Here is a 56,073-nt window from a genome sequence, read left to right on the forward strand (position 1 = left end):
AAACGATCGTTTAGACTAGTCGTTTTTTTAGTATTATGAAAGAAAGCAAGAAGCGGCTTTTATCATTAAAGACATGATAATGAAAAAGCTACACAAATGAAGTTGAGAAGAAGAGAGTGATGTTTGCCTATTTTGAGATGTAAACAGATGTAACATACCCTAGAGGTATGGCAGAGTAGTGAATTCATTTTGTTAAAAGTTTGTGTTTTTTATTTTATTATACCTTAAATTCTAATTTTGTATGAGAAATGTTGTATCATGGAAGCCATTAGTCTTAGGAGCTTCTTTTCTTCTGTACGGAGCCGGAACGGCCTTCGCAACAGAAACGGATCATCTGTATCCTACACCTAGTACGGGATTTATGAGTGTCCAGCAAGATGGACGACAGGTTAACTGCCACATCGTGGATAAATCTGGTCCTATCGTTGGAGCTAACGTAGTCGTAAAAGGGACTACTATCGGAAATATTTCCGATATGGACGGACGGGCTATTATTGAGAATGTGCCTGCAAACGCAGTTCTAGTAGTATCGTATATCGGATACGTTACCCAAGAAGTCATTTTGAAAAGCAATCAAACGAACATCAAGATCACGCTGGTTGAAGACTCACAGGCATTGGACGAAGTTGTAGTTACAGGCTATAGCACACAGGCTAAGAAGGATATTACCGGAGCTGTGGCTGTTGTCGCTACCGATGAGTTGAAAGAGACTCCTGTTTCTAACTTCGCAGAGGCTTTGCAAGGTAAGGCTGCTGGTGTATTCGTACAGGCTGGTGGTGGTCCGTTGGGTGAAACAACGATTCGTATCCGTGGTGTCGGCTCCGTAAATGGTTCCGATCCATTGGTGATCGTTGATGGTGTTTCCGGAGTGGATATTGATGCAGTGAATCCGAATGATATCGAGTCTATGCAGATATTAAAGGATGCTGCCGCTTCTGCCATCTACGGTGCGAAAGGAGCAAATGGTGTTATCATTATCACAACGAAACAGGGTAAAAAGGATGATCGTGTAAAAGTATCTTACAACGGTTATTTCGGCGTAGCTAAAATGGCTAATAGCGGTTACGATTTAATGGATGCTTGGGAAGCAATGGAATTCCAAGAATTAGGTCAACGTAACTTGCTTCAGTTCCGCGGTAAAACAGCGACCCATGCCCAGTTCGGTTCTATCGGCGCTGACGGAAGCGGTCACTTGACAATGCCATACGCAATCAAACCGTCGGGGTTATCTAAGGATCAAGTGATCGCTCAGTTCGGAAGTATTGACGGTTGGGTCGCTTCCTATAAAGATAATGGATCTAACTCTTGGTCCCGTTCCGCATATTATCAAATGCTGGAAGATGGTTATTCAGAAGAAGAAGCCCGTAAAGGAACAAACTGGTATGACGAAGTAGTACAAACAGGAAAAGTCCAAGACCATCAAGTATCTGTTTCCGGTGGTGGAGAAAAAGCAACTTACGCAACTTCCTTAGGTTATATGAACCGCGAAGGTACGATCAAAGAATCGTGGTTCCGTCGTTATTCTTTGCGTGTAAATACCAATTTCATGCCGAATAAATACTTCTCGATCGGACAAAACACGAATATCGCAGTAATCGAGAACTCTGGTGAACGTGGTCGTCAAGGTGATGATAACACTTTTGGTAAAACCTTCTCTATCCAACCTTGGGTTCCTATTTACAATATTGGTGGCGACTATGCCGGTTCACAGGCCCCGGAAGGTGGACGTGCGAATACCGCTGTTCAAACTGTAAACAACGAAAAAGACAACCGCCGTCGTTTCTTACGTGCGCAGTCCGCTATCTTCGCGGAAGTAAAACCGTTGGAATCCATCGGTGAAGACTTGAAGTTCCGCACACAGTTCAGTGCCACATTGATGGGAAGCTGGGACTATTGGATGAGTAAACGTACCATCATGACTAACAAGGAAGGAGCAAATAACAATAGCTTCACTGAACGTGCGGATTATCGCTTAGGCTATCAATGGACTAATACGGTGACTTACAATAAGACTATCAATGAAGATCATACGATCGGCGTTGTGTTAGGTACAGAGGCACTCCGTGAAGGGTTAGGCCGTTGGATACAAGCCAACCGTATCGACTATCCGTATGAAGATAATCCAAACACATGGACAATTGAAAATGGCTCTACCGCTAATATGGGTACAGACGGAAGAAGAAACAATACTACAACCATGTTTGGTTTCTTTGGACGTGCCGACTACTCTTATCAAGGCAAATATTTGGCAACTGTGACTGTCCGTCGGGATGCTTCCTCACGTTTTTCCGAAAAGAATCGCTGGGGAACGTTCCCTTCTATCTCTTTAGGCTGGCGTATGTCTGACGAGAAATTCATGGAGAAAACCCGTACTTGGCTAGATGACTTAAAGATCCGTGCGGGTTATGGTACAACAGGTAACTCTAATATCGCCCCATACAACTGGGCGTTCCAATACGGTACGGGTAACAAATATTTATATAGTATTAATGGTTCCGATACAGAAGTATACCAAGGTTTCGGAGTAACGAACCTAGGAGATATAGAAGCGAAATGGGAAACTTCTAAGATGTTAAATATAGGTTTAGATGTAACAGCCCTAGATCAACGCTTAAGCATGAACTTCGACTGGTATACCAAAAAGACCTCTGATATGTTAATCGACGCAAACTGGTCCGCATTAGCGGGTAATATGACAAAGCCGAACATTAATATCGGTGATATGCAGAACAATGGTGTAGATTTAAACTTGAGCTGGAGGGACAAAGTCGGCGAGTTCGACTACTCTGTAGGTGTTAACTTATCTCACTACAAAAATAAACTGACCGAGATCGGAACAGAGGCCGGTATCTTTACAGGAACTCGTATCGCCAACATGAATGTAATGATGAAAGGGCACGCCATCGGTATGTTCCACGGTTATCAGTTAGATGGAATTTATAAGAGCGAAGAGGACGTACATAACTACAAGAACGACGCTGGTGGTGTTGTATTGCCATATGGTGTAAGCGACGTAAAACAAATGGTCGCATCTGATTTTGTAGGCCAGTATAAAATCAAGGATGTAGACAACAATGGAAAGATTGACGCAAACGATCGCACATTTATCGGTAATCCGCATCCGGACTTGACTGGAGGTGTTAATCTAAGCTTAGGCTGGAGAGGATTCGATTTGAGTACTTATCTATACTTCTCCGTAGGCAACGATTTGTTCGCAATGTATAAATATTATACGCATTTCGGTTCTTTGCAATCGGCTTACTCAAAAGATCGCCGCGATAATTCTTGGCATCCTCAAACCAATCCAGATGGTATCTATCCATTATGGGCTACAACCGGCGGTGAGAGCGATATCGCTGCCAACCAATCTAACTCCGGTTATATAGAAGATGGCTCTTTCTTACGTATGCAAACACTGACTTTAGGATACACGCTTCCAAAAAAGATCTTAGATAAGATCAAATTTGAAAAGATCCGTATTTATGGTCAAGTAGCCAACGTATTTACGATTACGGGTTACTCAGGTTTGGATCCACAGGTTCGTACAGATAGAGACGGTGGTATCTCTAACGACCGTAACATGGGTACCGACTTCGGTGCTTACGGTATGCCGCGCCAATTCATTATAGGTCTAAACTTAACCTTCTAACAAAAGAGAATTCATAATGGTAATGATCCTCTAGAAAAACAGTTATAACTATAAATTTCAAATAAGATGAAGAGACTATTTATATATGCGGCAATTGCTGCCGCCGCAATAGGAAGCATGACTTCTTGCTCCGATTTCTTGGAAGTGGAACCGGTAGGTAAGATGAGCGAACCGGACTTCCTTAATCAAGAGGGTGTTTCACGATTGATAACCGGTATGTATGCCACCTTACACAACGATAGCTATTTCGAAGGTACATTAACGAATTATGCATACGGTGATGTAATGGGAGGTAGCGCCAATAAAGGCTCTAATTTTACCGACCAACCAGACTTTACTAGTTTGGAGACTTATACATTCGCTGCCGATAACAGCTATTTAAGCGTAAAGTGGAAAAGCTGTTATAATGGCGTATTTTTCGCAAACAACTTGATTAATGTAGCCAAGCAAGTGGAGACAGAATTAACCGCTGTTCCCGGACAAAGCAAGGACTACTTTACAGAGACAATCGCTCAAGCACGCTTCTTCCGTGCCTTCTGGCATTTTGAAGTTGTCAAACTATTTGGAGCCGCAGTTCCTTATGTAAATGATGAGGATGTAGCAGCGAATGTAAACCCTCAAGTTTCGAATGTAGATGAGAGCGGAAATTATATTTACATATGGGATAAGATCGCAGAAGATTTCCAATATGCTTATGACAACCTGCCTGATACATGGCCAGCAGAAATGGGACGTGTTAACAAATGGGCCGCAGCCGCATTTTTGGCAAAAACGAGAATGTACCAATCTTCCGTATATAACGGAAAGAACGGAAACTCAAACCATTGGGCTGAAGTAAAAACCATATTGGAAGAAGTCATGGCCAATGGTAAAGACAACAATGGTACGAAGTATCGCTTGGCTGATACCTATGAGGAACTTTATACTGCAGGAGTATCAGACTGGACAGGAGAGTCTGTATTCGATATCCAGATGGCAATCTCCGGTACGCAAACTAATACAAATGCTCCAAATGGTGCACCTCATATTGGTTTCGGTGGTGCTTTAGGAACCGGTGGTTGGGGATTTTATCAACCTTCTTACGATTTGGTTAATTCTCACATCGTTGACGCAAATGGTTTGCCTAAAATGGATGGCTCTTATCAGAAGGATGTGCCACTGACTACAATTGACGAGAATACGATTCCTCATACAGATTTGACCGTCTACACAGATCCACGTCTGGATGTTTCCACGGGTCGTTTCAATACTCCATTCCTAGATTGGTCTATCCCAACAACAATTGACGGTTGGATTCGTGAAATCACAAACGGTGGTCCATACCTAAATAAAAAGAACCAGCCAAAGAAAGCTGATCAAGGAAGCTTATCCGTTCCGACAGAGACTTCTTCTTCTGCCAAGAACTTCCATTTAGCGCGATATGCAGATATATTGCTATGGTATGCGGAAGCTTTGATTGAAACAGGTAATCCGCAAGGAGCACGTGAATATGTAAATCAAGTACGTGCCCGCGCAGCCAATGGATATGTGAAAGCAGCAGATCCGACAACTATGCTAGAGACAACCTCTCCTTATGTATTGGATGATAAGATTAATGGTAAACAAGATACAAATGCCGCCGCAAACTATCGTATCGGTCTATATCCAGAATCTCAATTCGCTACGAAAGAGAAAGCCACCCAAGCATTACGCTGGGAACGTAAGATAGAGATGGCCATGGAAGGTCATAGATGGTATGATTTGGTACGCTGGGGTATCGCTGCTGAAGAATTGAATAATTACATCAAATACGAATCTCAGTATTTAGGTAAATACCAGAATAAGTATTATAATCCTAATTGGACTACACTTCCAATTCCAATCAACGAAATACGTTTGATGAATGGTTTATTAGTTCAAAACGAAAACTGGAAATAAACAAGTGGGTTAACAGTTTCAAAAAGAGCAGCCGGGCATGTGATATGTCCGGCTTGCTTTTTTAATCCCCAAAAGTAAGTTAACTTACTTTGCTCACGAAGTTAACATACTTTGCCAACGAAGTTAACTCCATGTGCCAATTAAGTTAACTTCGTTTTGTGTAGATTGGTATTTCCGATAAAAATCGTATCTTTGTTTGATTTTAAATCAAAATGAAACGTGTACTCTAGCCATGAGATATAAACAAATACTCCTCGGTTTGATCCTGTTTGTCCTATTAGGGGGTTTCTTGCAAATAACCGGCAAGTTTCATTTCTTCTATATTGAGCAGCTTCAACTATTCCAGTTTTCCGGAGATTATCTTGCGGATAAGATCAGCAATCCGGGAGGTTTATCTTTGATTATCGGGGAATTCTTGACACAATTCTTTATTACCCCTTATGCAGGGCCTTTTATTACCGCAGCTATACTTACGTCTATCGGATTGACAATGAGAGCGATCATCCGGCAAATCAATCCGGATAAAGAACTCTTCCTGCTTTACTTACTTCCGGTTCTATCTTTATTATTGATTCAATACGACTTCAATTATTTATTACAAGGCACTATCGCATTCCTATTTTGTTTGCTTAGCCTAAACGCATGGATGCGTATAAAAGATCTCCACTACCGGCTATCCGCCGCATTGATAATCACCCCACTACTTTTTTGGATGGGAGGACCGGTCGCCGGGCTATTCTCATTCAGTGTGGTTCTAAAGGAATCAGTAAGCCGTTCCAAACATGGAATCTATTTTTTAGCGGTTTTAATTGAATACCTATTTATCGGGATCGGGAGTGTCTGGTCAACTACCATCACCAGCTATCGCTTCGCGTTCTTACCGGACGCTTTTTACCACCCGATTCTGGCGGCTCCCAATCTCATCTATTTCGCATGGGTCAGTTTACCGCTTAGCTTGATCGGGGCATTCGTATATCCTAAAGGCAAAAACAAATCAAAGAAAAAAACAGGGATAGAGCTTACCGTTCAATCCATCCTAATCCTATTCCTTTGCTGGGTAGCGATTCCACGGTATAACGACCAGAAAGCCTATCCTCTAAAGGTCTTGGATTATTATGCCCGTACCGGACAATGGGACGAGATCATCCGGCATTGTCACGGGCCGATCAAAAACTATTTATATTTAACTTACTTAAATAGGGCACTTGCGGAAAAAGGGGAGTTAGCAGACCGGATGTTCGCTTTTGATCAACACGGCCCTCAAGGACTACTCGCCTCTTGGAACAAGACCTTTACGGTCTCTACCCTGTTAAGCGACGCTTATTTTACGTTAGGGGAAATCGCATTATCACAGGAGATGGCTTTTGAAGGATATGTCACCGTAATTGGCGCCGGTAATCCCCGGAACCTGCAACGGCTTGTTCAAACAAACTTGATTTACGGAACGTATCCTATCGCCGAGAAATATATCAGTATCTTAGAAAAAACATATGCTTATCATAATTGGGCTAAGCAACATAGAGTGTTCTTGTATAACGATAAAGCGGTTGAAGCAGATCCGGTATTAGGCCCTAAACGAAAAACTCTCCCGAAAGAAAGTAACCTATCCGGTATCAACGGACTGGAGCATGATCTACTTATCCGTGCCGAACAAGACCCGGGGAATCAGCTCCCGATCCAATTCACCGGGGCTATCTATCTGCTTTCTAAAGACATGAAGTCCTTCCAAACGTTGATAGAGAAGTATTATGGAACCCCGGTACTCCCCTCTCTTCCCGTGAGCTTTCAAGAGGCCGTTATCCTATTGGCTGAGAAAGACGTGGATTACTGGAAGCGTTTTAACGTATCAGAAAATGTCATCCGCAAATTCGCCGGTTATCGGAACTTAGTCGTACAGAATCGGAATAACCCACAGCTTCCTCAACTTATAAGAAACTCGTTTGGAGACACTTATTGGTCTTATTATACGTTAAAATGATCAACAGCCATGAAAAGAAATATTCGATATATCATCGGTTTATGCCTTATCCTACTGGGAATATCCTGCTCGGACACTATCCCGGTTAGCAAAGAGACCTCGGAGAAACCCGTATTATTTCCCGATTATGCGGATGTGACGATCCCTTATAATATCGCACCCTTAAATTTCAAGATACAAAATCCGCATACGGAAGCTTTCGTCCTACTTAAATTCGGAGAAGAAAAGATACAAGTCAAGGAAAAAGGGGGACAGTTCTATCTTCCCACATCCGATTGGAGAAAATTGTTGAAAAGCGCGACAGGAAAAGCGATACAAGTAAAGCTCTACGCCAAAGATAAAGAATGGCTCGCCTATCCGGAATTCTCACTATTCGTCGCTCCGGAACCCATGGATTCATATCTGGCTTATCGCTTGATCGAACCCGGATACGAGCTTTGGAATCAAATGGGTATTTACCAACGGAATCTGGAAGATTATAAGCAAAGCCCTATCATGGAAAACAAATACAGCGGTCAAAACTGTATGAATTGCCATTCTTTTTGTATGCAAAACCCCGAAAAAATGCTGTTCCACATGAGGGATAAGTATTCGGGCACTTATCTGATCGACGGAGATAAGATCGAGAAATTAAATACGAAGACCGATCAGACGCTCTCGCCTTTGGTCTATCCCTCTTGGCATCCATCGGGGAAATACGTAGCCTTCTCTGTCAATCAGACCAGCCAAAGCTTTCATGCCAACGACAAAAACCGGGTGGAGGTCTTCGACAGCCAATCCGACGTAGTTGTATACGATACGGAAAAGCATGAGATTATCAGTACGCCTTCCATTCGGACAGCAAAAGCGTTTGAGACTTTCCCGACATTCTCTCCCGATGGCAAGACTCTTTACTTCTGCTCGGCAGAGGTACGTTCCATGCCGCATGAATATTCAGAAGTAAAATATAGCCTTTGCTCCATAGCGTTCGATCCCGTAACCCGGAGTTTCGGCTCTCGTATAGATACCTTATACAATGCCGGAAGAGATGGGAAGAGCGCCTCTTTTCCCCGTGTTTCCCCTGACGGGAAATTCTTGTTATATACGCTGTCCGGCTACGGTAACTTCTCGATCTGGCATAAAGACGCAGATCTGTATCTACTGAATATTGCGAGCGGAATCTCCCATTCCTTGCAAAACGCCAATAGCACGGATACGGAGAGCTATCACTCATGGAGTAGCAACAGCCGCTGGATCGTCTTCAGCAGTCGAAGAATAGACGGGTTATACACACGTCCTTATTTTGCTTATATAGATGAAGAAGGAAATGCGTCTAAGCCCTTCCTTTTGCCTCAGAAAGACACAGACTACTATCACCGTTTCATGAAATCTTATAATATACCCGAGTTTATTACCGGAAAAGTATCCTCCAAGATCCGGGCGCTTAGCACGCTAGCCAAAGAGGATAAAGGAATTGACGTAACTTATCGTAAATAGAATAAATCACATGAGTACTTTATATAAGAAGATATTACCACCGCTTCCATTCATTCTATTGACTGGCGTCTTATGGTTTCATTTGCAGACCATGCAAGAGCCTCTCTTTTTTATCGGGAACAGCAGCAGATTTTCCTATTCGATTCCACCTATATATTCAGCATACTTAAGCAGATAGGGGGGCTAGCGACTTTTATCTCTCAATTCTTGATACAGTTTTTCAGGATCCCGCTTATCGGATCGCTAACTACGGCATTGATCGGTGGAATCTCCGGTTGGTTATTCTGGCTGACCTTACGAAAGATACATCCGGCATTATATCTTATGCCCTTGGCCTTTCTCCCCATCCTATTCCAATATCTTTACCTAATGAAAGATAGCTATCATTATGAAGGACTGATAGCCATGTTGTTTTGGTCATTGGCGCTTAACGTATATAGTTACAGCGCACGAAAATTTAATTGGACGTACCGTACCTTAATCGGTTGCTTGCTGGCGACCGGATTGTTTTACACGATGGGATCTGTAGCTATATTATTCGCCCTTAGCATCTTACTATTTGATATATTACAAAAAAGCGAACGCTGGTACGCAAGCTTCATCCCTTTGATCCTGCTGCTTATCGTAGGTTCTCTATGCGTTCTAGGGGGCAGTAAACCCGATTATGACTATGTATTTTGGATGAAAGATTACGTAGAGTATTTCATTGATCTGGAACCATTCTACGGTTTCTCTTGGCAAGTAGCGTTACTCGTTATGCTTCTATTCTCCCTATCACGTTATTAGATCACATAAAAACCTATTTAAAAGCTTTAGTAGCCGTAGCATTACTTGCCTTATCCGGTATGTATTATACGCAAACGGCTCTTCAACAGAGGAATAAAGATTTCTATACGTTGATGCAAATGTTTCATTACATAGATACCGAGCAATGGGACGCCATAATCTCGTCCACCGATCTGAACTATAATAACTATTTACACCTGAATTGCTTAAACCTTGCCTTATCCCACAAGGGTGTCATGCAGACTGATTTATTCAAATACCCGCAAAGCGGAATACAATCTTTGGTCTCAAAGTACCAAGCGCATATAGAGGAAAGTTTCCTGTTCAGCCAGATATACTACCATGTAGGAATCACGTCCTTGGCATACAATTTCGCTTTTGGTACCTCGGTAGGAATTACATACGGCAGTCCCGTCATGACTAAATTATTAATAAAATCCCATTTGATATACGGACAGTATCCCGCGGCCGAGAAGTTTATATCATTATTGGAAAAGACATGGGCCTATCACGAATGGGCCTCCTCGCAACGAAAGTTCTTATATAATGACCAAGCGGTGGAGAGCGACCCGGAATTAGGTACAAAAAGAAAAAGCCTATCCAGCGACAAAGACCTTTTCGCCAATATAATCGGATTGTTTGATAACCTGATGATTATATTGGAAGAGAATCCCCTGAATAAAGCCGCATTGGATTATACGATCGGTACGTTATTATTATCGAAAGACCTGCCCGCTATAAAAACGTTTGTTGAAAGATTCAGTGGGACGGAAGTACTCCCTATATTACCCGAACCCTTGCAACAAGCCGTGATCTCTTATGCGGAGCATGATCCGGAATATTGCCGCAAGTATGGGGTAACCGATAAAATCCTGTCCGAGTTCTCGATATTCAAGCAACGTGTATTGGGATTAAGGCATGCCCGACAAAATGTAGCGACTGGAATAGCCGACTATCAACCTACTTTCTGGTACTATTTGATACTCTCTAAATAAAACACATATGGAAAGACAGACTTATACAAATACAAACCGATATCTTTTCCTTTTTCTCATCGCCTTGATGGTTTCATGCTCCAAAAACGACGTACAGATCGCCAAGAGTCTAAACAAGGAAATCGCCATTTATCCGGATTACAAGGATGTGACCATCCCTGTGAACATCGCCCCGCTCAATTTCTCTATCGCCGATAGCAGTGAGCACTACCTTATCATTAAAGGGGAAAAGACTCAACTCCAAGTCTATAGCGATGAGGGGCCCTTTGAGATCCCACAAAAGAGATGGAAAGCCTTATTGAAAGAGAATGCCGGAAACCAAATAGAATTGACCATCGCTAAACGCATACAGGGCGAATGGAATGCCTATACGCCTTTTCATATGGACATCGTAAATGATTCCATTGATAAATATATAGCCTATCGGTTATTAGCTTTGAGTAATGATATGTGGAACAGGATGGGTATCTATCAACGAAACTTGGAGAATTATGACCAAAGCGTGATTTATGAGAATAACCTAACCGACTATAACTGCGTAAACTGCCACACGTTTTCCTCCGGGAACCCGGATAAAATGATTTTCCATATGCGAGGCAAACACGCCGGTTCCGTACTGATTGATGGAAAGAAAATCACCAAGCTAAATACCAAGACTCCCGAGACCGTCTCAAACTTTGTCTACATGTATTGGCATCCGAATGGTAACTATCTGGCGGCCACCGTATGCGATACCGACCAAAACTTCTTCATCAATAATCCCAATACGCTGGAAGTATTGGATCATAACTCCGATATCGTGATCTACGACGTGAAGAAGAACGAGGTATTCTCTTGCGAAGCGTTAAATTCCAAAGACGCATGGCAAATATTCCCAGCGTTCTCTCCCGACGGGAAGAGCCTCTATTTCAGTTCGACCGCCGCCGTAGATTCTATTTCTAAGAATTTCAGACAAATGACCTACAGCCTATGCCGTGTCGACTTTGACCCGGAAACCCGCACCCTAGGCCAGCAAGTAGATACTTTATACAATGGCCGGGCCAATCACAAAAGCGTATCCTTCCCTAGAATCTCACCGGATGGTAAATATCTGGCTTTTACCCTACAGGAATATGGCGGTTTCGGGGTTTGGCATAAAGACGCTGAATTATATATGATCCGCCTATCCGACGGAAAGACGTACCCGCTGAGCGAGGCGAACAGCGCCGAAGGAGAAAGCTACCATTCATGGAGCCACAACAATCGTTGGCTGGTATTTAGCAGTCGCAGGTTGGATGGATTATACACACGCCCGTTCTTTACCTATATCGATGATAAAGGTACGGCCCATAAACCATTCCTCCTGCCGCAAAAAAATCCCGTAAAATATTATAAAGACCTGTTGTGGACTTACAACCTCCCGGAGTTTATACAAGAAAAGGCCCAAGTAGATACGCATGCCGTGATGGAAACCATGAGAAATACAAAAGGAATCCAAGTAAAATAAGAACAATAGCTAGGGTGGGCGAAAGGAGATAAGGATGTCTGTTTGGTTAAATCTACCCACCCTTAGCTATTGATCTGTTTGCTCACTCTTTTATCTTCACCGAGAATAGAAATAGAGCGTTTCAAATCAACGCCCATATTTCCATTTGTTGTATTCATAAAATAAGTACAAACTTTCGGCAATCAGATTTCACTCTTTAGTGAAACAAACATATGTAATCTGCGTTTATAGATTATCAAATGTCTCTTTAAAAACTTGAGACAAAAATAAACTATTTTGATAGAAAAATAGGTCTGTAAATATTCACATTTTATTCACAACACACACCAAAACGTTCATTTATCCTAGGAAGCATCACAATTTAACATCTAACCGCTCCATCATCACTCCGGTCTTCTCCCTTGCCTCCGTCACATCCAAACCACGAGCCAACAAGACGGCCATACGGCGATGTCCATGAACTTCCGGTTTTCCAAAGAAACGCATCTGCGTATCGGGTTGTTCCAAGACCTTATCCAGATTCCCCAAAGACAACCGGTCACTGTCCCCTTCCACTACGACGGCACGGGAAGCTCCCGCTCCATGAAACACGATATTAGGGATCGGCAAGCCAAGCACCGCACGGGCGTGCAAAGCGAATTGAGACAAATCTTGCGTAATCATCGTCACCATTCCGGTATCGTGCGGACGGGGGGAAACCTCGCTGAATATGACATCGTCTCCTTTAATGAATAATTCCACGCCGAAAATACCACGTCCGCCTAAAGCCTCGGTGATCTTACCGGCGATCTCACGGGCTTTCGCTTTAGCGGCAAGGCTCATGGCTTGCGGTTGCCAAGACTCCCGGTAATCACCGTCCACCTGAACATGTCCTACGGGTTCCAAGTAAGACGTTCCTCCGATATGCCGAACCGTCAGCTGGGTAATCTCATAGTCGAAATCCACGAAACCTTCCACGATCACCTTACCCGCTCCAGCACGTCCGCCTTCTTGGGCGTACTGCCAAGCACGATCGATATCCTTTTCCTCACGAACCACGCTCTGTCCGTGTCCGCTCGAGCTCATGATCGGCTTCACCACGCAAGGCATACCGATTACCTTCACCGCTTCCTTAAATTCCTCCTCGGTCTCGGCGAAACGATACGGCGAGGTAGGCAAGCCCAGCTCCTCGGCCGCCAAGCGGCGGATTCCCTCACGGTTCATCGTCAGCCAAGTGGCACGGGCGGTAGGAATCACATGGTATCCCTCTTCCTCCAGTTCCATCAAAGTACGGGTAGCGATCGCTTCCACCTCCGGCACGATATAATCCGGTTTCTCTTTCTCGATGATCTCCCGCAAGACATCGCCATCCAGCATGGAGACCACATAGGAACGATGCGCCACTTGCATGGCCGGAGCGTCCGGATACTTATCCAAGGCGATTACCTCCACGCCATAACGCTGCAACTCTATTACAAACTCTTTCCCCAATTCGCCCGAGCCACAAAGCACGACTTTAGTTGCCGTAGCCGATTTGGGCGTACCAATTGTTACCATAAATCTTTCTGCTATTTGAATTTCGCCGCAAAGGTAAGGGTTTAGATAAAGATAGCCTAGGGCTTTTTTCTTTATCTATTAAGTGGAAGAAGCAGAGAGATTCATTATCTATCAGTTGTTGGACGATCATGCACCAACTGTTGGATGATCGTCTACCAATTGGTGCATGATCGTCCAACGGATGGTAGAAGATGTATACATATAGTACCGGCACGTAAAGTTACCGCACGTACAAGCTAATAGATATAGATGGTAGAGCTAAACCTTTTCGATCAAAACCTTTTGTTAATATTACATAATTATAAGTACCTTGCGATACAAGGTATCTTAGTAAAGCATATATTTGTAACCAAATGATAAAAGTGTTCACCAACAGTGTAACTTATTTAGCAAACTGTACGTCTAATATATTAAAGTAACTACATAATATGATGATTCAACTGAGAGGAATAAACAAAACGTACTTTAATGGAGCCCCACTGCACGTTTTGAAAGGTATCGACCTAGATATAGAGAAGGGAGAGATGGTATCCATCATGGGAGCCTCCGGTTCCGGTAAGTCAACCTTATTGAATATCTTAGGGATATTAGATACGTACGACACGGGCACCTATCAATTAAACGGACAGTTGATTCAGAATCTCAGCGAAAGTCGTGCCGCCGAGCTCCGGAACCGAATGATCGGCTTCATTTTTCAATCTTTTAACTTAATCTCATTCAAGAACGCCATGGAGAACGTCGCCCTCCCACTCTATTATCAAGGGGTCAGCCGGAAAAAGAGGAATGCCATGGCACTGGAATACTTGGACATGGTGGGATTGAAAGATTGGGCGGAGCATATGCCGAATGAGATGTCCGGTGGACAGAAGCAACGGGTAGCGATCGCCCGGGCCTTGATCGCGAAACCCCAAGTCATATTGGCCGACGAGCCGACCGGAGCGTTGGATAGCAAAACGACCGTGGAGGTAATGGAACTACTACGCAAGGTAAACCTAGAAGGGATGACCATGGTGATCGTTACCCACGAACCCTCCGTAGCGGAGGCTACAGACCGGATTATCCGGGTAAAGGACGGGTTGATTGAACGTATCGAAAAAGAAGAGAATCATGTTTGACTTTGATAATTTCAGGGAAATATGGAGCACCATCAAAAAGAATAAGCTCCGTACCTTCTTGACCGGCTTCTCGGTCTCATGGGGTATTTTCATGTTGATCGTGTTACTGGGGGCGGGAAACGGGTTGCGCAATGGCATCATGTACAACTTCAGGAATATGTCTACCAACCGGGTCGAGGTATGGACACGCTATACCACCAAGCCTTGGAAAGGTATGCAATCCAACCGCAGCATCAGTTTCAAGGAAGAGGACCTAGGCGCCTTGAAGAGAGACTTCAAGGAGGTGGATCTTTGCTCGGCTACGATCTCCCACAATGACACGATCACTTACAACGAGGAATATGTGACGGGACAAACCAATGGCGTATATCCGGATCATGCCCCGATCAATTACGTGAATGTAGAGACGCATAACGGCCGCTTCATCAATGAGCAGGACATGAGGGACCGAAGAAAAGTAATCGTGATCAGTCCCCGTATGGCGGAGGTCTTGTTTCGTGACGAGAAGCCGCTGGGTAAATACGTGAAATGCGGGAATATGATGTATCAAGTAGTCGGCGTGTACAACGATGATGACAAAAGCAATAACGCTCCCGCTTACATCCCATTCTCCGTAGCCCAATTGCTATATAATAAAGGATACGGCTTCGGATCGCTAACGTTTACCTTGAAAGGGGTGACTACCGAAGAGGAGAATGAGGCTTTCGAGGAAAGTTTCCGGGAATGGATGGCACGCCGCCACCAATTCGACCCGACAGACAAGAACGCTATCGGTATGTGGAACATGGCGAATGAGTTCTTGATGTGGAATAATATAATGAACGGGATTACCTTGTTTATCTGGATTATCGGTATCGGAACGTTGATGGCGGGAATCGTGGGAGTTAGCAACATCATGCTGATCACCGTACGGGAACGGACCCGGGAGTTCGGCATACGCAAGGCATTGGGAGCTAAACCCGGCTCGATCTTGGCATTAGTAATCGCCGAGTCCATCCTCGTAACAGCCGTCTTCGGCTATGTCGGGATGATCATGGGGATCGGGCTCACGGAGCTAATCAATCACGCGATGGAAATGGCCCAAGCCGGAGCCCAGTCCGGTGGGAATATCGGAGAAGACACGACGGTCTTCCGTAACCCGACCGTCAATCTGGCGATAGCTAGCTCCGCTACGGTCTTGATCATCGCGGCCGGTGTATTGGCGGGTTATTTCCCGGCACGCAAGGCGGTGAAAGTCACGGCTATCGAAGCCATGAGAACGGAATAATCATAAAAAAGAAAAGAACCATGTTTGACATAGACAGATGGGTAGAGATATGGGTGACGATCACCCGAAACAAGACACGCAGCTTGTTGACCTGCTTCGGCGTATTCTGGGGAATCTTGATGTTGGTGATTCTATTGGGAGCCGGAAACGGGATGAAGAACGCCATGTTCTCGAATATCAACGGATTCGCCACGAACTCCGCCTTCTTTTTCTCCGACCGGACCAGCGAATCGTATAAAGGCTTTAACAAGGGGCGTCAATGGGACATGCGAAACCGGGACGTGGAGAGCATCCGAAAACAGGTGAAGGACATCGAGGCCGTCTCCCCCATCATCTGGGGAAATCGCTCGGACAAGAATATCGTTTTCGGCCAATTAAGCGGTACTTATAACGTAAAAGGCGTGCAGCCCGATTATTTCAAGATCGAGACCCAGCAGCTTTATTACGGACGGTTACTAAACGAGATCGACGAGATCGAGAAACGTAAGGTTTGCTTGATCGGCGCTAAGGTGAACGAGGTATTGTTCAAGGGAAGTGATCCCTGCGGGAAATATATCCGGGTAAACGGGATTTACTACCAAGTGGTAGGCGTCACGAAGCAACGGGCTTCTAGCGTCAATATCGGCGGACGGGCCGAGGAAAGCGTATTCCTCCCTTTCAGTACCATGCAACAGACGCTGAACCAAGGGGATATCATTCACTTCTTGTGCGTGAGCGCCAAACCCGGCTATAAGATCGATCCGGTGATCACGCAGATCAAGGATATCGTAAAGAGCCAGAACCAGATCTCTCCTACCGATCCGCAGGCCGTGACGGTGATCAACTTGGCGGCTCAGTTCGAGACCTTCAATATGCTATTTATCGGTATCGATATCTTGATCTGGCTCGTGGGTATGGGTACGTTATTGGCGGGTATTATCGGTGTAAGTAATATCATGATGGTAACGGTCAAGGAGCGTACCCGGGAAATCGGCGTACGCAGGGCCTTGGGAGCGAAACCTTGGAACATCATCTCGCAGATCATGAGCGAGAGTCTGCTACTTACGGCCTTAGCGGGTTTGTTGGGGTTAAGCGCCGGGGTATTCCTGCTCGATCTTGTAGATAAGATCATGAGTGCCCAGCCGGCTTCCAACGGAACCATGATGGAGCATCCGGAGGTAAGCATCCAGATCGCAGTAGCGGCCACGGTGATCTTATTATTCAGCGGTCTGCTGGCCGGGCTGATCCCCGCATGGCGAGCTATGCAGATCAAGGCGATAGATGCCATACGAGAAGAATAAACAACAATTGTCAATTAATAAAACTATATAATCATGAAGAATCGCATTGTAAAAAAGATCCTGCGTATCATCTTATTAGTACTTGTGGGAGCAGCGGTAATCGGTACATTCTATTTCTTATGGAAGAAAGCGCAACCGGTCATCACCGTTTATGAGATCGTAACCCCTGAAAAAGGGGATGTGGAAACCAAGACGGTCGCTACCGGAAACGTAGAGCCTCGTTTCGAGGTGGAGATCAAGCCGCAGATTTCCGGTATCATCTCCGAGCTGAAGAAAGAAGCGGGGCAGATGGTCCAAGCGGGAGAGATTATCGCCATTATCAAGGTAATCCCCGAGATGGTACAGCTCAACAGCGCCGAATCGCGCGTGAACCTTGCCAATATCTCTTTAAAGCAAGTGGAAGAGACTTATAAGCGGGATACGCAATTATTTAAGCAAGGTGTTATCGCCCAAGAAGATTTCGATCTTTCCAAAGCGAACTACCTGAAAGCCGTGGAGGAAAAGGATAACGCGCAAAGTGCCTTGGAGATCATCCGCGACGGTATAGCCAAGAACTCCAGCGTGGCCAGTACGACCCAAATCCGTAGTACCATTACCGGTATGATCTTGGACATTCCCGTTAAAGTAGGTAACTCGGTTATCCAAGCGAATAATTTCAATGATGGCACGACGATCGCTACCGTAGCCAATATGAACGACATGATCTTCAAAGGAAACGTAGACGAGACCGAGATCGGACGCATCCACGAGGGAATGCCGATCAAATTGACCGTCGGCGCCATGGAAAGCCGTTCATTCGACGCTTTGCTGGAATATGTATCGCCCAAGGGAGTAGACAAGAATGGAGCTATTCAATTTGAGATCAAGGCGGCCGTAACGATCCCCGAAGATGCTTTCATCCGTGCGGGATATAGCGCCAACGCCGAGATCGTGCTAAAACGTGCGGAAGACGTGCTTACGATCCCGGAAAGTACGGTCGAGTTCCAAGGGGATTCCGCATTCGTTCAGTTAGTTAAACAAGAGCAACCGGAGCAAGTCTTCGAGAAGCATCCTGTAAAGGTAGGTCTGTCCGACGGTATCAAGATCGAGATTCAAGAAGGACTGGCCGCAACCGATAAAGTCCGGGGCGCAGCTATTGACCCGAATAAGAAATAAAAGAAAGATTGTATGATGAGAAGAAACTTATATATACTGGCAATCGCTTCCCTCCTGTCCGGAAACTATATTTTCGCTCAGGATGCGGTGAAGCAATGGAGTCTGGAGGAGTGCATCCAATATGCCATCGAGCATAATATCGACTTAAAGCAAAAGGAGCAGGAACAGGAAAGCCGAAAGGTAGACTTACATACCAGCAAATACAGTTGGCTCCCGGCCCTAAATGGCAGTCTTGGACAGAGCTTCCAGTTCGGACGCTCCACGTCTAAATCCGGGGTGATCGTGGACCAGAACGCCGCCAACTCCACATTGGGGATCAATCTGGACATGCCTTTATTTGACGGGTTAAAAATACCGAACGATATCGCCGCCCGCAAACTTGATCTAAAAGCGTCTATCGAGAACTTGAATAAGGCGAGAGAAGACCTATCCATCAATATAGCTTCCTACTACCTGCAAGTACTTTATAATAAAGAGCTGCTGAAAATAGCGCGACTGCAAGTGGAACTGGACAAGGAGCAGGTGAATAAAACGGAGGCCATGGTGAACGCCGGAAAGGTGCCTCTTTCCCAACTGTATGATATCAAGGCCCAATTAGCGAAAGATGAGGTCACGCTTACCGAATCGCAAAACAATGTGAACCTCGCTTTACTGGATCTGGCGCAAAGTCTGGAACTAGAGCGAAGCGACCGGAATTTCGATATACAGACTCCTGTAATTGAAGATGCGGTGGCTGATAATATGAGCAGTATCCTACCTCCGGAAAACATTTACGACCATGCGGTTACGTTCAAGCCTCAGATCAAGGAACAACAGTATTTGCTAGAGAGCCAAAAGAAAATGTTGCGTGTCGCGCAAGCGGGCTATTACCCCAAGTTAAATTTCGGGGCTAGTTACAGCAATGGATATTATCATTCTACTTCCGGAGGTGAATTTGCCGATACTCGTTCCTTTAGCGAGCAGTTTAAGCAGAATGGGCAAAAGATCGTCGGATTCTCATTGAGCATTCCACTTTTCAACCGCTTCCAAGTACGCAATAGCGTTCGTACCGCAAGGATCAACATTATCAACCGGGAATTGCTGATGGAAAATACAAAGAAAACGTTATACAAGGAAATCCAGCAAGCGTACTACAACGCAACGGCTTCCCAAGAGAAATATACGGCTTCCGACAAATCCGTCACGGCGAGCAAGGAAGCGTTCAATTATGCCCAAGAGCGTTACAACGCAGGTAAAAGCACTGTCTTTGAATTTAATGAGGCTAAAACAAAATACGCGCAAAGTCTAGCGGAACAGGCACAGGCCAAATATGATTTTATCTTCCGTACGAAGATTCTAGATTTCTATAATGGCAACCCTATCCGTTTATAAACGTTAATTAATACTTCATTTTTTTCATTATACACACAAAGTTTAAGGGAAGATGGTCTTTATGGACATCTTCCCTTTCAGCATTCATTAATGCATTTAGTCTGCACAGAACTATGTTTAAAAGCATAATTAACAGATAGATAGCTAAGACCAAAAACCCTCCTGCCAGCTATCATAATGCAACAAGATCCCCAGTACAACTAAATTGAATTTGGCAATATCAATCAATATTATATTAGTTTTAGAATGTTTTATAACAGTTTGCTTTTTTATAATAAAAATTAGTATATTTGCGGCTGTGAATTTCTAGAGTCTTGGTATGTACATTTTTTTGATAAGTATTTTAACTGTAGTTCTGTGCAGACTATGGTCTCTCGAAAAAATAATGTGTGTCTAATTAACAAACAAATTCATTCTATGAAGCACAAATTAACGCTTGTACTACTCTCATTCTTTCTGGGAGTGCAGTGTATGGTCGCCCAGCAAATGAAGGTGACCGGTGTAGTGATTAATGAAGATGATGGGGAGCCTGTTATAGGTGCATCCATCGTAGTAAAAGGAACCACTATTGGAACCATTACCGATTTAGATGGTAAATTTGAGTTAGAAACTCAGAAAGATGCTAAGCTAATTATTTCTTATGTAGGTTTACGGACTCAAGAAACTACAGCTCAGCAAAACATGAGAATTGTTCTTTCTTCAGATTCTCAAGCTATAGATGAAGTTGTTGTCGTAGCTTATGGTACCGCAAAGAAAAGTTCTTTTACAGGTTCCGCATCCACGGTGGGTGCCGCTTTGATGGACAAACGTCCATTGAGTAACGCCCTCTCCGCATTAGAAGGAAACACTTCCGGAGTACAAATGACTTCCTCTATCGGACAACCGGGAGAAGCTGCTAAGGTAACGATCCGTGGTTTTGGTTCTGTAAACGCGGATAATGCTCCTTTATATGTAGTGGATGGCGCCATCTTCAGTGGTGATATCTCTTCTATCAGCCCATCTGATATCGAATCAATGACAATTTTAAAAGATGCCGCTTCTACATCTTTGTATGGATCTAGCGCAGGTAACGGTGTGGTTTTGATCACGACCAAGAAAGGTTCTACCAGCAGTGGCGCAGGTGTTACCTTGAGTATCTCACAAGGTTGGTCTAGCAGAGCTTATAACGATTACGCAAAAGTAGGTGTATACGATTATTATCCTTTGCAATGGCAAATGTTGAGAAACGCAAATATGTCACTCGGACAAAGTGCTGCCGACGCTGCCGCTAATGCTTCTAAAGATATTATCAACAAATTAAAATATAATCCTTTCGTAGGAATCGCCAATGACGCAATCGTGGGCACAGACGGTTTATTGAATCCATCAGCCTCGGCTTTAAAATGGGGTGAGGACCTTGATTGGGAAGATGCCGCTTACCGTACCGGACATCGCCAAGAATATAATGTAAGCTACAATACAAAAACAGAAAAGAGCGACACATATGCTTCCATAGGCTATCTGAATGATAAGGGATATATGATTAAGACAGACTTTGAGCGTTACAACGCACGCTTGAACTATAATATCTATCCAGTGAAATGGTTCAAGAGTGGATTGAATTTAGGTTTAAGTCGCACAAATTCCAATTATTCTACTTCTACTTCTAGCAACTCCGCTGGTTATGGTAACTTATCTCGTTTCATTCGTTCTATGGCACCGATCTATCCGGTACATAAGCATGATATTGAGACAGGGGCTTATTTGGATAAAGAAGGAAACGTAGTTACTGATCCGGCTTTATATACCTATGATTATGAAGGAGCCCGTATCTCCAGCAATGGACGCGACGGTATCGCTGAGGCCCTGTGGAACGATCGCTTGATGTCTACCACAAACTCTAGTGCCCGTACTTATGTAACGATCACTCCGATCGAAGGATTGAACTTAACAGTGAACTACGCATTTGACAATAAGGATGAACGCCGTAGAGTATATGAGAACCCAGAGGTAGGTGACGGAACCGCAGGACCGGGACGTTTGAACATCCGAAATAGAAACTACTTGACCCAGACTTTCAACCAATTGATCAATTACACAAAGACTTTTGGTAAACATAACATCGAAGCTTTGTTAGGCCATGAGAACTATAGCTACCGCTTCCAACATAACTATGGAATGAAGACCAACGAGATCGTTTCCGGAACATACGAGTATGGTAACTTCGTAAACGTAAGCTCAATGGAGTCTTACACACGCGAATATAAGAAAGAAGGATACTTCGCTCGTTTGAACTATGATTTCGATGATAAATATTATGTAACAGCCTCGTATCGTCGTGACGGTTCCTCTCGCTTTAGCAAGGATAACCGTTGGGGTAACTTCTGGTCATTCGGAGCATCTTGGCGTATCAGCCAAGAAGATTTCATGGAAAACTTGACTTGGGTGGACAATTTGAAACTGAGAGCATCCTACGGTGAAACCGGAAACGATGCCATCTATTATACAGATGATGACACACAACAGGATTACTATCCTTATCAAACCTTGTATAATTTGGGTATCAACAACGGTTCGGAAGCAGGTCTCTACTTCCCGACTATGGCAAACAATAATTTGAAATGGGAGACACAGGTTTCTACCGACGTCGCTTTAGAATTCGGATTGTTCGGTCGCTTAAATGGTACGGTCGAGTTCTTCCGTAAGGCCTCCAGAGACTTGTTATTCAATGTTAGCCAGCCGTTATCCAGTGGTGTCGAAAAGATCGTACAAAACATTGGTAAAGTTCGTAACCAAGGTGTGGAAATCGACTTAAACTACCAAGTATTAAAATCAAAAGATTGGAAATTATCAGTCGGCGCAAACGCTACATTCATCAATAATAAGGTGACTCGTCTGCCTGATGCCAACCGGAAAGATGGTATCATCAAAGACTCTAAGAAATTGATGGAGGGACATTCAATCTATGAGTTCTGGTTACGTCAATGGTGGGGTGTTAATCCTGATAACGGAGATGGATTGTATATCTTTGATGCCGAAAACAACACCGATGCGAATGGTAATATTAAAGATGCGGTAAAAAAGACACTTGTAGAGAAAGATGGTCAAGTATTGACAAACTCTTATAGCTATGCGAAATATGATTTCAGTGGTTCTGCCGTTCCGAAAGTATATGGTGGTTTCAATATCAATTTGAGCTATAAGGCATTCGACCTTTCTACCGTATTCTCTTATTCATTAGGAGGTAAGGTGCTTGACTCGAGTTATAGAGGATTGATGGATGTAGGTGAGTTCGGTTATGCGGTGTCACCGGATCTACATAACGCATGGACAACTCCGGGCCAGATCACAGATGTACCTCGTTTGGACAATAACTCAGGTCATGCGACTAGCATCGGACAATCCTATTCTACACGTTGGTTGACAAACGCAAATTACTTGAACTTGCGTACTGTAACTTTGGCTTACAACTTGCCTAAGTCTATCCTAAACGTTATCAACATCAAGAGTGCACGCGTCAATGTCAGCGCAGAGAACTTATTCATGTTGAAAGCCCGTCAAGGTCTGAATCCGCAAGCTAACTATGCCGGAGTATCTTACAATGAATATATGCCGGCTAAGAACTTTACGATCGGTTTAAATGTATCGTTCTAAATTCATAATACATCAAACAAAGGAAAAGATATGAAAAATATACAATTATTCAAACACATCGCAGCAGGACTGCTTCTAAGTGGCTCTCTGGTCGGCACAAGCTGTTCCAGCGATTATATGGATACAATCCCAACCGAGAACGTTTCATTCACGACAGTATCCACTTCGCTCGACAATCTTTATCTTGCACTGAACGGTATTCATCGTAAGATGGTATCTCAAGACTTAGGCAACCAAGGTTTGGGAGGTGAGCCCGGTTTCATCATCGGTCGAGAAGCGTTGGCTGATGATTTGACATGGGACACGCAGACTTGGCATCAAGGTTTCTTAAACTGGAGTTATCCAACGAACGCAACAAGTTCGTACAACTCCGGTGAGTGGGAAACTTATTATAAGTTCATTTTGAATGCAAACAACATCTTGAAAGCGTTGAATGATAACTTTAGCGATGAGTCAAAACTCACAGATAGCGAAAAAGCGCTTGCGAACCATATCAAGGGCGAGTGTTTGGCAATTCGTGCATGGAGTCATTTCAATCTAGTACAATATTATGCGAAACCATATCGTAACGGACAGGACAACTCTCAACCGGGAGTTCCTTATCGTACGAGTCCGGAAATCGAGCCTATGGCACGTAATACGGTAGAAGAGGTGTACACGAAGATTCACGGGGACTTAGACGAAGCGTTGAACTTATTGGCAGACTATGAGCCAAATGATAAGAATCATTATAGCCTAGCATCGGTTTACGGATTGAAAGCACGTGCTCTTCTGACTCAACAGAAATACGCAGACGCAGCTACGGCCGCAGTGAATTCTATCAATGAAGCAGAGAAAGATGGCTGTAAGATCATGTCTCAGTCTGAATTGATGAATGGTTTCGCTAATATCACTTCCGCTACGAAAGAGGCTATGTATGCCGCTATGACGCAGAATGACCAAACAGTTTATTTCTACTCTTTCTATGCGTATATGTCTTGGAACTTCAACTCCAGCTCTATCCGCACAGGTATCAAATGTATCAGCCAAAGTACTTACGACTTAATGTCGCCAACCGATCTTCGCCGTCAATGGTGGGATCCGACAGGAAAGGCAGAAGTACCCGCAACTTCTTACAACCAGCGTGTTTATCAGAACCGCAAGTTCACGGCACGCTCTACAGCTGATGCTGTAGGTGATTTTGCCTTCATGCGTATCAGCGAAATGTACTTGACAGCAGCCGAGGCTTTCGCTCGTTCCAATCAAGACGCAAAAGCAAAGGAATATTTGCAAGCCTTGTTGAAAGAACGTGATCCAGAGTACAAGGATTTGGGTAACACAGGCGCAAAACTAGCGGATGAGATCATGACACATCGCCGTATCGAACTTTGGGGCGAAGGTTTCCGTTGGTTCGACTTGAAACGTCTAGGTTTGCCATTGGATAGAACCGGTTCTAATTTTGACGCTACTTTCTGTGGCTTCTTGCACAAGGATCCGAATGCTGATGGCTGGATCTTCGAGATTCCAAAAAAGGAAACAGATTTCAACGACTTGATCGAAAAGAACTATTAACACTCTTTTTACGTTAACTTACATTAATCACAATCCCCAAAGTATACTTTAACAGGTTATCTTTGGGGATTTCTTATATCACTATTTATGAAAACAAATCATTTATTTTCAGCTCTGCTCTCTTTAGCGCTTATATGTCCTGGAATAGCGCAAGAAACACATTATCAACGTCCTCCTGCAGTTATCGAGGAAGTGGCCTTGGCCAAGCTTTCTCCTATCATCCGAATTAGTGATAACAATCAGTGGGCACTCCAGTTAGAGCGTTCCCCGTACCGGTCTATCGCCAAGCTTGCGCAACCGGAGCTTAAATTAGCGGGAATGCGTATCAGTCCCGAAACATTCAATACGAGCCGGCAAGCCGAATATACGGGTGCCAGTTTAATGAACATCGCTACTCAAGAAGAAATCAAGATAGAAGGAATTCCTGACAACGCAGTAATCACAGAAGCCTCATTCTCTCCTTCATCCAATAAGGTAGCTCTATTCGTGGAAGAAGCGGATGGCGTATACCTTTATATCTGTACCCCGGAACAGCCCATAGCGCAGAAAGTAAGTACCCGTAAAATCAACGCGACAAGTGGAGCGGAGATCTTATGGATTAGCGACAATGAGTTTATTACGCTTATGGTTCCGGGAAACAGGGGTAAGGCACCAAAGAAACCCACAGTTCCATCCGGTCCCATCATTCAAGAAAGTACTGGAAAGGTGATGCCCGCTCGTACCTATCAAGACTTGCTGAAAAATCCATACGACGAGCAATTATTCGACTATTATTTCACCTCCCAATTGGTACGTATAAAAGAGGGCATTGTGTACGAGATCGGAAAACCGGCAATCTACGGCAGTACGCTTTCATTATCCCCGGATAAATCTTTGTTACTTATCGCGACAGTTCATCGTCCGTATTCCTATCAAGTACCGGTATATAACTTCCCACAAAAGTTCGAGGTCATAGACTTACAAGGCAATTCCATTTATACGTTAGCGGATAATCCAACCGTCAATATTCCGATGGGATATGACACGACCTCGCCTTATCCCCGTCAATTCGGATGGAGATCGGATCAACCGGCTACCGTTTACTGGGCGGAAGCGCAAGATAAAGGAGATCCTAAGCAAAACAAGACCGATTTCATGGATATTATCTACCAAATAAGCTATCCGTTCAACAGCGAGAAACAGGAAGTCGCAAAGACAGAGAAACGTTTCCGCAACATCCTGTGGAATGACGATGCTTTCGCTTTATTGATCGAGACTTCCCGGGAGACTCGAAAAAACAGGACATTTACTTTTAAGCCTTGCTCTTCTGAGTCTCCGGTTCTATTATTCGATGTATCCACCGACGATAATTACAACAATCCGGGAAATCCACTTACGGTTAAAAATGCGTATGGCAAATATATCGTTTATACCAATAAAGCCCACAATGAGTTATTGATGCTTGCCCAAGGTGCCTCTCCTAAAGGGGATATGCCTTACCTTAGCCGTTACAATTTGAAAACAAAAAAGAACACGGAACTTTGGCGCTGCGAGGACGGATATTATGAGACCATCCTAAAGGTAGCGAATCCGGAAAAGCTTCAATTGATCACTTCACGTCAATCCATTACAGAACCAGCGAATCTCTGCTCTCGTGACTTGAAAAAGAAAAAATTCGCTCAATTGACTCATTTCGCCAATCCATATCCGGCCATGGCAAACGTTAGCAAACAAAAGATCAAGTATAAACGTGCGGATGGTTTGGATCTAACAGCGACCGTATACCTCCCTGCCGGATATGATAAAGCGAAGGACGGTCCATTACCTGTCTTAATGTGGGCCTATCCGAGAGAATATAAAAGCAAGGCCGAGGCTTCTCAGGTACGAGGTTCTCAATACATGTTTACGAATATCAACTATGGTTCTCCCGTCTATTGGGTTTTACGTGGATTCTGTATAATGGAAAATGTCGAGATGCCGATCGTTAGTACCAGTGAGGGAGCGGAGCCGAACGATGATTTCATTGAGCAATTGACAATGAACGCCGAGGCGGCCGTAAAAGTTATTTCCGAGATGGGTGTAGGTGATCCGAATCGTGTAGCCGTAGGAGGACATTCCTATGGAGCTTTCATGACAGCGAATCTATTAACACATACCAAACTGTTCAAAGCCGGCATCGCACGTAGCGGGGCTTACAACCGTACGCTTACCCCGTTCGGCTTCCAAACAGAGACCCGTACTTATTGGGAAGTACCGGAAATATATAATGCCATGTCGCCATTCATGTCTGCCGATAAACTACATGGAGCTTTATTAATCATACATGGTGAGATGGATAACAACTCCGGAACCTTTCCGATCCAATCCGAGCGCCTGTTCAGTGCCCTAAAAGGCCACGGGGCGATCGCACGTTATGTCGTATTGCCCTATGAGAGTCATGGCTACGCCGCCAAAGAGAACATATTACATCTATTGTATGAATGTGACCTATGGCTGGATCGTTACGTCAAGAACGCAAAAAAGTAAGTAGTACTGACTTTGTCAATGAAGTATATATCCTCTGACAGGAAAAGTATATTTCCTCTAACCAGTGAAGTATATCTTCTATGAGGAAGCCAGCCGGCAGCCACCAATTGCCCTAAAACAACGATGCCCATCGTAAGGAGTTAAGAATGCCCATCGTAAACTCCTTACAATGGGCATTCTTAACTCCTTATGATGGGCATTCAAAGAAAGCCCTATCTGAGATTCGTTTATTTTAGCAATGAACAAGGACAAAGATGATCCTTCTCGATATCCTTGAAATAGTTATAAGTACCTACCTTAAGATCCGCGCAAGCCGCCTCATCGCAAACAATGATTCCCTTCGGATGCAACTGCAAGGCGGTAATTGTCCACATTTGGTTCACGGCACCCTCAACGGCTTGTTGCAACGCACGAGCCTTGTTATGACCATTTACCATGATCAATACCTCCTTAGCGTCAAGAACCGTACCTACACCAACCGTTACAGAAGTCTTCGGAACTTTATTCACGTCATTATCAAAGAAACGGGAGTTAGCGATAATCGTATCTGTAGTTAACGTCTTGATACGAGTACGAGAACTCAAAGATGAACCCGGCTCATTGAACGCGATATGGCCATCAGGACCGATACCACCCAAGAACAGGTCTACGCCACCGACCGCTTTCATGCGAGCCTCATAAGACGCACACTCAGCCTCCAAATCCTCGGCGTTACCATTCAAGATATTTACGTTCTCCGATTTGATATCGATATGACTGAAGAAATTATTCCACATGAAAGAATGATAGCTTTCCGGATGATCTTTCGGAAGGCCGACATACTCATCCATATTGAAAGTGATCACGTTCTGGAACGATACGACACCCTGCTTGTTCAATTCAATCAGGTTCTTGTACATACCCAGCGGAGAAGATCCGGTAGGCAAGCCCAGTACGAATGGTTTTTCAGCGGTTGGATTCGCGGCTTTGATCTTCGCTGCTACATAATTGGCAGCCCATTTTGAGAGTTGCTCGTAATTAGGTTCGATAATTAATCTCATAATGTTATGTTTTTTAATTGAAAGTTGTATCAACTTTCTTGTTTATAAATTAGATTTGTCGTTAATTGTTTTCAATTTCCCAGCCATTTCCTTGCCCAAAGCTAAACACTCCTCGTATTTAGTAGCGCTTAAACCTTGCTTCTGCTCAACCGGCGTACCGACAGTCTCCCACTTCATCTTCTCGCCAAAAGCCGCCAAACGTTTCACGGCGGCTCCAGCCCATGTGAAAGACCCGAAATAACCGAAAATACGATTTTTCACTTCACGCAACTCGATCTTACTCAACACAGCTTCCACCTCCGGGAACAATTGATTGCTATAAGTCGGGCTACCTACGATCACTCCTTTATATTTGAACACATCTTTCAAAATATAAGAAGAAGGGCTTTTGCTAACATTATGCATCACGATATTCTTAATGCCATTATCAGCCAAAGAAGCGGCGATCGCCTCAGCCATCTGCTCCGTGTTACCATACATGCTGCCATAAATAATAACCACGCCTTCCTCACCTTCGTAGCGGCTCATACGGTCATAGATATCGATCGCTTTCGACGCATATTCACGCCAAACAGGTCCATGGGTAGAGCAAATCGTCTGGATATCCAAGCCCGAAAGCTTCTGTAATGCCCTTTGTACTGGACTTCCATATTTTCCGACAATGTTGGAGTAATAGCGAATCATCTCTTCCCAATAATGCTCCACATTCATCTCCGTATCGATCACACCACCATCCAATGTGCCATACGTACCGAACGCATCCGCAGAGAATACGATTTTATCCGTAACGTCATAAGTAACCATCACTTCCGGCCAATGCACCATCGGAGCCATATAAAATACAAGCTCATGACGACCCGTATTCAAGGTATCACCCTCTTTCACCTCAAACAAGCCTTCCTTGATGCCATGATATCCTTCCAGCATTCCGAAAGTCTTATTGTTTCCGACAATCTGTACGTCCGGATATTGCTGACGTAACAAACGGATACTACCCGCATGATCCGGCTCCATATGATTTACCACGAGATAATCCAAAGAACGTCCGTCCAAGGCATCCGCTACTTTTTTCAAGAAAATATCAGAGTAACAAACATCGACCGTATCGATCAATACGGTTTTCTCGTCTACGATCAAGTACGAGTTATAGGAAACGCCGTATGGCAACGGCCACATATTCTCGAAGAGGGCCTTTTGACGGTCATTAACTCCTACATAATAAACTTTATCCGCAATTTCTTTTAACTTGTACATCTTTTTTAATTGATAATTGATAATTGATAATTGATAATCACGAAGCGTGTGCTCTCTAATCTTCAATTTTCAATCTTTAATTTTCCATTTCTTAGTGCTCTCCAGACAAACCAGCACCCTGCCAAAACAAACGGGATACTTAGCCATTGCCCCATATTCAACATCATTCCAGCCTCGAAAGGCTCTTGGTCATTTTTCACGAATTCTATGAAGAAACGAGACCCGAATACGCATATCATAAATACGCCGAAGATAAGTCCTTGCTTTTTCCAAGCCTCTTTCTTGAAATATAGCCACATACAGATAGCGAACGTCACCAGATAACAAGCGGCCTCATACAATTGCGTCGGATGGCTCGGAGCGGTAAAAATAGGCTCCGCCCCCATTCTCCATGCGTGTAAATTATCGATAAAACGAAATCCCCAAGGCAAATCAGTGGAATGACCGTAAATCTCATGATTCATCAGGTTTCCCAGACGAATCATAGCAGCTACCAATCCTGTCGGAACCACCAACTTATCGAAAGCCCATAACATACTTTTATGGCTTACTCGCTTCGAGTAGAAATAAATGGCGATAATTATACCTAACGTACCACCATGGCTAGCCAAACCTCCCTCCCAAATCTTGAAAATCTCAATCGGGTTGGCTAAATAATATTCCGGCGCATAAAACAAACAATGCCCCAAACGGGCACCAATCACCGTACCGAGCATCGTATAAATCAAAAGGGAATCGATCCATGCGGGCGGCAGTCCCTCTTTTTTCCACATCCGCTCTACAATCATATAGCCAATAGCGAAACCAATCGCGAAAGCCAATCCATACCAACGAATCTCCCGGGAACCGATGGTAAAGATAGCGGGATCGGCAGTCCATGTAATAAAATCAAGCATAATTATTTCAGTTGGCAATTGACAATTGACAGTCGACAATCGCAAGTCAGGATTTCCCGAACTGTCAATTGCCTGCTGTCAACCATCAACTTATATTAAACGAGTCTTCTAATTAAGTTCTCTCTCTCGCCGTACAGCATATCGATTATCGGCAATTCGATCATCGTATATGCGCCCGGTTGTTGCTTCAAGCTCGCACGAGCGACAGAAACCAAGATTTGAGCGGTCAAGGCAGGGTTATTGATCTTCATATCGAATTCGATCAACTGGTTCTGAGTCTTGCCCGATACACCTTTACGAACCAAGTTCACACCATGTCCCATGTCCAACAAATTATCGACACATTCAACCTGCATTACATGAGTCTCATCATGAGCGAAATAATCATCCGCCTTGATAGCGGCAGACACTTGCTTGAAATCGTATCCGTCTTCCACCTCGATATAAACCATACGACGGTGTACACCTGTTCCCAAAGGAATCGTCATACTTAAAGCCGCTTTCACGCCTTCGATAGCCTTCACGGCAACCGTATGCCCCATACTCATTCCCGGACCGAAGTTCGTATAAGTAATACCTTTCGGCACCATCGCTTCTAACAAAGCACGTACCACTGAGTCGCTTCCCGGATCCCAACCAGCAGAAATTACAGCTACCGTATTATGAGCCTTCGCTACAGCGTCCAAAGAACGACGTAAATCCACGATACCTCCGTGGATATCGAAACTATCGACCGTATTGATGCCTAATGCCAGAATCTCTTTCGCATGCTCTTCCACGCTGCGTGTAGGAGTAGCCAAAACCGCTACGTCAACCTTATCTAACTTGGTGATGCTATCAGTAACCGTGTATGCCTTCAACTCGTCCGGAATATCATTCGGATTACGACGAATAATACCTGCTACCTCAAAATCCGGGGCAGCTTCAAGGGCCTCTAACACATATTTCCCGATGTTGCCATAACCTACGATGGCGGCTCTAATTTTCTTCATACTCTAGTTTTTACTTTTCAACCAACCGCAAAGTTAGATATAATTTAGAGCTTTAACAATAAGGAATACAGTTTTTATATCATTTTCAGAATGATATAGATCCTCACTCTTTCACGAATGAATCCGGATAGGTAGTAAGCTGCTCTACACCGGCTTTCGTACGAATCCAAGTCTTGAAGGTACGGGCTCCCTCGTTCAACTCGATCACACGTGCTCCATTTGGTATATGGATGTATTCCGTCGGACCACCCGTAAAACGACCGTAAGCCAATAATACGTCATACCAGCAAACCGCATAATCATCGTCATGATCATGGCCGACAAATACGCCCATCACGTCCCCGTTTTCCTTAATCGCCGTAAATAAGCCGGAATTCAAGGCCGGAGCGCATGCCTTTTCCCTACGTATGCCATAGAGTTGGGCATTCTCATCGGAAGACGCTTGATTAAACTCCGGCAATGCGATATGGAAGAAAGCCAAAGAAGGAACCGGCTCTCCCCCGTTATTCCGGGTAAACTCTGCGCTTTTCTTACAATACCAATCGATCTGGTCACGCTTAATATAATCGTATCCTTTTACCCCTTTGATAGTTGAATAGGTATTCGAGTCGATGCAATACAAAACGCAAGCATCCTTCTTACCATCGGACGAACGTACGGTCAAGGCGTAATTACCAACACCAGAGATTTCGGGGACCTCATCCGCCGTCAAACTATACGGTAGGCTTTCGGCTACTTTCAGCAACTCCTCTTTTGTCGCCCCCTGCTCATTATCATGATTTCCGAAAACAATGGAGAACGGTATTTTACGGTCGGAGACTGTCTTCAATACATTCCGCATATTTTCCAACGCAGGTTTGCTATAGATAATATCTCCCGTAAAAATCACCAAGTCCGGTTTCTCGTCATCCAACACTTGGTTCATACGCTCAAAAGCGATGTCCGAGCGAGGGTCTTGCCATTTTACATGCAAGTCCGTAAACTGTACAATCTTAAACTTCTTATCCGGATTAAACTTCAACCCCGGTTTCTGGGCAAATCCCAAAGAACTCAAGCCGGCGGCCAATAACAAGGCCCCGGCAAACATCCACTTTCTCACACTCATCAAATCTCGTGTTTTTTGTAATTAATAATTATTTATTCCTTTCCGAAACAAGCGTCGAACGCATGTGCGGAAGGTTGGAAATCCACTCTCTTCACCAATTCGCAAGATTCCCGTGCCCCATGTTCCCGATCCATAGCGCTATCTTCCCATTCCACGGAAAGCGGACCTTGATAGCCAATTGAATTCAAAGCACGGATAATCTCCTCAAAATTAATCTTTCCTCGTCCTAAGCTACGGAAATTCCAATATCGGCGGGGATCGCCGAAAGTAACATGACCGCCAAATATACCCACCTGCTTGGGGGTATCACTCCAATATACGTCCTTCATATGCACATGAAAGATACGCTCCGGAAACTGATAGATGAAATCCACATAGTCCACCCCTTGGTATCCTAGATGACTCGGATCATAGTTAAAACCGAAAGCAGGATGGTTATTTACCGCCTCCAATGCTCTGCGTGCGGAAAAAGTATCGAACGCGATCTCTGTAGGATGTACCTCCAACGCAAAACGTACACCCAGTTTCTGAAACTCATCCAAGATGGGCGTAAAGCGACGGGCGAAATCATCATACCCCTTTTGTATCATCGCGTCCGTTACCGGAGGGAAAGAATACAAATAATGCCAAATAGAACTACCCGTAAAACCTACAACCGTATCGACTCCCAGCATCTTTGCCGCATGAGCGGTCCGGATCATCTCCTCGGTAGCCCGTTGGTGAACCCCTTCCGGATCGCCATCTCCCCAAATATAATCCGGCAAGATCGCCTTATGGCGCTCATCGATATTATCGCAAACAGCCTGTCCTACCAAATGGGTAGAGATCGCATAAAGCCGTAAGTCATATTTCTTTAACAGATCCTTGATTCCTTGATAATAAGCCGTATCCGTACGTCGGACATCCACATGATCGGGAAGTCCCAATTCCACACCGTCGTATCCGAATTCTTTCGCTTTTTGACAAACTGTTTCCAGTGATAAATCTCCCCACTGGAGGGTATACAATGTTACAGGACGTGCCATAATAGTATTATTTTTAGTCGATTATTTTTATCCATTTATTCTCTGTCGATCCGGTAGCTACAATCGTCTCGATAAACCGCATGCCACGGACACCGTCTTCGGCGGAAGGGAAATCCAAGGTCTCAAGAGCCGGTTCCTCACCAGCCAGAATCGATTGCAAAGCCAAGGCGAAATTCCGATACAAATTAGCGAATGCCTCTATATAGCCTTCCGGATGCCCGCCCGGTGTACGGGAATTATGAGCGGCGATACCCGACATATATCCATTGGAAGTACGGACGATCTCCACCGGACGATCCGGCCAACGCATAACCATCGTATTCGGTTCTTCTTGACGCCATTCCAACCCACCTTTCTCTCCATACACACGAATATTCAAGCCATTCTCTACACCTACGGCGATCTGGCTAGCGGTCAGCACCCCTTTCGCACCTCCCTCATAACGGATCAATGCCGCCCCATCGTCATCCAAAAGACGATCCGGCACGAAGGTATTCAATTCACCGCATAATTCCACGGCCTTCAGCCCTGTTATATATTCCGCCAGATTAAACGCATGCGTCCCGATATCCCCCATGCAACCGGCCTTGCCCGACCGACCGGGATCCACCCGCCAAGCCGCCTGCTTATTAACATCAGCGCAGTCATTATATAGCCAGCCTTGAGGATATTCCACATAAATACGGCGTATCTTACCTAAATCCCCCCTGCGTACCCTTTCCCGAGCCTCCTTCACCATCGGGTAAGCGGTATAGGTATGAGTCAGCATAAACAATTTTCCGGTTTCCTTCACTTTGTCACGTAATTGTTTCGCCTCATCCAAGGTATATGTCATCGGTTTATCCAGCACGACATGAAAACCATGTTCCAACGCCATCATGGCCGGACCGAAATGCACATGATTCGGGGTAACAATAGACACAAAATCCATCCGTTCGCCTTCAGGCAGGGCGGCCTCTTTCTCTATCATTTCCTGATAAGATGCGTAAATACGATTATCCGGTAAAAATAAAGATTGTCCGGTAGCCAATGAATTCTCCGGGCGAGAACTGAAGCATCCACAGACCAACTCGATCTGTCCGTCTAAATTAGCGGCGATACGATGAACGGCCCCGATAAACGAGCCTTGTCCTCCACCGACCATTCCCATTCTGATTTTTCGTTTCATGGTATTATTCCGTTTTATTAAACTAAGGTAATTACATTGTTGATTCACAAAGCTATGAAAAATAACCCTGCGTACGCCAATTTAACAGCTTAATATTTTTTAATTCACAAAATATATCGTTCCTTTGCGTCAAACATTTACCAAAAATATCAACTATGAAGAAAAATGAATTAGTGGCTATCGCCTGTCTGCTTTGTTTTTGTTGTTGTAATGGAACGGAAAAGGAAGTACCTAACCCCGACCTACAAGAGGAATTATCACCCATACAGTTTACGATCGATTTACAAAAGGAAGTATTACCCTTCCCCGTAACCAAGAGTATTCCCGAGCTGAATATCCCTGAGCCTATTCCCCAAAATCCCGATGCCGAGGAAGATCCTTCTACACCAGATATCGATCCGGATAATTTATACAACCGGATCGATTATATCGTATACCAAAGCGGAAAACCGGACATTCTGGTAAAACATAAGCAATTCACGCCTCAAGATCCGGATTTCACGATCATTTATGATTCACTGCCCTCCGGCGACTATCATATTTGTTTCCTAGCCCACTCAGACAAGAATATCTCCGTGTCCGGACAAACCGCACTATTCAGTAAAGTCTCAGATACGTTTCATCTTTTTCTCACCCAAGAAGTACAAACGGGAGAAAGAATCATTAAGGATATCACCTTACAAAGAATCGTCGGTAAAATAGAGTTCATATCCACCGATGCCGTACCTAAAAACCTAAAAAGCTTCACGATAAATGTCTCCAATTATCAAAACAAGATTGACTTAACCACCGGGAATGGCATTTCTCAAAACACGCCTTATACACAAACCGACACTTTTAACGACACTGATATCGGGAAAACAAATTTCTCCCATTCCTTCTTCACGTTTATCCCGGCTCCGGAATTCATGCTCAAAGCACACCTCTCGGCCAAAAATCAGATAAATGAAGTAACCCGGGAAAGAGAGGTTAATGACATCCTGCCTCTCAAAAATCACATTATTCGTTATACTGGGATTCTCTACACCCCGAAGGAATCAGACGATACCTTCACCCTTGATATATTAAACGGTGGCAAATGGGATAGCCCCATCGACAAAGATCTAAAAGATTAATACAAAGCCGGTGTGCCAAATTTGACACACCGGCTACCTTTTTCCTAACCTTCACACTTATTTTGCGTCTTCTATCTTGAAGAGAGCGTTAAATCCCGTCAAACTAAAGGTCTCACGAACCACATTCCGCATACCGATCAAACGTAAAGACCCTTTCTTGGCAGTCGTCATTTTTTGTAATATTAAAAACAATCGGAGGCCCGCACTACTCACATATTCCAAATCAGAACAATCGACACATACTTTTACTCCCGGATTCTCCCATACCGGCAAAACCTTTTCCTCGCATTCGCGAGCCGTATTCGTATCCAATCTTCCTTTGATCTTAATTACAGTCTCTTCACCTTTTTGGTCAATAACTACTTCCATATCTTTATATTTTATTCGGTTATTTTTTTCTTCATGATAAAGACATTCCGCTCATCTACTCTCTGATAAGAGACCTCATCCATAATCTTCTTGATCAAGAAAATACCCAACCCTCCGATTGGACGGTCTTCGGCAGATAAAGTAATATCAGGGTCTTTTCTTAAAGTCGGATCGAAAGCAATCCCATGATCTATCAAAGTCACGATCAATTCCCCACCTTCCCTGACCAACGAAATGTCTACGGCATCCTCAACATCTCCCTTATACGCATAAAAAATTATATTTGAGACAGCTTCTTCCATCACCAGATTCAGGCTCATCATGAAAGCGGTGCTTAATCCCAATTCTTCTCCAGCTTCCTCCAAGAACTGATTCATCATGGAAAGCTCATGAATATCGTTCTTAATGCGTAATGTTTTTTGCATATATCTGAAAATTTTGCGCTAAAGATATAAAAAAAAGAAATATCCTTTCCTTAAATTTGTATCTTTACCTCCGAATAGTATTTAAAGGTATAGAGTTATGGCTAAAAGATATTTAATAAACATATTCTTATTGATCGCCGTCTTATGCGGGTTCAGTAGTTGCGAGGAGGATCCGTATTATGATCCGTATGAGGAAATCACCTATGATTTATGTAATTATGTATGGACTGATTGGTTTGTCGTAGACGGTTTAGATTGTGAGCAGCAACTTACATTTAATCCGGATGGGAAAGGATGGGATACAAGAATTTATCATTACCCAAGCGGACGCATAGATCGAGAGGAAATTCCATTCTACTGGGACTGGGACAATTACTATACCGATATACTTTATATGGACTATGAAGACGGCCAGACGGTCTTGAAGGACATATGGATAAGCGGCCGAACTTTTGAATGTCAATACAATGGCGAATGGGTGACGTTTAAAGCCTATTAAATGATACTCACCTCTGTTGCGATCATATTAAGGGTATTATCGAATCCGCTTGGTAATGTTTTCCAAAAGCAATTAACCAATCGGTATAACCACCCTTTATTAATCAACTTCTTGACATTCCTACTATTGAGCGTATTCTGTATCATCCCGGCGATCCAAGTTCGCTGGCTTGAGTTGCCTTTCGAATTCTGGAAATATTGTATTCTAGCCGGAATCGTGGGAGCTACCGGGAATGGATTCTTAGTAAAAGCTTTACAATGCGGGGATCTATCGGTACTGGGCCCCATCAATTCCTACAAATCCGTAGTAGGTATTATTGTCGGTATCTTCTTATTAGGGGAGATCCCGAACCTATGGGGTATCGCAGGAATGTCACTGATCGTATATGGGAGCTATTATGTTTTGGATACGATGGATGAGCATTTTTCCTTGGCTCTTTTAAAACGGAAAGAGATTCAATACCGGATATGGGCTATGGTCCTTACAGCTATCGAGGCGGTCTTTATCAAGAAAATCATCTTATATTCATCCACCACCATCTCGTTCATTGTTTGGTGTTGGTTTGGCGCGATTTTCTCTTTCGCTCTTTTATTCGCTTTCAAGGTCCATCTTGTCAAAGAATTCAAGCGAATCAAAATACGGGATATTTCCTCCTACTTTTATTTGGTCCTTTGTATCGGCACCATGCAATACACCACCAATTACGTATTCGATCATATGGAGGTAGGTTATGCGTTAGCCTTGTTCCAACTCTCTACGATCGTAAGTATCTTCTTAGGATACCGTATATTCAAAGAGGAAAATATAACGAAGAAATTGATTGGCTCCGTTATCATGGTAGCGGGATCGGTCATGATCATCTTATTAAAATAATACATTGAGCTTATTTACAGATCAACCGTTCTATCTTATCCTTAAGCGGAAATAGATCTGTTTGAATGGTTCCCCACACTATCTCATCCCGAATCTGATAATACCCATGCACTAACACATGGCGCATGCCTATGACCTCATTCCATGCGATCTCTTGATGTTCCTCCCGAAATTCCTTTGTAATCAAATAAGCCGCCTCCCCTATAATCTCCAAATTCTTGATGACCGCAAAACGCAATATCTTGTTCCTGGAATACTCCTCAAAAGTCACATCTGTCGTGAACTCAATGACATTATTTATCGCCTCCAGCATATGCCGTAGACGTGTATTGTCTTTAGGCTTCTCTCTCATATACCAATATTTTATCCCGATCTACAGAAGAAACGGCAAAATCCTTCAATTGTCCTTCCTCCACCAAATCAACCTTACGATGCAACAATTGGCTTAGAGCTTCCACCATACCCGCATACTTGAATAATGTAATACGAGCGTGGGAGTCAAAACGAACCAGAATATCAATATCGCTATCCTTCGTCTCCTCTCCACGTGAACAGGAACCAAACACCCATGCTTTCTCTATTGGTTGCAAAGAGAAAAAGCCTCTTAGCTTATTAATTATCTGTTGTTTCATCTTTTAGTGATTACCTTGCGCAAATATAAACAATATTCTCACCACAAGAAACAACCTGCAGTAAGAAAACGCTTATTTTATTTACTCTCTCTTTATACAAGAGACAAAAAAACGTTTAACAATAAGGAGATCAACTTACTTGTTTTGACCAAGTTTGATAAAAAAGAGAGGAAATAAAAGTAGTCTCGCCGGGAATCGAACCCGGATCTAAAGTTTAGGAAACTTCTATTCTATCCGTTGAACTACAAGACCAACTCTTTTGAGATTGCAAAAGTATAATCTTTTCCTCAAATAGGCAACCGTTATCGGATGTTTTTCCCGCCTATCCGGAAGCTTCTCATTATTTCCGAAAAAACATGTACGTGTTTCCGGAAAAACATGTACGTCTTTTTCAAGAAACACGTACGTGTTTTCAAGAGCTAATATAACATCAAATAGATCAATCAAATAAGCTTTGCATCACCGATAACGATTTGATTTCCGGAAAATCCGGGAGATGTAGACGGTAATACTCAAGAATACGATGAATAATACGGACCCGCTCTTGCCGGGAAAAACCATAAAGCGACATATTCTCAAAACTGATACGCAGCAAACGGGAAAAGAAAGCGCTCTCCACCTTATTTAAATAATGCCGATGCATCGGGATATGATCCGTAAACACCCCATTCAACATATCGAAATAATATCCCACCCTATGCGATTCCATATTCGGGAAAATACCGAGATGGTGGAGAAGACCTAACAAGAAAACCATATGAAAATTAGCGATACCCTTATCCGCATACTCCAATAGATGTATGGACTCGTATAAATAATCAAATAAACGGGGATCCGACTCCGTATCTTTCACGACCCTAAAAAGAACCTCCGAGAGGAAAAGCGCCAATACATTCTTAACCGGATCACAACAAACATCATTCAGCGGAAAACAAATGCGGGTCTCCTTAATCCGGTGCAAGTCCCGCTTATTCAAGTGCTCCACCTCCATTTCCAGAACGGACAAAGGTATAAACAAAGCCTTCGACACCGTGCTTTTCTTCCCACGGCTACGACTAACCAGATACGAGGCCCGGCCAAACGCCTCCGTATACATATATATAATAGAATATTTATCATTGTAAGGGATCGTATGCAAGACAATCCCCCTCGTTTTACACAACATAATTCGTATCTTTGCGACGATGATTAAGAACAAAGATACTCAAATTAACGTTATACATATAATTAAAGTATAGAATTATGTTGGACTTAACGACCCCTTCTTTATTATTTTCCGCCATATCATTGATATTGTTGGCCTATACGAATCGCTTCCTTTCATACGCCAGCGTAGTGCGTGCCTTGAAAGAAAAGCATCAGCAAACCCATGACCCCAAGGATATCGCCCAGATAGCGAACCTGCGGAAAAGGCTCTATCTGACCCGTTCCATGCAAATATTAGGAATACTCAGTTTGCTGCTCTGCGTGATCGCTATGTTCTTCATTTATGTATCGTGGCAGATTTTCGCCGCATGGATATTTGGCATAGCCTTATTGCTATTAGCGGCGTCGTTATGTGTATGTATCTGGGAAATAAATATTTCCGTTAAAGCCTTGGAAATTCATCTGGAAGATATAAGTTCTAAAGAGAAGTTAAAACAGTGAGTAGTATTAAATTTTCCTTCGAAATGTTTTGCCAGTTCGGAGAGATCGTCTATCTTTGCACTCGCAATCGGGAAATCACTTTCTTAGAACGCTATAAGTGAGAGCTTTGACATTTTGGCCCATTCGTCTATCGGCTAGGACGCAAGATTTTCATTCTTGAAAGAGGGGTTCGATTCCCCTATGGGCTACAATAAACAGGATTAAAAAACAATAAAGAGAAGATCTAGAAATGGCAAATCATAAGTCATCAATCAAGAGAATCAGACAGACAAACGCAAGACGTTTGCGTAACAGATATTACGCAAAGACAGCTAGAAACGCTATGAAAGTTTTGCGCGCTACTGAAGACAAGAATGAGGCACAAGCTTTATTCCCTAAGGTATGCTCTATGTTGGATAAGCTTGCAAAAAAGAACGTTATCCACAAGAACAAGGCCGGTAATCTGAAATCTAAGTTGGCTAAGCACGTTAATGCGCTAGCATAAGCAGAAGGTAATTACTTTTACAAGTATAAAGCCGGACTCTCAATAAGCCCGGCTTTTTTAAACCTAATGGCCCATTCGTCTATCGGCTAGGACGCAAGATTTTCATTCTTGAAAGAGGGGTTCGATTCCCCTATGGGCTACCAATCAAAAGGAGAGAGATAAGTTTATGGCTTATCTCTCTCCTTTTTTACTATACCCGTCCTTTTTTCGCTATTTTCACATCCCCCACTTCGCTATCTCGATAAAAATCACTACATTTGTTAGATTTTTTTGAGGACATAGATAATTACAGATTTTAAAGAAAGATAAACTCATGAGTGAAGAAATTAAGAATACTTCTACAGAGTACTCCGCAGATAGTATTCAAGTACTTGAAGGGTTAGAGGCAGTACGAAAAAGGCCATCCATGTATATTGGCGATACCAGCGAGAAAGGTCTCCATCACTTAGTGTATGAGGTCGTAGATAACTCCATAGACGAAGCGCTAGCCGGATATTGTACATACATCGACGTGGTAATCAATGAGGACAACTCGATCACGGTTACCGACGACGGCCGTGGTATCCCCGTGGATATTCATGAGAAAGAAGGTAAATCAGCCTTGGAGGTAGTACTGACAGTGCTGCACGCCGGCGGTAAGTTCGACAAGGGAACCTATAAAGTATCCGGTGGTTTGCACGGTGTGGGTGTATCTTGCGTAAACGCCCTCTCTACTTATCTGAAAGCGGAAGTTCGCAGGAACGGCAAAGTACATATGCAGGAGTTCTCTTGCGGAAAGCCGTTGCACGACGTACAGGTTATCGATAATACGGATAAAACAGGTACTACGATCTCTTTCAAGCCGGACGGTTCTATCTTTACGGTCACGGAATACAAGTATGATATCTTGGCTACCCGTTTGCGTGAATTAGCGTTCTTGAACGCAGGTATTACGCTACGTCTGACAGATAAGCGAGTTCTGAAAGAAGACGGTTCATTCAAGTCCGAGGTATTCCATTCGGATGAGGGATTGAAAGAGTTTGTCCGCTATATCGACCGTTCTAAAGAGAAACTGATTCCAGACGTAATCCATATCGTTACCGAGAAGCAGGGTATCCCTGTCGAGGTGGCGTTAACTTATAATACTTCTTACAATGAGAGCGTATTCTCTTACGTAAATGATATTAACACGATAGAAGGTGGTACACACTTAGCCGGTTTCCGCCGTGGCCTGACCCGTACGTTGAAAAAGTACGCCGAGGATTCTAAATTATTGGAGAAAGCCAAGGTGGAGATTCAAGGGGATGACTTCCGTGAAGGTTTGACCGCCGTTATCTCTATCAAGGTAGCCGAACCTCAGTTCGAGGGACAGACAAAGACGAAGCTGGGTAATAGCGAGGTTACCGGTGCAGTGGATATGGCGATCGGTGAGGCGTTAGGCTATTATTTGGAAGAACATCCGAAAGAGGCGAAAATAATCGTCGACAAGGTGATCTTGGCCGCTCAAGCCCGTCATGCCGCTCGTAAGGCTCGCGAATTGGTACAACGCAAATCTCCGCTGACAGGAGGTGGGCTTCCCGGTAAATTGGCGGACTGTTCCTCTAAAGACGCGTCGATCTGCGAATTGTTCCTTGTCGAGGGAGACTCCGCAGGTGGTACGGCTAAGCAAGGACGCGACCGTAACTTCCAAGCGATCCTACCATTGCGCGGTAAGATCTTGAACGTGGAGAAAGCGATGGATCATAAGATCTTCGAAAGCGAGGAAATCCAGAACATCTATCGCGCGATGGGCGTAACCGTCGGTACGGAGGATGACCCGAAAGCGTTGAACATGGAGAAGCTGCGTTACCACAAGGTGATTATCATGACCGATGCCGATGTGGACGGTAGCCACATCGCCACATTGATCTTGACCTTCTTCTTCCGCCGTATGCGTTCCTTGATCGAGAACGGATATGTGTATCTGGCGACTCCTCCCCTCTATTTGTGTAAGAAAGGTAAGGTTGAGGAATATTGCTGGACCGAGCAACAACGTCAGCAGTTCATCTTAAAATATGGAGGAGGCAACGAGAACTCGATCCATACACAACGATACAAAGGTTTGGGAGAAATGAACGACCATCAATTGTGGGATACGACCATGAACCCGGAAAACCGTACGTTAAAGCAAATCACGATCGACAACGCAGCCGAGGCTGACCAAATCTTCGCCATGTTGATGGGTGAAGACGTAGGCCCTCGCCGCGAGTTTATCGAGGAAAACGCTACATATGCTAACATAGATGCTTAAAATCATGAAAGTCCGTCGTCCGAATCTAGAGGCCCTATACAAAGAAGTTGATAATTATATACCGGCTAAAGAAAGCCTTCAACCTCCCCGAATAGGAATATCCGCTAACCGGAGAGACGGACTTTCCTGTATAGCCGAGACCTACGTGCAAGCCGTGCTGGATGCGGGGGGAGCCCCGGTACTTATCCCGGTGATCACGGATCTGAAAGCATTGACCGTACTGGTTTCCGAACTAGACGGATTGGTTATGAGCGGGGGTGGAGACATCAATCCGCTCTATTTGCATGAGGAGCCTATCCCGCAATTGCAAGACGTAGATACGCTACGTGACGAATACGATTTGATCTTGCTTCGCTTGGCCGCTAACCGACAAATTCCGATCATGGGTATTTGCCGAGGGCATCAGATCATGAATGTAGCGTTCGAAGGAAGTGTCTATCAAGACATCCATTCACAAGCCGATCACCCGCTATTGAAACACAGCCAGACATTGGCGCGGGAATATCCGTCGCATACGGTAACTCTCGAACCGGGAACGAACCGGTTACGCGCTATTTTCAATGGAGAAGAACAAATCCTTGTCAACTCTTTCCACCATCAAGCGGTAAAAGAGGTCGCCCCCGGATTTAGGGCGACAGCGACCGCCCCGGATGGAATCAATGAGGCTATGGAACATACGGAGAAAACGATATTCGGCGTACAATGGCATCCGGAGGCCATGGCTCCGCAAGGGGATGAGGCCATGAAAGCCCTATTCGCTTACCATATCGAGAATGCCCGCCGTTTCGCGAAAGCCAAAGCGATCCATCAACGGATCGTGACGATCGATTCCCATACAGATACCCCGATGATCTTTCCCGGTGAATTTAATATCGGGGAGAAAGAAGGAGGGAAAGTGAATCTTCCTTTTATGGAAGAAGGGCGTATCGACGCAACCTTTATGGTCGCCTATATCCCGCAAGGTAAACGAGATGAGGCATCCTTACAGGCAGCGACAGCGTATGCGATAGAACGGCTGAATCAAGTAAAACGCCAGCAAACCTTACATCCGGACCGGATGGCTATAGCGACTACCCCCCAAGAGATCCGAACAATCAAAGCGCAAGGGAAAAAAGCGATCTGCCTCGGTATCGAGAACGGGTACGCTTTAGGGAAGCAGATCGAGAACCTACGGATGTTCAAGGAGATGGGAGTTTCTTATATCACCTTATGCCATAATGGGGATAACGATATTTGTGATTCCGCTAGAGGAAAACAGGAATGGAAAGGACTAAGTCCTTTCGGTAAGGAAGTGGTAAAAGAGATGAACCGATTAGGAATCATGGTTGATATCTCGCATGCGGCGGAAAGTACCTTTTATCAGGTAATGGAAGTGAGCGAGACGCCAATCATAGCCTCCCACTCTTCCGCACGTGCGCTTTGCGATCATCCTCGTAACTTAACAGATGATCAGCTGAAAGCACTGGCTGCTCAAGGAGGTGTCGCCCAAATCTGCCTATACAAAGGATTCATCAATAAGGAAGAGGACAAAGCTTCTTTAAGCGACGCTATCCGCCATATCAATCATATCGTGGATTTAATCGGTATCGATCATATAGGAATCGGCTCGGATTTTGACGGAGACGGGGAACTGATCGGTTGCTCGGCTACCAACGAGTTGATTAACATTACCGTCCGACTTTTAGAAGAAGGATATACGGAAGAAGATATACGGAAAATATGGGGTGGAAACTTGCTAAGGGTTATGACCGCTATACAAGATTTCCCAAACAAATAGCAAACGAAAACAACTACATATTATGAAAAAGATCTTATACACAGCAATATGCGCCTGTAGTATCTTATGTGGAGCACAGGCACAGACACCCGGATCGGAAGTACCCAACTTAAAAAAGCTATATGAGTTGACAGACTCTTGCGATGTAAACGTGCGGGCACGATTCTCCCCATTGATCGGGATTTCCGCTAGTATCTCCAATGGTGCTTCCCGGGTGGGGGCCACCTATATCCAATCCATCGTAAAGGCAGGGGGAACTCCGGTTATCATCCCGGCTGTTACTGACGGTAAGGTACTCAGGAATATCGTATCGAATTTAGACGGGCTAGTTCTTATAGGAGGAGCGGATGTAAACCCTCTATGGTATGAGGAGGAGCCTCGGGAAAAGCTGGAGGAAGTCGATCCGGTACGCGATTTGTATGAGTTGAAACTAATCAAGATGGCTACCGACCAAAATATTCCCGTCTTAGGCATATGCCGGGGATTGCAACTGTTGAATGTAGCGTTTGGCGGTACGCTTTACCAAGACATCCCCTCACAACGTGGCGATCATTCTGTCAAGCATAGGCAAGATTTACCCAGTTCGTATGGCTCACACCGTGTCTTTGTTGACGCAAACTCACAGCTAGCCACTATTCTAGGGAAAGATACCTTAGCCGTAAACTCTCTTCATCATCAAGCGATCAAGGAGTTGGCGCCTATCTTCAAGGCTACCGCTTATGCGCCCGACAGTATTATCGAGGCTATCGACGCTTATCCGAACCGATCCATCATGGGAGTTCAATGGCATCCAGAAGCATTGACTTACGGAGGCGACACTACGATGTTAAAGATATTCCACCATCTGATAGGAAAGGCCGAGACTTTCCACCAAGCCAAAGAGATGCACAAGCATTTCCTTTCCGTAGATACACATACCGATACTCCTTTCTGGTTTAAACGTGCCGGATTCAGCATCGCCGACCGGGAACGTAACCGGGTAAACATCCCTAAGATGCAAGAAGGGAAACTAGACGGGGTGTTCCTTGCGGCCTTCATCGGACAAGGTAAACGTGATGAGGCCTCTTTACAAGAAGCCGTACAAAAAGTAACAGGCTTGATCGAAGGTATTCGCAAGCAAGCTGAATTGAATAAGGATTTATGTGGCATCGCCGTTACGAACCAAGACTTCATCCGCTTGAAGAATGAAGGGAAAAAAGCGTTCTTTATCGGTATAGAGAATGGATACGGCATTGGTAAGGATCTGGCGAATATCGCTAAGTTCAAGGCGATGGGTGTCAATTATATCACGCTCTGCCACTCCTACGATAACGATATTTGCGACTCATCCACCCATACCAAGAAAGAATGGGACGGTTTAAGTCCGTTTGGCGAAGAGGTCGTGAAAGAGATGAATCGCCAAGGTATCATGGTGGATATGTCTCATGCCTCTGAGAAGGCATTTTGGGATGTTATCAAATTGTCCAAGGCCCCGATCATCTGCTCGCATTCCTCATCCATGGCGATGTGCAAGCACGACCGTAACCTGACCGACGAACAACTAAAGGCCCTTGCCCAAAATGGAGGCGTAGCGCAAGTTTGCTTGCTCGACCGCTATATCAATGAGGATTATAAAAACGCGAGCCTTACCGACGCGATCGAACATATCGATCATATGGTGAAAGTCGCCGGTATCGATCATGTAGGTATCGGCTCTGATTTTGATGGCGGTGGCGGAATTATCGGTTGCGAAAGTGACAACGATTTCATACAGATCACTGTTAAATTAATAGAGAAAGGATATACAGAGGAAGATATCGCCAAGATATGGGGTGGAAACTTGATGCGTGTATTAGACGAGGTTCAAGCGACTGCCTCCGTAAAAACATTATAAACAAAACAGATTTATGATCAGATTATTTTTTGCGTTATTGAGTTTTGCTCTTTTATCATGTGGAGCCAAAGGAACCAAAGAGACAGGTAATATGCCGGAGATCAAAAAACAACCGATCGCCTCAGCTGTTCCCGATTTCAACGCAGACAGCGCTTACGCCTATGTAGCGAACCAAGTCGCTTTTGGTCCCCGTGTACCTAACACGGCGGCTCATAAAGCATGCGGGGATTACTTAGCATCTGAATTGAAGCGCTTTGGCGCCAAAGTCTACCAACAGGAAGCGATACTGACCGCCTACGACGGAACGAAGCTGGAAGCGAGAAACATCATAGGCTCGTTTGATCCGGAGAATAGTAAACGTATTTTACTATTCGCGCATTGGGACAGCCGTCCCTATTCGGACCACGATCCCGATCCTTCCAAGCACCGAACTCCATTGGACGGGGCGGACGATGGCGGTAGTGGTGTAGGTGCCTTATTGGAAATCGCCCGCCAAATCGGACAAAAAGTCCCGGGTATCGGTATCGATATTATTTTCTTCGATGCGGAGGATTATGGTACGCCGGAATTCGTAACCGATTATACACCGGATAGCTGGTGCCTAGGTACCCAGTTCTGGGCAAAAAATCCGCATGTCCCCAATTATACGGCGGAATACGGAATCTTATTGGATATGGTGGGCGGCAAGAACGCCACGTTTTTCAAGGAGCAACAATCCTTACGTGCGGCAGCCCCGATCGTCGAGATGGTATGGAGCGCGGCCCGCGATCTGGGATATGGCAAATATTTCATTAACGCCACCGGCGGAGCGCTCATAGACGATCACCAATATGTGATTAGCGGACGTAATATCCCGAGTATCGACATTATTAACTACGACCCTGAGTCTAAAACAGGTTTCGCCAGTTATTGGCATACTCAAAAAGATAATATGGAAAATATAGACCGTGAGACTCTAAAAGCTGCCGGTCAAACCGTACTGGAAGTAATATACAATCGATAAAATACTGATAAAATGACAATCAATGAACTTCAAGACAATGTAATCGAAGAATTCTCAGTCTTCGATGATTGGATGGATAAATATGCGTTATTAATAGATCTGGGAAACTCCCTTCCCCCGCTTGATGAGAAATATAAAACGGAAAGCAACTTGATCGAGGGTTGTCAAAGCCGGGTTTGGTTCCAAGCGGATTATGTGGATGGAAAGATTATTTTCCAAGGAGAAAGCGATGCCGTGATCGTAAAAGGTATCGTATCTTTGCTGATACAGATCTTATCGGGCCATACCCCTCAAGAAATCTTGGATGCGGATCTATACTTTATAGACAAGGTAGGATTAAAAGAGCATTTATCCCCTACCCGTTCCAACGGGTTGGTAGCGATGGTGAAGCAAATGCGTCTGTACGCGATGGCTTACCGGGCAAAGGAACAACAATAAAAACAGGTGTTTTCACATGTATATAGGCACGAGCCGATACGTATATACGTGTAAGCCTACACCGATATAGGCATAGCCTCATACGTATATACGCATAAGGTTATGCCTATATACGTATTAAAAACCGAGTGTAAGCTGCTCCGGTAAGAGCGTAAAAGTCTTGCGATGATAAGGCGTGATTCCGTGGGTACGAATCGCTTCCCTGTGGACCTTGGTAGGATAACCTTTATTGTCCAGCCAATGATAAGCGGGGTATTCCAAGGCCAATTCATTCATATAATCATCCCGATAGGTTTTAGCCAATATAGAGGCGGCGGCGATACTCAGGTATTTGCCATCGCCTTTTACTACGGTCGTATGTGGAATATCGGGATAAGGGGTAAAACGGTTTCCATCGATCAATAAATGTTCCGGCCGTACTTTCAATTGCTCGATCGCACGATGCATGGCCAAGAAAGAGGCTTTCAAAATATTAATCTTATCGATCTCTTCCGGGCTAACGATACCTACCGCCCAAGCGATCGCCTCACGCTCGATAACGGGACGAAGCTTATACCGTTTCTTCTCGCTTAATTGCTTGCTATCGTTTAAATCCTCATTCTTAAAATCTTCCGGAAGAATCACGGCGGCGGCGAATACCGCACCCGCCAAGCAGCCTCTTCCCGCCTCATCACACCCAGCCTCTATACGCCCGGTTTCCATATAGGGTAATAACATGTATCTATCTCTTTTTATCGTAAAACACGCCACATGCTTACGATGCTCATTCAAGCATCCTTACAATGGGCATCGTAAGCACCTTTAAATGCCCATCATAAGCTCCATTGAATGGGCATCGTAATTTTAACTATTCAAATCCTTCACAATCCAAGGGCGAAGCACGAACCAAGCGAATGCCGTAGCGGCGATCACCCCGCAAGTATTCGCCAAGAAATCAAACCAATCCCCACCCCGGTACGTCGTACAATATTCTTGCAATATCTCAATAATCCCACTCATAACGATCGGGCATAAAACCGCCCCGATCCAAGCATGCCATAATACCGTCTCATACTTCCGGTGATTCCGCAAGAACTCCAGCCATAGCATACCCGACATCCCCCCATACATACAGAAATGAACCACCTTGTCCACACCCGGGAATAAAGGGATATCATCCATCCTCGGCGGCTTAAAGAACGACAAGTAAATAACGATCAATATAATCGCCAGTGAAAACGGATATTTCTTAATATAATACATCATACTCAAAACATCTTCCGAACTCGTTCCACACCTGCGATGAACGTATCGATCTCCTCTTTCGTATTATAAAAGGCGAAAGACGCCCGCACCGTCCCCTCGATCCCTAAGGCATGCATCAAAGGCTGGGCACAATGATGCCCTGTACGAACCGCTATTCCCAAACGGTCCAGCAACATCCCCATATCGTAATGATGGATATTACCCACCAAAAAAGAAAGCACCGCTCCTTTATGATCCGCTTGTCCGAAAATACGCATCCCTTCGATCGTATTTAATCCAGCGGTCGCATATCGCAAAAGCTCATCCTCATAAGCAGCTATATTCTCTATACCGATCCGGTCTACATACCGCAAGGCTTCCGCCAACGCCGTGCTACCAATATAATCCGGAGTTCCCGCCTCAAACTTAAAGGGAAGCTCATTAAAAGTTGTCTTCTCGAACGAGACCGTAGCGATCATCTCGCCTCCTCCCTGATACGGAGGAAGTTTATCCAACCACTCCTCTTTACCATACAAGACCCCGATACCCGTCGGTCCGTAAATCTTATGACCAGAGAAAACATAGAACTCCGCATCCAAGTCCTGCACATCCACCTTCATATGCGGAACGGCTTGAGCCCCGTCTACCAACACCGGTACGCCTTGTTCATGAGCGATCTCGATCATCTCCTTTACCGGATTCACCGTACCCAAGACATTAGACACATGAGTCACGGAAACCAAACGAGTCTTATCCGAGAATAATTTACGATACTCATCCAGATTCAACTCCCCTTTCTCATTCATCGGGATCACCTTCAACGTAATACCTTTCCGGGCCGCTTGTATCTGCCAAGGAACGATATTGGAATGATGCTCCATCACGGACACGATCACCTCATCCCCTGCCGACATACATTCATCCGTAAAGCTGGAAGCGATCAAATTAATGGATTCCGTAGTTCCCCGGGTAAAAATAATCTCATTCGAGGAACGGGCATTCAAGAAATGCTGTACCGTTTTGCGAGCCTCCTCATGCGCCTCTGTCGCCGCTTGGCTCAAGAAATGTACGCCTCGGTGGATATTGGCGTTTACGTTATAATATCCATTCTCTATCTTTTCTACCACTTGACGAGGTTTCTGGGTAGTAGCGCCATTATCAAAATATATCAGCGGTTTATCGTATATCTTATGATCCAAGATCGGAAAGTCTTTTCGGATCGCTTGAACGTCTAACATAGTCTTACTTCTTTTTGTCTTAAAATTACGAGAGCCAAAGATACAAAAAAAAGGCTTTCTCGCTGAAAGAAAGCCTTTTTTATCATTACCTAACAGATATTACGCCTACACTTTATCCTCTACTCGCACACCTACTTTTCTCTTCCAAAGTCAAAGTACGGAGACTCTGTACGGGCGTTATCCATTAAGGATGCTAGTTCTTTTACCTTATCGGGATACTTCTCCGCTAGATTCGTATCCTCATGTATATCATTACTTAAATCATACAGTTCCAATATAGTCTCACCCACGATCGGTTGCCGGATTAGTTTCCATTTACCGGAGCGTAATGCTTCCCGGCCATTCAATTCGTGAAATTCCCAATATAAATAATCATGGGCCTGTTGATTTTTCTTTGATAACAAGGTTGGTAAGAAAGAGATTCCATCCGTCTGCTCGGGCAAAACCGTACCTGTAAGCTCTGCCAACGTAGGCATGACATCCCAGAATGCGCTTATATGATCCGATTGAGCTCCGGCCTTGATCGTACCCGGGCACCATGCCACCATAGGTATACGGATACCTCCTTCATATACATCCCGTTTGATCCCCCTGAAAGGTCCGTAGCTCTTGAAAAAGTCCGGATCAGCTCCACCCTCATGATGCGGGCCGTTATCACTGGTAAAAATCACGATCGTATTCTTATCCAAACCCAACTCTTTCAATTCAGCCATTACATCCCCCACGTATTTATCCAACCGGGAGACCATGGCGGCAAAGGAGGCCAAGGGCTTCTCCGAGGTGTTATAACCGCCATACACTTTATCAAACTTACCAATATAAGGAGTCTCCTCGAATGAGTTCTCGTACATCTTATAAATAGAATCATGCGGAAGATTCAATTCCGCATGAGGCAGCGTATAGGTAAGCATCGCAAAGAACGGTTGCTCCTTATGATCCCGGATGAACTTCAATGCTTGCTCATGAATCAAATCTTGTGAATATGTCTTGCAAGCATTGTTCTCGTTTTCAGGAAAAAGAACCTTCTCCTCATTATGCCATAAATGATCCGGATAGAAGGAATGCGACTGGCGTTGGCAATTATACCCATAAAACTCATCGAAGCCCATCTTATTAGGAATGGAGACAGAGCCCGGATTTCCCAACCCCCATTTACCAAAGATACCGGTCGTATAACCGGCCGATTTCATTAATTTACCCAACGTATAGGTATCTTCCCGCATCGGCTGTTGGCCTTCGGGCGTGATCTCCCGGTTTCCCCGGACTTGCGTATGTCCCGTATGCAATCCGGTCATCAAGGAGCAACGGGAAGGGGCACTCACCGTACATCCGGCATAATGCTGCGTAAACAACATTCCCTCCTTCGCCATCCGGTCTATATTGGGAGTCTTGATAATCTGTTGGCCATAACAGCCAACATCTCCATAGCCTAAATCATCGGCCAAGATATACACAACATTCATAGGACGCTCCGGAGTTTTTTCGCAACCGGACATTCCGATAAGCAGCAATGTCCCGGATATACATAAAGTCAATTGTGTTTTCATATACCTTTAAAATAAATAGAAGTGTTAGAAACCAATTACAATCTTCTGATCCTGATTCGTAGACAAGCGGTTCGTCCGTACCTTAACCCTTCCCATACGATCCGAGGCATCGAAGTACCAGCCTTCTTGTCCGGCATTGAACGCTTCGGGGGAGATGGCAGATAGCGGCTTCCCGGCTACGGTTACGTTTGACGGGCTGGACTCCGAGCGGACATCCAATAGGTAAGTACGCTCTTGGTAACGTCCTTTATAATCTCCTTTCGCTTTCGCTATATCCACGGTGATCGTTCCTTTCTCACCTTTCGGGGAGGAAACAGAGATCAAGGTACGGGCAAACTCGCCTTTCTTATAATCACGGGTGAGACCGTCATCCTCATATAAATTGAAAGAGGTGTTTCCGTAGGGATATAAGTCCAAGGTCAAGACATCCGCAGGTTTCTCGCCGACATAATTCATATCCGGGTACATCGGGATAATGGCGCCTTGACGGATAAATACCGGGCAAATATCCAGTTTAGCCTCATATTTATCCAACCACTTGCCACCCTCGTATGTCTTTCCGGTCCAATAGTCGTACCATTCTCCGGCAGGGAAGTAGATACTGTCGCGTACGTTCTTACGGGTATATACAGGAGCAACCATCATCCACTCGCCACTCATAAATTGATATTGGGTGGTCGTATCACGGGTAACCACGTCATCCGGGAATTCCAGTACCATCGCACGAGCCATCGGTACACCGGTCGTATGCGCCTCATGACAATAGGTATAGGCGTACGGGTTCAGACGCATCTTCAGCTTTAGGAATTTACGGTTGATATCCGTGTACGGATGCCCATATACCCAAGGCTGACGGTCGGCATCCGCCCAGCCGCTCATGGTCATAAAGATCGGGGTGAAGACCTTCCATTGCAAGTCGCGGGTATAGGTTTTCGGGGAACCGCCGAAGATACCGTCCACATCGCTAGTAGCGGCGTTCATGGCGGAAAGGCCGGCACCCGTGATCGTCGGGATATGGTAACGGATATAATCCCAGTTGCTCACTTGATCACCGCTCCATACCGTAGAATACCGCTGGGTTCCGGCCCAACCGCAAACAGCCCATACGAAACCCCGTTCGTTCGTATTGTTCTCGATACCCTCGAATGCGGATTTACAGCCGTTCAAGGCAAACTCATAGCCTTCTCCAACCCAAGCCACATCCAATTTACACAGGCGGGTACCACATTTACCAACCTCGTAGGCAATCTTATCCACACCATTCTCTGTCCACAAGCCCGTATGGAAACCTCGTTTACCTAATTCCGTCACAACAGAATCCAATTTCACATAGCCGCAACCATAGCCATCGTTCGGCAAGATCCAGCCACGGGGCATATCATATTCCACATATTTATCAGCAACTTGGCTGATTACGTCCGGGGTGGATTGAGGCCATCCGGTGCGCTGTTCCCCTTTGTTATAGCAGTCGGCGTCTCCCATCGTAAGCATCCACATCGCCGGCATAAAAGGTTTTCCGGTGATATCCGTATAGTCGTTCAATAGGTCTTTCAAGGAAGGGCCGTAGAAGTAGAACGCATCAAAGCGATTCTCGTTATGCGTCAACTGACTGGTGAAGCCCATCAGCTTAAAGCCATCATCACAGTTCTTGTCCAGCATCTCCGTGCCGTTGAAGGCATAATGGCCCGGGGCAAACGTATTGCGGAATACGCCATATCCTTTCGTGGACATATAGAAGGGAGCCGGGTTAGAGGATTGATCCTCATCCCAACCGGTCACCTCGATATCCGCTTCCTTCCCGGCGTATGAGAAATTACCTTGTTGCATACCGCAACCGTAGAAATCCTCATCACCGCTACGGCGCATCGTTTGGGTCGTTTTCAGTCCGAAGGCAAGTGGTTCGGCCTCCTCGTAGATCACGGCACGGTTATTCTTGTCATACATGGCGAAACGAATAGGGTTCTTATAGACACGTACGACACATTGGGGAGTCGTGAACTTATAATAGCTGCCGTTGTCGGCCATGGAGACTCTCGGGTTCTTTACCCCATAATCCACAACGATCGAGTTTGCCGCCGGATTGGTATATGCCCCATCCGGTGCCAACCAGATACGGAAGATATCATCCCGGTAAAACATCAACTTAACCTTAGCGTACCCGGAGACGAACTCATATTCCGTGTTGCTGATCTTATTGAACTTCGTCAACTTACCCAAGTTCATACGGGCGGCGAACAGGTTCGCTTTTAATACGTTGTTTGACGAACGCTCATCCTTCGGGTATTGGATAGCGAACTCTATTTTATAGGAGCCCATCTGGGTTAGGTCGGTAGCAGGGAAAGCTACCTCATATTCCTCTTGTTTAGCGATCGGATGCCCGGAGGCGGTTACCGTGGCGGTTAGTTTCTGACCGTTGTTCAAGGAGGCGGTTACCGTGAAATCCTCGTCTACGGGCTGGGAACCAACGTTCTTCAGCTTCACTTTCAACACGTCTTCCTTCGTGAACGTATTCCCGGTTTCTTGGTGTGAGGTCACTTTCTCCAAAGCCAAATCATGCGCGAAAGGCTCTGTCAGCTCAATATCATCGACCATCCAGTACCAAGAGAAGATATCCCGCCAGAAGAAACGCAAGTAGACGGTTTTCTGGTTCGCGGCTACCTCGCTGATGTTAATCTCCTCATTCACCGGGGCGTGAAGCTGGGTAGCGGCGGGGATCTTATCCATCACGTTATACTCTTTCCAATTCACCCCGTCGTTGCTGACGCCAACCCAAAGGCCGGCACGTTTTCCGGTGAACCAATTATTCCAACGAAACAAGTGCTGGAATTTCAATACCACATCGTTCTTTCCCGCACAATCGATAGCGCTGGTCTGGAAATAGCCGTTCGGGTATTCCTCCCGTTGATTCCACTTCGTGATCTCCTCCCCGGTGACTACGCCCGGCCGGAATTGCATATGATAGCCACGACTCGTAGAGGCGATGGGAGGCGCTTGTTGCTCAAACTGGAAAGAGCCGGGATAAGGCTGATCGGTTACAATCCATTCACACTTTGCCGATTTCGTCGAATCGACAATCATCCAGCCGTCGGGTAATTTCCCGGCGGAGAAATCTTCTTTCCAAAAACTTTGTTGTGCGGACAGGGAGGAAACGCAACCTGTCAGAAGCATGGATACAATTAGACTTTTTATCATTTGAATTAGTTGATTAGATTTAGGCAGTAAAGATAGTCTTAATTTACGAGGGTTCGCAAACGTTCGCGTGATTTTTATTCTCTTTTCGCTGGGCAGAAACGTGTTATTATCAATGGAATCCTTCTATCTTTGCGTATGTACAACCTTGTCATATAAATCAATAAACCTCAAATCCGCAACTAAGCTCTTCAGCGTCCTTCTTGCGTCTAAACGTCCTCTCATCACTGAATTAGCAGATAAATTGAGGCTGAAATACCCACTTCTGCCCACAATATCCCCTTGCCCCAC

43 protein-coding genes and 3 tRNA genes are annotated in these 56,073 nt (G+C 44.7%); 27 read left to right on the forward strand and 19 right to left on the reverse strand.

Features of this window, described 5'->3' with window-relative positions:
- Positions 1 to 241: 241 nt before the first annotated feature.
- The 7 genes from NBH16_RS16435 to NBH16_RS16465 all read left to right on the forward strand — a co-directional run bounded on the left by NBH16_RS16435 (position 242) and on the right by NBH16_RS16465 (position 12,287).
- Positions 242 to 3,649 (forward strand): SusC/RagA family TonB-linked outer membrane protein, encoded by a 3,408-nt coding sequence (locus NBH16_RS16435; RefSeq protein WP_250788878.1) that lies wholly within the window; start codon positions 242 to 244, stop codon positions 3,647 to 3,649.
- 66 nt (positions 3,650 to 3,715) lie between these two features.
- Positions 3,716 to 5,566, forward strand: a complete 1,851-nt coding sequence (locus NBH16_RS16440) for a RagB/SusD family nutrient uptake outer membrane protein (protein ID WP_005867639.1) — start codon at positions 3,716 to 3,718, stop codon at positions 5,564 to 5,566.
- Positions 5,567 to 5,798: 232 nt separating this feature from the next.
- Positions 5,799 to 7,544 carry a DUF6057 family protein gene (locus NBH16_RS16445; RefSeq protein ID WP_250788879.1) on the forward strand — a complete coding sequence of 582 codons (1,746 nt, stop codon included), beginning with the start codon at positions 5,799 to 5,801 and terminating at the stop codon, positions 7,542 to 7,544.
- Positions 7,545 to 7,553: 9 nt separating this feature from the next.
- A complete protein-coding gene (locus NBH16_RS16450) occupies positions 7,554 to 9,020 on the forward strand; it encodes a TolB family protein (protein ID WP_250788880.1) in 1,467 nt (488 codons plus the stop codon).
- 72 nt (positions 9,021 to 9,092) lie between these two features.
- A complete protein-coding gene (locus NBH16_RS16455; protein WP_250788881.1) occupies positions 9,093 to 9,806 on the forward strand; it encodes a DUF6057 family protein in 714 nt (237 codons plus the stop codon).
- 59 nt (positions 9,807 to 9,865) lie between these two features.
- Complete coding sequence (locus NBH16_RS16460) at positions 9,866 to 10,801, forward strand: DUF6057 family protein (protein ID WP_250788888.1); 936 nt, start codon at positions 9,866 to 9,868, stop codon at positions 10,799 to 10,801.
- A gap of 7 nt (positions 10,802 to 10,808) precedes the next feature.
- Positions 10,809 to 12,287, forward strand: coding sequence for a TolB family protein (locus tag NBH16_RS16465; protein ID WP_250788882.1), 1,479 nt, complete (start codon positions 10,809 to 10,811; stop codon positions 12,285 to 12,287).
- A 354-nt stretch (positions 12,288 to 12,641) separates the two neighbouring features.
- Here the strand turns inward: NBH16_RS16465 and purT are convergent, their stop codons facing one another.
- Positions 12,642 to 13,823, reverse strand: coding sequence for a formate-dependent phosphoribosylglycinamide formyltransferase (gene purT / locus NBH16_RS16470; RefSeq protein ID WP_250788883.1), 1,182 nt, complete (start codon positions 13,821 to 13,823; stop codon positions 12,642 to 12,644).
- Positions 13,824 to 14,254: 431 nt separating this feature from the next.
- On the opposite strand from purT, the gene NBH16_RS16475 reads away from it, so the two are divergent.
- The 8 genes from NBH16_RS16475 (at position 14,255) to NBH16_RS16510 (ending at position 27,700) form a co-directional block, all read left to right on the forward strand.
- The gene (locus NBH16_RS16475; RefSeq protein WP_005867634.1) at positions 14,255 to 14,938 is read left to right on the forward strand and encodes an ABC transporter ATP-binding protein; all 684 of its coding nucleotides are present in this window, start codon (positions 14,255 to 14,257) and stop codon (positions 14,936 to 14,938) included.
- Positions 14,931 to 16,205 (forward strand): ABC transporter permease, encoded by a 1,275-nt coding sequence (locus NBH16_RS16480; protein WP_005867632.1) that lies wholly within the window; start codon positions 14,931 to 14,933, stop codon positions 16,203 to 16,205. Before NBH16_RS16475 ends, NBH16_RS16480 begins: the two co-directional genes overlap by 8 nt.
- A gap of 20 nt (positions 16,206 to 16,225) precedes the next feature.
- Complete coding sequence (locus NBH16_RS16485) at positions 16,226 to 17,485, forward strand: ABC transporter permease (RefSeq protein ID WP_008772754.1); 1,260 nt, start codon at positions 16,226 to 16,228, stop codon at positions 17,483 to 17,485.
- Positions 17,486 to 17,518: 33 nt separating this feature from the next.
- Positions 17,519 to 18,640: an efflux RND transporter periplasmic adaptor subunit gene (locus NBH16_RS16490; protein WP_005867627.1), complete on the forward strand. Its 1,122-nt coding sequence runs from the start codon at positions 17,519 to 17,521 to the stop codon at positions 18,638 to 18,640.
- 12 nt (positions 18,641 to 18,652) lie between these two features.
- On the forward strand, positions 18,653 to 20,011 hold the full coding sequence (locus tag NBH16_RS16495; RefSeq protein WP_122382470.1) for a TolC family protein: 1,359 nt from the start codon (positions 18,653 to 18,655) through the stop codon (positions 20,009 to 20,011).
- 417 nt (positions 20,012 to 20,428) lie between these two features.
- Positions 20,429 to 23,644, forward strand: a complete 3,216-nt coding sequence (locus NBH16_RS16500) for a SusC/RagA family TonB-linked outer membrane protein (RefSeq protein WP_121960642.1) — start codon at positions 20,429 to 20,431, stop codon at positions 23,642 to 23,644.
- Between the two features lie 30 nt (positions 23,645 to 23,674).
- Positions 23,675 to 25,195: a RagB/SusD family nutrient uptake outer membrane protein gene (locus NBH16_RS16505; RefSeq protein WP_048927167.1), complete on the forward strand. Its 1,521-nt coding sequence runs from the start codon at positions 23,675 to 23,677 to the stop codon at positions 25,193 to 25,195.
- A gap of 87 nt (positions 25,196 to 25,282) precedes the next feature.
- Positions 25,283 to 27,700, forward strand: coding sequence for a prolyl oligopeptidase family serine peptidase (locus tag NBH16_RS16510; protein ID WP_250788884.1), 2,418 nt, complete (start codon positions 25,283 to 25,285; stop codon positions 27,698 to 27,700).
- Between the two features lie 227 nt (positions 27,701 to 27,927).
- Here NBH16_RS16510 and nagB read toward each other — a convergent pair whose 3' ends face one another.
- The 7 genes from nagB to NBH16_RS16545 all read right to left on the reverse strand — a co-directional run bounded on the left by nagB (position 27,928) and on the right by NBH16_RS16545 (position 35,180).
- Positions 27,928 to 28,740: a glucosamine-6-phosphate deaminase gene (gene nagB, locus NBH16_RS16515; RefSeq protein ID WP_250788885.1), complete on the reverse strand. Its 813-nt coding sequence runs from the start codon at positions 28,738 to 28,740 to the stop codon at positions 27,928 to 27,930.
- A 42-nt stretch (positions 28,741 to 28,782) separates the two neighbouring features.
- Positions 28,783 to 29,994 carry an FprA family A-type flavoprotein gene (locus NBH16_RS16520; RefSeq protein ID WP_005867620.1) on the reverse strand — a complete coding sequence of 404 codons (1,212 nt, stop codon included), beginning with the start codon at positions 29,992 to 29,994 and terminating at the stop codon, positions 28,783 to 28,785.
- A gap of 62 nt (positions 29,995 to 30,056) precedes the next feature.
- Complete coding sequence (lgt, locus tag NBH16_RS16525; RefSeq protein WP_005859327.1) at positions 30,057 to 30,890, reverse strand: prolipoprotein diacylglyceryl transferase; 834 nt, start codon at positions 30,888 to 30,890, stop codon at positions 30,057 to 30,059.
- A 95-nt stretch (positions 30,891 to 30,985) separates the two neighbouring features.
- Positions 30,986 to 31,882, reverse strand: coding sequence for a diaminopimelate dehydrogenase (locus NBH16_RS16530; protein WP_005867618.1), 897 nt, complete (start codon positions 31,880 to 31,882; stop codon positions 30,986 to 30,988).
- A gap of 103 nt (positions 31,883 to 31,985) precedes the next feature.
- On the reverse strand, positions 31,986 to 32,987 hold the full coding sequence (locus NBH16_RS16535; RefSeq protein WP_083434096.1) for a metallophosphoesterase family protein: 1,002 nt from the start codon (positions 32,985 to 32,987) through the stop codon (positions 31,986 to 31,988).
- 32 nt (positions 32,988 to 33,019) lie between these two features.
- Positions 33,020 to 34,012, reverse strand: coding sequence for a sugar phosphate isomerase/epimerase family protein (locus tag NBH16_RS16540; RefSeq protein ID WP_005859333.1), 993 nt, complete (start codon positions 34,010 to 34,012; stop codon positions 33,020 to 33,022).
- A gap of 13 nt (positions 34,013 to 34,025) precedes the next feature.
- A complete protein-coding gene (locus NBH16_RS16545; protein WP_048927165.1) occupies positions 34,026 to 35,180 on the reverse strand; it encodes a Gfo/Idh/MocA family protein in 1,155 nt (384 codons plus the stop codon).
- Positions 35,181 to 35,335: 155 nt separating this feature from the next.
- On the opposite strand from NBH16_RS16545, the gene NBH16_RS16550 reads away from it, so the two are divergent.
- Positions 35,336 to 36,295, forward strand: coding sequence for a hypothetical protein (locus NBH16_RS16550; protein ID WP_250788886.1), 960 nt, complete (start codon positions 35,336 to 35,338; stop codon positions 36,293 to 36,295).
- A 57-nt stretch (positions 36,296 to 36,352) separates the two neighbouring features.
- Here the strand turns inward: NBH16_RS16550 and NBH16_RS16555 are convergent, their stop codons facing one another.
- Together NBH16_RS16555 and NBH16_RS16560 are read right to left on the reverse strand one after the other, a co-directional pair.
- Positions 36,353 to 36,664: an STAS domain-containing protein gene (locus NBH16_RS16555; protein WP_005859339.1), complete on the reverse strand. Its 312-nt coding sequence runs from the start codon at positions 36,662 to 36,664 to the stop codon at positions 36,353 to 36,355.
- 11 nt (positions 36,665 to 36,675) lie between these two features.
- Entirely contained in the window at positions 36,676 to 37,089 is a 414-nt protein-coding gene (locus NBH16_RS16560) for an ATP-binding protein (RefSeq protein WP_005859341.1), read from the reverse strand.
- A gap of 97 nt (positions 37,090 to 37,186) precedes the next feature.
- Here NBH16_RS16560 and NBH16_RS16565 point away from each other — a divergent pair, with 97 nt between their 5' ends.
- Positions 37,187 to 37,588: a hypothetical protein gene (locus NBH16_RS16565; protein ID WP_008772763.1), complete on the forward strand. Its 402-nt coding sequence runs from the start codon at positions 37,187 to 37,189 to the stop codon at positions 37,586 to 37,588.
- On the forward strand, positions 37,589 to 38,461 hold the full coding sequence (locus NBH16_RS16570; protein WP_048927163.1) for a DMT family transporter: 873 nt from the start codon (positions 37,589 to 37,591) through the stop codon (positions 38,459 to 38,461).
- 10 nt (positions 38,462 to 38,471) lie between these two features.
- Here the strand turns inward: NBH16_RS16570 and NBH16_RS16575 are convergent, their stop codons facing one another.
- From NBH16_RS16575 to recO, 4 genes are all read right to left on the reverse strand, one after another.
- Positions 38,472 to 38,813, reverse strand: a complete 342-nt coding sequence (locus tag NBH16_RS16575; RefSeq protein WP_008772765.1) for a HepT-like ribonuclease domain-containing protein — start codon at positions 38,811 to 38,813, stop codon at positions 38,472 to 38,474.
- Positions 38,797 to 39,093 (reverse strand): nucleotidyltransferase family protein, encoded by a 297-nt coding sequence (locus NBH16_RS16580; protein WP_005865085.1) that lies wholly within the window; start codon positions 39,091 to 39,093, stop codon positions 38,797 to 38,799. The genes NBH16_RS16575 and NBH16_RS16580 overlap by 17 nt, the downstream gene beginning before the upstream one ends.
- Before the next feature lie 180 nt (positions 39,094 to 39,273).
- Positions 39,274 to 39,345 (reverse strand) — tRNA-Arg (locus NBH16_RS16585).
- A 187-nt stretch (positions 39,346 to 39,532) separates the two neighbouring features.
- Positions 39,533 to 40,258 (reverse strand): DNA repair protein RecO, encoded by a 726-nt coding sequence (gene recO, locus NBH16_RS16590; RefSeq protein ID WP_048927162.1) that lies wholly within the window; start codon positions 40,256 to 40,258, stop codon positions 39,533 to 39,535.
- 77 nt (positions 40,259 to 40,335) lie between these two features.
- On the opposite strand from recO, the gene NBH16_RS16595 reads away from it, so the two are divergent.
- The 9 genes from NBH16_RS16595 (at position 40,336) to NBH16_RS16635 (ending at position 48,584) form a co-directional block, all read left to right on the forward strand.
- Entirely contained in the window at positions 40,336 to 40,740 is a 405-nt protein-coding gene (locus NBH16_RS16595) for a DUF2721 domain-containing protein (RefSeq protein ID WP_005867604.1), read from the forward strand.
- A 116-nt stretch (positions 40,741 to 40,856) separates the two neighbouring features.
- A tRNA-Glu gene (locus NBH16_RS16600) sits at positions 40,857 to 40,928 on the forward strand.
- A gap of 41 nt (positions 40,929 to 40,969) precedes the next feature.
- Entirely contained in the window at positions 40,970 to 41,224 is a 255-nt protein-coding gene (gene rpsT / locus NBH16_RS16605; RefSeq protein ID WP_005859369.1) for a 30S ribosomal protein S20, read from the forward strand.
- 68 nt (positions 41,225 to 41,292) lie between these two features.
- Positions 41,293 to 41,367 (forward strand) — tRNA-Glu (locus NBH16_RS16610).
- A 170-nt stretch (positions 41,368 to 41,537) separates the two neighbouring features.
- Positions 41,538 to 43,493 (forward strand): DNA topoisomerase (ATP-hydrolyzing) subunit B, encoded by a 1,956-nt coding sequence (gene gyrB, locus NBH16_RS16615; protein ID WP_012056068.1) that lies wholly within the window; start codon positions 41,538 to 41,540, stop codon positions 43,491 to 43,493.
- Positions 43,486 to 45,270 (forward strand): gamma-glutamyl-gamma-aminobutyrate hydrolase family protein, encoded by a 1,785-nt coding sequence (locus NBH16_RS16620; protein WP_122377512.1) that lies wholly within the window; start codon positions 43,486 to 43,488, stop codon positions 45,268 to 45,270. The genes gyrB and NBH16_RS16620 overlap by 8 nt, the downstream gene beginning before the upstream one ends.
- Before the next feature lie 22 nt (positions 45,271 to 45,292).
- On the forward strand, positions 45,293 to 47,143 hold the full coding sequence (locus tag NBH16_RS16625; RefSeq protein ID WP_008772769.1) for a fused gamma-glutamyl-gamma-aminobutyrate hydrolase/peptidase: 1,851 nt from the start codon (positions 45,293 to 45,295) through the stop codon (positions 47,141 to 47,143).
- 13 nt (positions 47,144 to 47,156) lie between these two features.
- Entirely contained in the window at positions 47,157 to 48,146 is a 990-nt protein-coding gene (locus NBH16_RS16630; protein ID WP_044545406.1) for a M20 family metallopeptidase, read from the forward strand.
- A gap of 12 nt (positions 48,147 to 48,158) precedes the next feature.
- Positions 48,159 to 48,584, forward strand: a complete 426-nt coding sequence (locus NBH16_RS16635; protein WP_005867596.1) for a SufE family protein — start codon at positions 48,159 to 48,161, stop codon at positions 48,582 to 48,584.
- A 117-nt stretch (positions 48,585 to 48,701) separates the two neighbouring features.
- On the opposite strand, the gene rnhB is transcribed toward NBH16_RS16635, so the two are convergent.
- The 5 genes from rnhB to NBH16_RS16660 all read right to left on the reverse strand — a co-directional run bounded on the left by rnhB (position 48,702) and on the right by NBH16_RS16660 (position 55,785).
- Positions 48,702 to 49,301 (reverse strand): ribonuclease HII, encoded by a 600-nt coding sequence (gene rnhB, locus NBH16_RS16640; protein ID WP_005859375.1) that lies wholly within the window; start codon positions 49,299 to 49,301, stop codon positions 48,702 to 48,704.
- 126 nt (positions 49,302 to 49,427) lie between these two features.
- The gene (locus NBH16_RS16645) at positions 49,428 to 49,829 is read right to left on the reverse strand and encodes a VanZ family protein (RefSeq protein ID WP_008777889.1); all 402 of its coding nucleotides are present in this window, start codon (positions 49,827 to 49,829) and stop codon (positions 49,428 to 49,430) included.
- A gap of 2 nt (positions 49,830 to 49,831) precedes the next feature.
- Positions 49,832 to 51,046 carry a cysteine desulfurase gene (locus tag NBH16_RS16650; RefSeq protein WP_250788887.1) on the reverse strand — a complete coding sequence of 405 codons (1,215 nt, stop codon included), beginning with the start codon at positions 51,044 to 51,046 and terminating at the stop codon, positions 49,832 to 49,834.
- Positions 51,047 to 51,177: 131 nt separating this feature from the next.
- Complete coding sequence (locus NBH16_RS16655; protein WP_122382471.1) at positions 51,178 to 52,593, reverse strand: arylsulfatase; 1,416 nt, start codon at positions 52,591 to 52,593, stop codon at positions 51,178 to 51,180.
- A gap of 24 nt (positions 52,594 to 52,617) precedes the next feature.
- On the reverse strand, positions 52,618 to 55,785 hold the full coding sequence (locus NBH16_RS16660) for a glycoside hydrolase family 31 protein (RefSeq protein ID WP_122382472.1): 3,168 nt from the start codon (positions 55,783 to 55,785) through the stop codon (positions 52,618 to 52,620).
- Positions 55,786 to 56,073 lie beyond the last annotated feature (288 nt).

Source organism: Parabacteroides sp. Y3-G-102, from assembly GCF_023656845.1.
Classification (GTDB): domain Bacteria; phylum Bacteroidota; class Bacteroidia; order Bacteroidales; family Tannerellaceae; genus Parabacteroides; species Parabacteroides distasonis.

What these genes read in the sequence shown, in the direction of transcription:
- rnhB (WP_005859375.1), bottom strand. Translation starts at nt 49,301, where the DNA reads ATGTTATTACCCTATATGGAAACCGGGCGTATAGAGGCTGGGTGTGAT.
- NBH16_RS16445 (WP_250788879.1), top strand. Translation starts at nt 5,799, where the DNA reads ATGAGATATAAACAAATACTCCTCGGTTTGATCCTGTTTGTCCTATTA.
- NBH16_RS16475 (WP_005867634.1), top strand. Translation starts at nt 14,255, where the DNA reads ATGATTCAACTGAGAGGAATAAACAAAACGTACTTTAATGGAGCCCCA.
- rpsT (WP_005859369.1), top strand. Translation starts at nt 40,970, where the DNA reads ATGGCAAATCATAAGTCATCAATCAAGAGAATCAGACAGACAAACGCA.
- NBH16_RS16440 (WP_005867639.1), top strand. Translation starts at nt 3,716, where the DNA reads ATGAAGAGACTATTTATATATGCGGCAATTGCTGCCGCCGCAATAGGA.
- NBH16_RS16455 (WP_250788881.1), top strand. Translation starts at nt 9,093, where the DNA reads ATGGTTTCATTTGCAGACCATGCAAGAGCCTCTCTTTTTTATCGGGAA.
- NBH16_RS16485 (WP_008772754.1), top strand. Translation starts at nt 16,226, where the DNA reads ATGTTTGACATAGACAGATGGGTAGAGATATGGGTGACGATCACCCGA.
- NBH16_RS16545 (WP_048927165.1), bottom strand. Translation starts at nt 35,180, where the DNA reads ATGAAACGAAAAATCAGAATGGGAATGGTCGGTGGAGGACAAGGCTCG.
- NBH16_RS16645 (WP_008777889.1), bottom strand. Translation starts at nt 49,829, where the DNA reads ATGATGTATTATATTAAGAAATATCCGTTTTCACTGGCGATTATATTG.
- nagB (WP_250788885.1), bottom strand. Translation starts at nt 28,740, where the DNA reads ATGAGATTAATTATCGAACCTAATTACGAGCAACTCTCAAAATGGGCT.
- NBH16_RS16660 (WP_122382472.1), bottom strand. Translation starts at nt 55,785, where the DNA reads ATGATAAAAAGTCTAATTGTATCCATGCTTCTGACAGGTTGCGTTTCC.
- NBH16_RS16460 (WP_250788888.1), top strand. Translation starts at nt 9,866, where the DNA reads ATGTATTATACGCAAACGGCTCTTCAACAGAGGAATAAAGATTTCTAT.
- recO (WP_048927162.1), bottom strand. Translation starts at nt 40,258, where the DNA reads ATGTTGTGTAAAACGAGGGGGATTGTCTTGCATACGATCCCTTACAAT.
- NBH16_RS16550 (WP_250788886.1), top strand. Translation starts at nt 35,336, where the DNA reads ATGAAGAAAAATGAATTAGTGGCTATCGCCTGTCTGCTTTGTTTTTGT.
- NBH16_RS16570 (WP_048927163.1), top strand. Translation starts at nt 37,589, where the DNA reads ATGATACTCACCTCTGTTGCGATCATATTAAGGGTATTATCGAATCCG.
- NBH16_RS16595 (WP_005867604.1), top strand. Translation starts at nt 40,336, where the DNA reads ATGTTGGACTTAACGACCCCTTCTTTATTATTTTCCGCCATATCATTG.
- NBH16_RS16510 (WP_250788884.1), top strand. Translation starts at nt 25,283, where the DNA reads ATGAAAACAAATCATTTATTTTCAGCTCTGCTCTCTTTAGCGCTTATA.
- NBH16_RS16635 (WP_005867596.1), top strand. Translation starts at nt 48,159, where the DNA reads ATGACAATCAATGAACTTCAAGACAATGTAATCGAAGAATTCTCAGTC.
- NBH16_RS16625 (WP_008772769.1), top strand. Translation starts at nt 45,293, where the DNA reads ATGAAAAAGATCTTATACACAGCAATATGCGCCTGTAGTATCTTATGT.
- NBH16_RS16565 (WP_008772763.1), top strand. Translation starts at nt 37,187, where the DNA reads ATGGCTAAAAGATATTTAATAAACATATTCTTATTGATCGCCGTCTTA.
- NBH16_RS16630 (WP_044545406.1), top strand. Translation starts at nt 47,157, where the DNA reads ATGATCAGATTATTTTTTGCGTTATTGAGTTTTGCTCTTTTATCATGT.
- NBH16_RS16560 (WP_005859341.1), bottom strand. Translation starts at nt 37,089, where the DNA reads ATGCAAAAAACATTACGCATTAAGAACGATATTCATGAGCTTTCCATG.
- NBH16_RS16580 (WP_005865085.1), bottom strand. Translation starts at nt 39,093, where the DNA reads ATGAAACAACAGATAATTAATAAGCTAAGAGGCTTTTTCTCTTTGCAA.
- NBH16_RS16555 (WP_005859339.1), bottom strand. Translation starts at nt 36,664, where the DNA reads ATGGAAGTAGTTATTGACCAAAAAGGTGAAGAGACTGTAATTAAGATC.
- lgt (WP_005859327.1), bottom strand. Translation starts at nt 30,890, where the DNA reads ATGCTTGATTTTATTACATGGACTGCCGATCCCGCTATCTTTACCATC.
- NBH16_RS16505 (WP_048927167.1), top strand. Translation starts at nt 23,675, where the DNA reads ATGAAAAATATACAATTATTCAAACACATCGCAGCAGGACTGCTTCTA.
- NBH16_RS16520 (WP_005867620.1), bottom strand. Translation starts at nt 29,994, where the DNA reads ATGTACAAGTTAAAAGAAATTGCGGATAAAGTTTATTATGTAGGAGTT.
- NBH16_RS16450 (WP_250788880.1), top strand. Translation starts at nt 7,554, where the DNA reads ATGAAAAGAAATATTCGATATATCATCGGTTTATGCCTTATCCTACTG.
- NBH16_RS16650 (WP_250788887.1), bottom strand. Translation starts at nt 51,046, where the DNA reads ATGTTAGACGTTCAAGCGATCCGAAAAGACTTTCCGATCTTGGATCAT.
- gyrB (WP_012056068.1), top strand. Translation starts at nt 41,538, where the DNA reads ATGAGTGAAGAAATTAAGAATACTTCTACAGAGTACTCCGCAGATAGT.
- NBH16_RS16480 (WP_005867632.1), top strand. Translation starts at nt 14,931, where the DNA reads ATGTTTGACTTTGATAATTTCAGGGAAATATGGAGCACCATCAAAAAG.
- NBH16_RS16540 (WP_005859333.1), bottom strand. Translation starts at nt 34,012, where the DNA reads ATGGCACGTCCTGTAACATTGTATACCCTCCAGTGGGGAGATTTATCA.
- purT (WP_250788883.1), bottom strand. Translation starts at nt 13,823, where the DNA reads ATGGTAACAATTGGTACGCCCAAATCGGCTACGGCAACTAAAGTCGTG.
- NBH16_RS16655 (WP_122382471.1), bottom strand. Translation starts at nt 52,593, where the DNA reads ATGAAAACACAATTGACTTTATGTATATCCGGGACATTGCTGCTTATC.
- NBH16_RS16535 (WP_083434096.1), bottom strand. Translation starts at nt 32,987, where the DNA reads ATGAGTGTGAGAAAGTGGATGTTTGCCGGGGCCTTGTTATTGGCCGCC.
- NBH16_RS16530 (WP_005867618.1), bottom strand. Translation starts at nt 31,882, where the DNA reads ATGAAGAAAATTAGAGCCGCCATCGTAGGTTATGGCAACATCGGGAAA.
- NBH16_RS16435 (WP_250788878.1), top strand. Translation starts at nt 242, where the DNA reads ATGAGAAATGTTGTATCATGGAAGCCATTAGTCTTAGGAGCTTCTTTT.
- NBH16_RS16500 (WP_121960642.1), top strand. Translation starts at nt 20,429, where the DNA reads ATGAAGCACAAATTAACGCTTGTACTACTCTCATTCTTTCTGGGAGTG.
- NBH16_RS16465 (WP_250788882.1), top strand. Translation starts at nt 10,809, where the DNA reads ATGGAAAGACAGACTTATACAAATACAAACCGATATCTTTTCCTTTTT.
- NBH16_RS16575 (WP_008772765.1), bottom strand. Translation starts at nt 38,813, where the DNA reads ATGAGAGAGAAGCCTAAAGACAATACACGTCTACGGCATATGCTGGAG.
- NBH16_RS16620 (WP_122377512.1), top strand. Translation starts at nt 43,486, where the DNA reads ATGCTTAAAATCATGAAAGTCCGTCGTCCGAATCTAGAGGCCCTATAC.
- NBH16_RS16490 (WP_005867627.1), top strand. Translation starts at nt 17,519, where the DNA reads ATGAAGAATCGCATTGTAAAAAAGATCCTGCGTATCATCTTATTAGTA.
- NBH16_RS16495 (WP_122382470.1), top strand. Translation starts at nt 18,653, where the DNA reads ATGATGAGAAGAAACTTATATATACTGGCAATCGCTTCCCTCCTGTCC.